Origin of the sequence: Caballeronia arvi, from assembly GCF_001544695.2 — a bacterium.
In the GTDB taxonomy this organism is placed as follows: Bacteria; Pseudomonadota; Gammaproteobacteria; order Burkholderiales; family Burkholderiaceae; genus Caballeronia; species Caballeronia arvi.
The window spans coordinates 1-56,459 of record NZ_FCOM02000006.1; the positions used below are offsets into that span (position 1 = coordinate 1).

Consider the following 56,459-nt stretch of genomic DNA (forward strand, 5'->3'; position numbering starts at 1 on the left):
GGGCGGCGGCCACGGCGGTGGCGGTCACGGCGGCGGCGGCGGTGGTGGCGCGGGCGGCGGCGGTGGCGGCCGCGGCAGATAATCGAGCTGTAGCACGATCATCGTTTCACTGATCGCCTGATCAGAGTGAGTAATCAGCCGATGTCCTTAACCGGGCATCGGCTGCTTCTTTTAGCGCTCCTCGCGCCCCACGAACAATGTTTCGGATAGCTCACAGAATTACAACCGAGCGGAACGCACACGGCAAACCACGAATCACTCGCCCCCATGTGCTCGGAGCGAGTCCGTTTGCCGAACGCGACAACGCGAATTGCGGGCATAGTGCGCGCGGCGCGCGATCTCTACGCGACCAGAGGTGACATAGCGGCGCATCCGACACCCGATGCGCCGCCCACTACTTCCCCGTCGCAGCATTCTTCTCTTCGTCCTCTCGCTCACGTTGTCCGGCATCGGCAGTCGCGGGTTCTCCGCCGGTCGCGCCTTCCGAATCCTCCGCTTCGAGCGACGTCAACGCCTGCTGCCAGAATTCCTCGGCGCGTCCCTCCGGACTACCCTCGCGTTCCCAGATTTCATAGGCACGGCGACGGATGCGGTCCAGTTCTTTCTGCTCATCCATGACTTCCTCCATTAGCGAAAAATGTGGCGCCTGTTCCCAAAGCGCTTGCACGCTCACCAGCAGAGCAACGGCCGTGCCTTCGCTCGATCGCCATCGTTTCGACCGCCATCGCCGATGCGTCTCGACCGCGCTGAATCGCATGCTTTCCTCGAGAATTCGATACCGACGAATCCCGCGCCCATTTGCAAGCGACGTTCCCCCGGACCGCGATCACAGGAACCGCGACAGAACCGGCAACATGACGGGCACGACGAACGCCGTGAAAATCCCGTTCAGCCCCATCCCAAGCCCCGCGAACGCGCCCATTTCCTCGCTGACCTGAAACGCGCGCGCCGTACCGATTCCATGCGATGCGACGCCGAGCGCGAAGCCGCGCGCTTCGACATCGGTGACGCGCAGCAGATTCAGAATGCCTCGCGCCGTGACCGCGCCGAACACGCCCGTCGTGATGACCAGCACCGCCGTCAGCGACGGCACGCCGCCGATGGCCTTCGCGACGGCCATCGCGATGGGCGTCGTCGCGGACTTCGGCGCGAGCGATGCGATCGATTGATGAGAGGCACCCAGCAAGGCCGCCACCGAAACCGCCGAGACGATCGCGGTCAGCGAACCGGCGGCGAGACTCACGAGGATCGGCAGCGCCAGCCGCTTCAGGTTGGGCAACTGCCGGTAAAGCGGCAGCGCCAGCGCGACCGTCGCCGGACCCAGCAGGAAATGGACGAACTGCGCGCCATCGAAATAAGTTTCGTAAGGCGTGTCGCTCGTCTTCAGCACGACGACGACGATGGCCACCGCGATCAACACCGGATTGGCGAGCGGATTGAAGCGGCACGCCGCATAGATGCGCTGCGCGATGAGATAGGCGAGCAGCGTGATGGTCAGCCCGAGCAGCGGCGTGCCCGCGAGATAGACCCAGATCGCGCCGATGCGCGGCACGCCGGTCATGCGCCCTCTCCCGGGCCGCCGGACAGGCGGCGCTGACGCCGCAGCATCGCGCGCATGACGAGCGCGGTCACGGCGATCGCCAATGCCGTGCTTATCGCGACGGAGAGCGCGACAGCGAGCACATCGCCGCGCAGCGCACTCGCCGACACCATGATGCCGACGCCCGCCGGCACGAACAGCAGCGACAGATGCCTCAGGATTTCCAGCGCAGTGCCTTCGAGCGCCGCGGCGCTGGCAGGACGCAGCGCGACATAGCCGAGCAGCAGAAGCATGCCGACCACCGGCCCCGGCACGGGAATGTGGAACAGATACGAAAGGCCCTCTCCCAGACACTGGAAGACGAGCAGGGTGGCGAGCGCGGCAAGCAAGGCGATGCTCCGTGTATGTTTCGGGGCATGAATGGTCGCACACTTGATTCACGCCGTGCGACGGCACAGTTCACGCCGCGCGCAGACCTGCTATGTTCGAGTACGTATCGGATGCATTTCGGTTGCATCGCGTGTATTGATGAATCGTGGTGGAAGCCGACGAAGCGAGCGAGCGTCAAGCCCCCTCCGCGCAGGACAGAGCGCAAAGGGAAGCGCCTCTGTCCAGAACAACGCGGGATAGCTGGCGCAGTGCCGCGCGCACGTTCGCTCGCGCACAGCCGCCCGTCGCCCGACAAGGCGGATTCGTGGTCGAATGCGAGGCATGCCGCATGCTTGCGCGACTTTACTTTGCGCCATGCTCGAGGCGAAAACGATGCAGAAAACGGAACCAGACATGCGCGGCGACGAATCCGGCGACTTCTCCATTCCCGACGACTGGTGCCGCCGGTGGATCAATTGCGTCCGCGACTATGCGGTGATCGGGCTCTCGCCCGAAGGCATCATCGAGACGTGGAACGTGGGCGCGCTTCATATCCACGGCTTTCGGCCCGAGGAAGTCATCGGCCGGTCGTTCGATATCTTCCATGCGCCGGAAGACCGCGCACAAGGCAGCGCCTCCGCCCTGCTCGATGCCGCACGGCGCGACGGGCGCGTCGAAACCGAAGGCTGGCGGCTGCGCAAGTCCGGCTCGCGTTTCTGGGCCAACGTCGTGATCACCGCGCTCATCGACGAAACCGGCCGCCTGCTCGGTTTCGGCAAGATCGTCCGCGACATGACCGACAAGCGAATCGCGCACGAAGCCGTCGTCGAGAGCGAGCAGCGCTTCCGAATGCTCGTGAACGGCGTGACCGACTACGCGATCTTCATGCTGTCGCCCGAAGGCATCGTGACGAACTGGAACGCGGGCGCGCGCCGCATCAAAGGCTATAGGTCCGATGAAATCATCGGCTCGCATTTTTCGCGTTTCTACACACCGGAAGACGCGGCGTCCGGGCTGCCGCAACGCGGCCTTTCCATCGCGGCACGGGAAGGACGGTTCGAAGCCGAAGGCTGGCGCGTGCGCAAGGATGGCAAGCGCTTCTGGGCGCATGTCGTGATCGACGCCATCCGCGACGAAAACGGCGTGCTCGCCGGCTTCGCAAAAATCACGCGGGATATCACCGAGCGCATGGAAGCCAGCCGCATGCTGGAAGAAACGCGCAAGGCGCTGTTTCAGGCGCAGAAGATGGAAGCCGTCGGCAAGCTGACCGGCGGCGTCGCGCACGACTTCAACAACGTGCTGCAAGTGCTGCGCGGCAATCTCGAACTGCTCGACAGCCGGCATCATCGCGATGCATGGACGCGCGACCGCATCTCGAAGGCGATCGAGGCCGTGGAGCGCGGCTCGAAGCTCGCGTCGCAATTGCTGGCGTTCGGCCGCCAGCAGCCGTTGCAGCCCGTCGTCATCAACCTGGCGGCGGCGCTGCGCGGCATGGACGATCTGCTGCGCCGCGCGCTCGGCGAGACCGTGCGCGTCGAGACGGTGGTCGCGGGCGGATTGTGGAATACGTCCGTCGATATTCATCAGCTAGAAAACGTCGTCCTGAACCTCGCCATCAACGCGCGGGATGCAATGCCCCAGGGCGGCAAGCTGACGATGGAGCTGTCCAACGCGATGCTCGACGATCACTACGTCGCCACCGAGCCCGATGTCGCCGAAGGGCAATACGTGATGCTCGCCGTCACCGATACGGGCACGGGCATGCCGCAGGACGTGCTCGAACGTGCGTTCGATCCGTTCTTTTCGACGAAAACCGAAGGCAAAGGCACGGGACTCGGTCTGAGCATGGCGTACGGCTTCGTCAAGCAAAGCGGCGGCCATATCAAGATTTACAGCGAAGTCGGCCACGGCACGTCGGTAAAGATCTATCTGGCGCGCTCCACGGGCGAGGCAGTCGAGCCGCCGTCGCGTTCGCGCGCCGCGCCGGTGAAAGGCGGAAGCGAAACCATCCTCGTCGTCGAAGACGATCCGAAAGTGCAGTCCACCGCCGTCGATACGCTGACGGGACTCGGCTATCGCGTGCTCAAGGCCGACGACGCGCAACAGGCGCTCACGGTGCTGCGCAGCGGCATCGACGTCGAGCTGCTGTTCTCCGACGTCGTCATGCCCGGTCCCGTCAGCAGCACCGAAATGGCGGCGCAGGCTTCACGCATGCTGCCGCACTTGAAAGTGCTGTTCACGTCGGGCTATACCCAGAACGCGATCGTTCATGGCGGCAGGCTCGATCCGGGCGTCGAACTGTTGAGCAAGCCCTACGGCCGCGATCAGCTCGCCCGCAAGGTCCGGCAGATGCTCGACCGTACGAAGGCCGGGAAGGAAGCGAGCGACCCCGCGCGCGCGGCAACGGACAGCGGACGCACGCTGCGCGTGCTGCTCGTCGACGATGACGCCAATCTTTGCGAAGCGATGAACGAGCAATTGCGCCTGCTCGGCCATGTGACGACATCGACGACATCGCCGCATGAGGCGCTCGACCGCCTGAAGCGGGAGGCGTTCGATGTGCTGATGACCGACCTCAGCATGCCCGCGATGGACGGCGTCGAACTGGCGAGGCAAGCGGCGCGGGAACGGCCTTCGGTCTGCGTCGTGTTTTCTTCGGGCTATGAAATGCCGGCGCTTCCCTCGATGTCGTTTCGATGGGCGGCATTGCGCAAACCCTTCACGCTCGAAGAGCTCGGCGCGGTGCTGAGAGGGTTTCAGGACTGAGCGTGACGATCGCCACAAGGCAATGCGACTCCCACTGCCTTCCATGGCATACGCGTTGCTGATCCCCTTCCGGGCCGATGCCGCCGAACTCATCGGCACAGCGGCCCTCACTTGACGAAGCGGTTCCCACCGCATGACGCCAGCGCGATTCCGACGCGCTGAGACCGCAGCATCACGGCCGTAAGCGACGCATCCGCGATCTTCTTGGCCGCTGCGGGCAGGACATTTCAACTTTTCGATGATTCGCGCGAGGTCCGGCGAAGGACCTCGCTCGCGCTAAAAAGGAGTCGTTCAAATGTTCGTCCATAACAAACGCCTGCAATACACCGTCCGCGTGGGCGCACCCAATCCAGGTCTCGCCAATCTGCTGCTGGAGCAGTTCGGCGGTCCGCAAGGCGAGCTCGCCGCCGCGATGCGCTACTTCACGCAAGCCGTCAGCGAAGATGATCCGGGCCGCAAGGACCTGCTGTTCGATATCGCAACGGAGGAGCTGAGCCATCTGGAGATCATCGGCTCGATCGTCGCGATGCTGAACAAGGGCGCGAAGGGGCAGCTTGCCGAGGCCGTCGAACAGGAAGCGGAGTTGTATCGTTCGCTGACCGGCGCCGGCAACGATTCGCACATCACGCAGGTCCTGTACGGCGCGGGTTCGCCGCTGACGAACTCCGCCGGCGTGCCGTGGACTGCCGCATACATCGACACGATCGGCGAGCCGACCGCCGACCTGCGCTCGAACATCGCTGCCGAGGCGCGCGCGAAGATCGTCTATGAACGGCTCATCAACGTGACGGACGATGCGGGCATCAAGGAAGCGCTGGGCTTTCTGATGACGCGCGAAATCGCGCATCAGAAGTCGTTCGAGAAGGCGCTGCACTCGATTCAGCCGAACTTTCCGCAAGGCAAGCTGCCGGGCAATCCCGAGTTCACGAGCGTCTACTACGACCTGTCGAAGGGCGATGACGCGCGCGGGCCGTGGAATCAGGGCGGCGAATGGGAGTTCGTCGAAGATCCGCAACCGGCCGTCGATGGCGGTGACGGCACCGCGACCGTGACCGTGACGAAGCAGGACGTGGAGGTCTTGCAGGCGATGGCATCGCGCACCGCTTCGGACCCGTCGGCCGATCCGACCACCGGCGCGGATCTCGGCGCAGGGAAAGCGAACCAGGTCTGACGGGAGAACCGGCGCTGCCTGACGCTCGAAGGCAGCGCCGGACAGGCAAGCGAATTACTTTTCCGCGGCCGTTCTGACGCGCATCAGCGCGAGCAGGCTTTGCTGCAGGCAGTAGAGCACGAAAGTCGATTCCTTCGTTGGCCGCCCCAGACTGAGCTGTTTCGTCAGACGCTCGCACTGAAGCTCGATCATCTGATGGCAGTTGTTCGTTTTTTGTCTATCGACGGCCCGCCGATCCTGTTCTAACCATTTCGACTCAGATACTTCTGCGCCAAGGCCTCATACAACGGCGGCGCGAACATCCGCGACACCTGACTCGAAATCAATGCCGTGGCCATCAGCGAAAGCACGAGCGCGTGACCATCGATCATTTCGATGACGATCACGAACGCGGTGATAGGACTCTGCGTGACCGCCGCGAGATAGCCGACCATGCCGAGCGCGATGAGCATCGGCAACTGCATGCCGCCGAACATCAGATGCAGTGCATTGCCGATGCCCGCTCCGATCGCAAGCGACGGCGCGAAAAGTCCACCGGGCGCGCCGGGAAGATACGATCCGACCATCGACGCCATTTTCAGCAGCGGATAGCTTGCGCCGAGTTGCGTATTGCCTTCGAGCATGCCGCGCGCTTCCGCATAGCCGCTGCCGAAAGTGTGGCCACCGGCGGCCACGCCGATCACGGCGATGAACAGGCCGCACATCGAACCGAACGCCACCGGATGCGACTCGCGCCAGCCGAGCAGACGCGACGGCATCCAGCGATGCGTATTCAACAGCAGCCAGCAGAAGATTCCGCCTGCCAGTCCCGTCGCCAGGCCAAGCAGGATGACGGCGAGCGCGAGGGAATCGGGGAAGTGCCCGGTTACGTCGATCGTGCCGAAATATGTGTAGTTGCCTTGCAGCGCGAGCGAGACGACACCGGCAAAGATGATGGCCGTGATCAGCACGCCGCTCGTGCGCTGTTCGAAGCTGCGCGTGAGTTCTTCGATGGCGAAGACCACGCCCGCGAGCGGCGCATTGAATGCCGCCGACAATCCGGCCGCCGCGCCCGCGAGCGCCAGCTTGCGCTCGAGCGCGCCGTTGCGGATGGTGCGCAAGCGCGTGGGATAGAAACGGCGCAGGCTGAACATGAGCGCGGCGCCGACATGAATGGTCGGTCCTTCGCGCCCGATGGTGAATCCGCCGAGAATCGACAGAAACGATATGGCGATCTTGCCGACGAGAATGCGGATGGTCAGCAACTTCGGCCCCAATGGCCGCCCGTCGTGCAGAACCGCGATGACCTGCGGGATGCCGCTGCCCTCCGCGCCCGGAAAGAACCGCCGCGTCACCCACACGCCGATTCCCCCGACCGCGGGCGTAAGCAAAAGAGGCAGCCACCAATGGAACGCCGTGATACGCAGAAAAACGTCGTACCCGAAGTCGATGAGGCGCGCGTACATGACCGCGATGAGCCCGGTCGCGACCGCGCCGAGCCAGAATACGCCGTAGTGCAGCCACAGCCGCCTGCCGCGCAGTATCGTGCGTCGGTCGATGAATCCGGGAATGTGCATCGGAAGGAAGTCGTCGAATCTAATTTAAGGCACATTGTGACATAAATTCTTCGTCACCCCTCGATATGGCTATCGGATGATGCGTTCGGTCCAGCGCCGAATATCCAGCCGAACGAACCGTAGTGGGCCTTGTGTTCGGCGGCGAGCTTGAGCAGGCAGCGTTCGCCCTTTGCGGTCAGATGCACTTGCACCTGGCGACGATCGGTCTTGTCCGTTTTGCGGATCACGAGGCCCGCGGCCTCGCAACGCGACACCAGCGCTGCAGTGCCATTGGGCGCCGCCTGCAGACGCTCCGCGAGCTCGCCGACGGTCGCCCATCGGCGCTCCGGAAACCCTCTTATGTGCAGAAGCAACTGATACTGAAGCGTCGTGATGCCGGCTGCATTGGATATCTCCTCCGATACGCGCAAGAACTTGCGCAGCTCGTAGCGAAACACGGACATCGCTTCCAGATCCTGTTTGTTCGGGAGGGCGGATGTCTTCTTTGCGTCTGATGGCATAGGCGATCCTGATTCGAGGTTGATGCAGCGACCCGCGCGAACGGGGCGCTGGCGGATCATACAGGGGTCCGCCAGTCGCCGCCGGACGCTACATCTTGCTCTCCTCGCGCTATTGCGACATCGCGCCCGATGCGGGATGGTCCTTGCCCATCGCGTCGTCCTTCTTCATCTTGCCGCTCTTGCTCATCGAGTCGTGCGACATGGCGCCCTTCTTCATCGAATCGTTAGACATACTGTCCTTCTTCATCGTGTCATGCGACATCGCGTCATTGGACATCGCGCCGCTCGCCTGTGCGAACACCGTCGATGCACCCATCGCCAGCGCCGCTGCCAGTACTGCCGTCATCAATCGCTTCATCACTGCTCTCCTTGGTGAGTCAAACATGGCATCCGGACGATCCGGAACCGGTTGATGGTGCGGCGCTCAAGACCCGCCGAACCAGTTGTATCCCTGATCAACCCAATAGCCGCCCGGATAGGTATTGGTCACGAATATTTCGACGATGTGCTTCGGGTTCTTGTAGCCGAGCTTGGTCGGCATGCGCAGCTTCATCGGATAGCCATATTTCGCGGGCAGACGCTCGCCGTCGTACTCGAAGGTCAAAAGCGTCTGTGGATGCAGCGCGGTCGGCATATCGATGCTCTCGTAGTAGTCGTCGGCGCAGCGAAAGCCGACGTACTTCGCCGTCGTGTCCGCGCCCACGCGCCGCAGAAATTCGGCGAACGGCGTGCCGCCCCAGCGTCCGATGGCGCTCCAGCCTTCCACGCAGATATGCCGCGTGATCTGCTCGGCGTGCGGCAGCGCGTACAACTGCGGCAGCGTCCACACGCGCTGTCCCGTCACGAGCCCGCCGACCTTCAGGCGATAGTCGTCGCCATTCACTTCGGGGACATCGTCGATTCCATAGAACGCGTTGAAGGGAAACGGCCGCGTGAGTTGCGCTTCGGTATACGTCGGCGCGAGCCGCGTCGGATCGAAGAGCAGCGCCTGCGCGCGATCATTCAAACGCGATACGGCGGTGAGAAATTTGCTGACCGAGTCTTCGTCGGTGATCGAGCAGCCGGTCAACAGCGAGAGGCCGCCCAGGGTCAGCATGCGCTTGCCGAACAGACGGCGCGACGGCATGTCGAGTTCGCGGCGCGCATCGGCGAGCAAGGATGCGCGATCCACTTCGATGATTCGTTTCTTGTCGGCTTTCATGGCGTGTTCCTGGAAGGCATCAGCGGCCGCGCAGCATCGTGAGCAGCGAGCGCGGCACGAGCGCGACCATCGCCACATGCACGACGACGAATGCCGCCATCAGCGCCATCGCGCAGAAATGCACGATGCGCGCGTTGTCGTAGCCGCCCATCAGTTCGCGCAAGAGCGGGAACTGCACGGACTTCCAGATCGCGAGACCCGAAAGCACGAGCACGATCAGATCGACGACGACCGTGAGATACGCGAGCTTCTGCACTGCGTTGTACTGGCGCAGGTCGGCGTGCGAGAGCTTGCCCGTCAACGCGCCGATCAGATCGCGCAGCACCGCGCGCGGCGAAAGGGGAAAGAACTTCGATACGAACCGCCCGCTCGCGGCGTTGAGCGCGAGATAGACGATGCCGTTGAACACCAGCAGCCACATGGCCGCGAAATGCCACTGCAGCGCGCCGCCGAGCCATCCGCCGAGCGTGATCGACGGAGGAATGACGATCTGGCGGAATACAGGCGACGCGTCGTAGATGCGCCAGCCGGACAACATCATCACCAGCGCGGCGATCGCATTGAGCCAATGCGTGATGCGCAGCCAGAGCGGATGAATCGGCGGATTGCGCGGAACGGTCGCGGGCATCACATCGAGTGTCGGTTTCGTCGTGTCCATGTCGATCACCATGACGGTCGGATACCTGTCAATTCGACGGCGACACGCAGCGGGTTACAGCGTCACGCGCAAAAAGTTTTCTTTCGGGTGATGTAACCGCCGGCCATGAAGAAGCGAATTAGCCGGTAAAGGAGCCGGATGACGACGATGGACGACGACCGCGCTATAGTGGCGCATCACCGCTTCGGCTATGCCGAAACGATCGATCTGAAAGCGGGCGCCTCGCTCACCGCCGCGGCTGCCCGCCGCGCGTACGGATCGCCGCCGCGCCGTCCCGCCTGCACAGGAGCCACGTTGGAAGACGCGGAAAGCCGCCTGAAAGTGTTATTCGTCCGCGGTCTCGACGGCGACGCCGACGCTTATCGAAGCTTTCTGCAAGCGCTCACGCGGCACCTGCGCGGCTTTCTGCGCAAACGCATCCCGCAGCTTCATGACGACATCGAAGACCTCGTCCAGGAGATTCTGCTCGCGGTGCACAATGCGCGTCACACCTATCGCCAGGATGAGCCGCTGACCGCCTGGCTTCACGCGATCGCCCGTTACAAGCTGATGGATTTCTTCCGCTCGCGCGCACGCCGCGAATCCCTGAACGATCCGCTCGACGACGACGCCGAGTTGCTCGCCTACACCGACGACGAGCCGGCCCGGGCGCGTCACGATATCGGCAAGCTGCTCGAACATCTGCCCGACAAGCAGCGGCTGCCGATCGTTCACGTGAAGCTCGAAGGTTTGTCGGTGACGGAGACGGCGCGCATCACGGGGCTTTCCGAATCGGCCGTGAAGGTCGGCGTGCATCGCGGCCTGAAGGCGCTTGCTGCACTCATCCGGGGACCGCGATGAAAACCGACGATCTCATCGGCCTGCTTTCGAACCAGGTGACGCGCGTCGACAGGAGCGCCGTCGCGCGCCGTTTCGCTGCGGCGCTGCTGCTCGGCGCATTGGGCTCGCTGATCCTGATGGGCGTCGTCTTCGGCGTGCGTCACGACATGAGCACCGTCGCGCGCACGGCGATCTTCTGGGCGAAGCTCGCCTATCCGCTGGCGATAGCCATCGGCGCGATGCTCGCCGTGATGCGGCTTGGCCGTCCGGGCGCGCGCGCCGGTTATTCGTGGGCGCTCATCGCGTTGCCGTTCGTCGCGGTGTGGCTGGCGAGCCTGTTCGTGCTCGACGGCACGACGCCCGACGCGCGCCTTTCGCTCGTGCTCGGCCGGACCTGGCGTACCTGTCCGCTCAACATTCTGCTGCTTTCGGCGCCGACGTTTCCCGCCGTGTTCTGGGCCGTCAAATCGCTCGCGCCGACGCAGCTGCGGCTCGCGGGCGCCGTCGCCGGCCTGCTCGCGAGTTCCATCGCCACGATCGTCTATTGTCTGCATTGTCCCGAGATGAGCCCGGCGTTCTGGAGCGTATGGTACGCAATCGGGATGTTGATGCCGGCGGCCATCGGCGCATGGCTGGGACCGAAACTGTTGCGCTGGTAGAGAACGGCGCAAAACGCGGCTAGTATTCATTCGTCGGCGTTCGGCGAGCACATCGATCATGTCAAGCGAATGGAAGCGCCGCGTTACCTTATTCGTCCAGCGATTCTGGCAGCCCACCGGCGCATGTATGAGTTGCATGCCGGGAAGCTGGGGCAATGTGTTGAGTCTTCCCCACTGGAAAGTGGCGATCGAGACCGGGCTGCTCACTGCACTTCTGGCCGTGTTGCTGACGTTCACGCCCGCGAAGAGACTCTACGCGAACCGATACGGCAACGCGTTGCTCGTCGGCCTGCTGACCATGATCGGCGATGCCTATGCGCATCCGGGACATTACGGGGCGCCCTACGTCGAGCATGTGCTGACAGGTATCGTTTCGGGACTTCTGGCGCTGGCCGCGTCATATCTTCTCGAGGAACGCGCCCGTCGCATCCGCGAGGTCTGGGCGCGTGCTTCGAGGCTCGTCCGCTAGCGCCGCATCATTCGTTCTGATCCGCCGCGCCTGCAAGTGCGTCGTCGATTGCCTGTAGCGCATGCAGAAAGCCGCATCTCGCGCCCTCTCGTTGAAGCCGCCGAAGCGTTTCCATCGGTACCGGTTGGCCTTTGCCGCAGGAAGCGAGCGCCCGTGCGCGTGCGACGAAGAAATCCGAGAACGGCGAGGGCTCGCGGCGCGCGTAATCCTCGAAGGCCGCCGCATGATGCAAGGCCGCGTCCCACAGCCCGCGATCGAGGCACGCGTCGATCGCGTCACGTCGGAAGAGAAAGTGGTTGTGGCTCACCGCACCCGCGCCGAGCACGGCTTCGCCTTCCGCGAGCGCGCTTTCGAAGACGTCGATGTCATCGCTCGCGTGAGCGAGGATGCCGAGATAGTGCGCGCCCAGATACGCCATGCCGGTTTCACGGCTGATCGACAGCGCCTGCGCGATATCGTCGCGCGCTTCGCGACGACGCCCCGCCACGCGATGCAGCTCCGCGCGAAGCGCAAGCGCTTCGCCTTCGAAGCGCCTCGATTTCAGCTCGCGCGCGCACTGTAACGCCGGGCCGACCTGTTCCCACGCGCGATCCCACTGCGCGAGATCGCGCAGGCAATGCCACGCGGCGTGATGCGCGACGGCGAGCGCACGAAGATGCCCCGCCTTCTCCGCCGCGGCGACACTGGCGAGTGCGGCATCGAGGCCGGTCCGTGCGTCGCCCGCGAACCACGCGGTGATGGCGCGCATCGGCAGATTGGCGACTTCGATCCGTCCGAAACCGTGGCGTCGGCACAGTTCGATGCAGCGGCTGAAGGCGTCGTGCGCGCTGATCATCCGTCCGCGCAGGTATTCGCCGTCGCCGAGCCCGCCGAGCGCGGCCGCTTCCTGTTCGGGATCGCGCGCCTCACGTGCGAGCGCGAGGCTGCGTCCGTGTTCGCGCACGCAGCCGTCGATATCGCCGCGCGGGAAACACAGGTTGCCGCGCAGGAAATGAATGCGCGCTTCTTCGCGCTGAAGGCCACCGGCGCTGGCCGCGGCGGCGGCGCTGTCGAGATCGGCACAGGCGCCGTCGAGATCGTCGATGACCCGCTTCACCGTCGCGCGCCCGATCCACGCGCGGCAACGCTCGGCGTCGGTCGAGGCGAGCGCCAGCGCGGCTTCGAATGCCGCGAGCGCCGCCGTCATGTCGTTCACGTCATGCAGGATCGTGCCGCGCAGACATTCGAGCGCGACGCGGGCGCTGGGCGCATCCGCAAGGGCCAGCCCGCGTTCGGCGAGCGCAAGCGCCGATTCGTAGCGATAAGCCGACGCCTGCGCGCGCGCCGCATCGCAATAGGCGAGCGCGGCCTCGGCGTCCTCCGCGCGATCGAGATGCTCCGCGCGCAAGACCGGATCGCGCTCGCCGTACCACTGCGCCGCGCGACGATGCAATTCACGGCGACGGCTTTTCAGCAGCCCGTCATAGATCGCATCGCGGATGAGCGCGTGATGGAAGATGAAGCCGGCCCCCTGACGTCGCAACAGAACCCGCATCACGAGCGGTTCGAGCGCGGCGCCGGCGCCATCGAGAAGATGCTCGACCGCATCCTTTTCGAAGAACTGGCCCAGCACCGAGGCGACCTGCAGGACGGTCTTGTCATCGGGATGAAGCCGGTCGAGCCGCGCCTGTACGAGGCTTCGCACCGAACCCGGCACGCCCGTTCCCGCGCCCTCCTCGGCATTGTTGAGCAACTGTTCGAGAAACAGCGGGTTGCCCGCCGCCCGCGCGATGCAGCGCTTCGCGAGATCCGCCTCGGCGCCGGGAAACGATTCGGCCATGTCGTTCGCCTCGCCCGCGGTGAGCGGACCGAGATCGATCAGCGTGCAGTGCGCGCCCGCCGCCGCGCGCCACCGTTCGCCGGGCGAATCGCCCGAAGTCCGCGTCGTCAGCAGCAGTACGGTCGGACATGCGGCCGCCGTCGCGGATAGTCCCGCGAGATCGCGCAGCGTTTGCCCATCCGACCACTGCACGTCTTCGACGGACAGAACCCGCGGCTGCTGCCGGCTCGCGCGTTCGACAAGCCGCGTCAGAACGTTGTGCCGGCCGCGAACGCGCATCGCGTTGTCCATCGCCTCATAGACCGTCCGGTCTTCGAGGGTCTGCGGTGCATCGACGAGATCCTTCAGGAAAACTGTGTCGCCTGCGTCGATGAAACCTTCGCTCATCGCCTGCTCGACGTCGCCCGATTCGTCGAGCGCCAGCAGGCCACGCACGAGCGACTGGACCGCGCCCCGCCCGACCGTCGCGCCGAAGTCGAGCACGAGGCCGCCGTGGCACACGAAACCGGAATCGCGGGCCTCGCGTTCGAATTCCGCGACGAGGCGCGTCTTGCCGATTCCGGCCTCGCCGCGCAGCACGATCGTGCATCCGCGCCCGGTCTCGCGGCACGACCGAAGCATCGCCCGAAACTGCCGCAGTTCGTCACGACGGCCGACGAAGGTCCGGCCCGGTGTCGAACGACGAAAGCCGGCGATACACCATGCCGAAACCGGTTGCGCGAAACCCTTGACGCAAAGCGCGCCGCGTTCGGTGCAGTCGAGCCGATTGGCCAACGGACGCCGCACCGCGTCCGAGATCAGGATCTCGCCGGGTCCGGCCGCGTCGGTGAGGCGTGAGGCAAGGTTGACCGTGTCGCCGGTCACGGTGTACGCCCGATGTGTCGCGCTGCCCGTGCCGCTCGCGACGACCTCGCCGCCCGCAATGCCGATATGCGCGACGACCGTGCGTCCGAGCATGCGCGACACATCGGGCATCGCGTCGCGGATCGCGAGCGCTGCGCGTACGGCGCGCTCGACATCGTTTGCATGCGAGACCGGCGCGCCGAACACCGCCATGATGGCGTCACCGACATGCTTGTCGATATGCCCGCCATGCTGTTCGACGATGCGGTCGACGTGCTCGAAGTATCGATCGAGCAAAGCGACGATTTCCTCCGGGTCGGCTTCGCGGCTCATTTCCGTGAAGCCGCAGAGATCGGCGAAGAGCACGGCGACCTGGCGTCGCTCGCCTTGTGCTGCGCCGGTTTGCGTCCGCAGTTCGGCCAGCGCATCGAGCAGCGTGCGGCGATGACCGACCGACGCGATCCCGAGCTCCTTCAGATCGTCCGCCGTGAGGCGATGCAGCACGTCGGCATCGATGGCGTTCTCGCGGAACACCGGCTCGTACCGCTCCATTCCGAGGCTGCGCAGCCAGACGGCGACATCCACGATCTCTCCCGAGCGGAAGGCGTCCGATCCCGATCAAAGATAGCACGCAGCATCGGCCGCGCCGCCTTTCAACCAGCATTTCGATTCTTGCAACTTTCTTCACACCAATGTGGCGCGGGCAACATAGGCGTTACAAGTTATTACGGACAATCCGTTCCGTCGTATACACAACAAGAAACGCTTAAAACATAAGCCCGAAGGCAGCACCATAGCGGCCAGGGCATACGGGGAAGTCATGCAGCGAGTGAAGTGCAACAAGCCCGTGAAAGGGTGCGTCATCGCAGTGTGCATCGGGGTTTCGGCGGTCGTCACGAATGCTGTCGCGCAGGATGCGGAAACGCAGTCGCCGATGCACGTGAACGCTTCGTCGCAGGCTCAACCGCTCATTTCGCTGCCGAGCACGCCGACGCCCGGCGCGATCGGCAACACCACCGCGCAGCCCGCCGCGAATGGCGCGCCGCTCACGCCGCGCCCGACGGTGAACGCGGCATCGTCGCTGGACAAGAGCGCCACGCTCACCGGCACGCCGCGCGCCCGCACCGCGGATATCGAAGGCAAGCAGCCGCTCGGTGACGAACTCGGCGGCGTCGTGACGACCGACACGGTCACGCTCGCGGGCCAGGACTTCTATACGTGGTTCGCGCAGGCGTGGGGCACGATTCCGCTGTCCGACCGTTACATCGTCTCGGTCCACGAGCGCCCTTCCGCGCGCTACGGCAGTCTCGTGTGGGTCGAGTACAACCAGCGCCGCGTGTTCCAGGCGTTTCTGCCGATCGCCCGCTCGAACGTGAAGCCGGTAGCCGAAGGCGCGGCGCAGATCGCTTTTCAGAATGTCATGCAGGCGGATCTGACCCGTCTGCTGTTCCGTGATGCCGACATGGCGACGGACGAGCTCTAAATAAAAGCAGTCAAAAAAAGAAACGACGCAGCAAGGCCAAAAACATACGGGGAATCACGATGAAAACGAATGCGCTCCTGCAACGCGCGCTGCTCGCCTGCGCGCTGACGATACCGCTCGCCGCGAACGCCACGGCGCTCGTGTACGAGCCGGTGAATCCGAATTTCGGCGGCAATCCGCTGAACGGCACCAACCTGCTCAACGAAGCGAACGCGCAGAACAAGTACAAGGACCCGTCAACCGAGAGTCTCGGGATGGGCAGCCAGTCGACGCTCGATCAGTTCAACACGCAACTTCAGCAGGCGATTCTGTCGCGCGTGGCGTCGTCGATTTCGAGCTCGATCGTCGGCACGGACGGCACGCTGCATCCGGGCACGATCAACACCGGCAACTTTTCGATCGCGATCACGCAAGTCACGGGCGGCAATCTGCAAGTGACGACGACCGACAAGACCACGGGCGCATCCACGACGTTCATCGTCGGCAACGGCCAGTAATACGAGAGCACAGACGAAATGAACAAGAATGCTTTCAGGACCGCCGCGATGGGCGCCGTCGTCATCGCGTCGGCGCTGCTCACGGGCTGCGTCACCACGCCGATGCCTTCCGCCGGCAACGCCACGCTCACGCCGCCGACGCGCGTCACGCGCGATCTCACGCATCTCCCCTCGCCCAAGGGCAGGATCGTCGCCGCCGTGTACGGCTTTCGCGATCTGACCGGCCAGTACAAGCCGTCGCCGGACAGCTCGTTCTCATCGCAGGTGACGCAGGGCGGCGCCTCGTTTCTCGTCAAGGCGATGCGCGATTCCGGCTGGTTCACGCCGGTCGAGCGCGAGAACCTTCAGGATCTGCTGACCGAACGCAAGATCATGCGCGCGCTGGAAACACCCGAAGACAAGAAGAACGGCATTCCGCAGATCGGCGCACTGGCGCCCGCGAGCATCGTGCTCGAAGGCGGCATCGTCGGATATGACACGAACATCCGCACGGGCGGCGCAGGCGTCGCGTATCTGGGGATATCGGCGTCGCAGCAATATCGCGTCGATCAGGTGACGGTGAATCTGCGCGCAGTCGATATCCGCAACGGCACGATTTTGAACAGCGTCTCGACGACCAAGACCATCTATTCGATTCAGATCGATACGGGCGTGTACCGCTTCATCGGCTTCAAGGATCTGTTGCAGGCCGAGGCCGGCATGACGCGCAACGAGCCGCAGCAGCTTTGCGTGAACGAGGCGATCGAATCGGCTCTCGTGCATCTGATCGTGCAGGGCGTGGCGAATCAGACGTGGTCGCTCAAGGACATGAAGGACTGGTACGACCCGACGATGCAGCGCTACTTGCAGGAAAACCAGGGCTACGCGCAGACGATGGAAAGCGTGAATCCGCCGTATAGCGCGGAGAGGATCGATCCGCCGAAGACCATCGGCAGTTGAACGCATATTTTTGGAGGAGACCATGAAATCACTGCGCGCATCGAAAGCCGCGCTGTGTGCAGCGCTCGGCGCAGCCGTGTCGCTCGCGGTGTACGCCGCGGATCTGTCATCGGTGTCGGACTTCGGTCCGCCCGAGCCGGGCTTCGGCGGCGCGACGCAGGTGGCGCGGGTATCGCAGCAAGGCACGGCCAACCGTCTGAACGCCGTACAGGCCGGACAGAACGGCTTGATGGCGAATCAGATGGGCATCGCCAATGCGGCGGCAACGGCGCAGGCCGGTAACGACAACTGGACGGTGCTGCAGCAAAGCGGCGTCGCCAACCAGTACGCCGGCTATCAGGCGGGTCAGTACAACCGTTCGATTGCGGTGCAGAACGGCAGCGGTAACGAAGCAACGGTCACGCAGATCGGAAACTCGATGTCGTCGCAGGTGACGCAGCTCGGCGCCAACAACGAGATTTCCATCCTGCAGAACCGGAATGGCTCGGGACTGTCGGTCACGCAGACCGGCGGCGCGAGAGCGGCAGTTCTCATGAAGTAGGCAGTATTCCTTCCCGGCGATGCCGGGGCGAGGAGACCGGAAAGGTGTGGTGGGTAGTGTGGATCGGACGACAGCGGGGGCTGTCGTCCATTAGGGTAACTAATTGCTGTAGCCATAAAACTTCAATCGACGAGGCATAAAAATGAAAGTCAAGGCAATCATCATCGCTATGGGTCTGGCAGCACTGGCATCGACGTCGGCATTCGCTGATTCGAGCTTCGAAAGCGCAACGGTCAACCAGACCGGCAATGGCAACACGGCCGACGTGACGCAGGCGAATTCGCACAATGACAAAGTCAACGTGAATCAATTCGCCGACGGCGCGAACGCTACCGTCAGCTCGGACGGTGGCAGCTACAACGTGACCGACATCAAGCAGACCGCGACCAGCAAGGGTTCGTCGGACCTGAGCGCGACCGTCACGCAGAAGCAGACGATCGGCGAAAAGACGACGATCACGCAAACCGGCAGCAAACTCACCGCGACGGTTTCGCAAACGTCGTCGATGTACGACACGGACACGGTCACGCAAGCCGGCAAGAATGCGTCGGCGACCATCACCCGCAACGGCTCGAGCTATAACACGGTCAACATCGACCAGGGCACGGGCAAGACCTCGGGCCCGACCGACGGCGCCAAGGCGACGGTCACGCAGACCAACACGGTTGCCAACACGGTCGACATTCTGCAAGGCAAGAACGCGGGTATCGCGACCGTCGATCAACGTGATGGCGGCTACAACCACGCGAAGATCGAGCAGACGGGCGGCGGTACGGACGGCAAGATCGAGCAATGGGCGGAAGTCGGCGACCATGCGTCGATCAAGCAAAGCGATGCAGCGCGTTCGCAGATTCATTCGGAGTACGGCGGCTACAACACGAACACGGTCGTGCAGAGCGGCGGCACCGCACCGCACTACGCTCAGATCAACCAGAGCCAGGCCAACAACGACACGACGACGATCATCCAGACCGGCCCGCGATACAACGAAGGCTATGTCGACCAGATCCGTTCGTCGAACGACACGGCGTTCATGATCCAGATCGGCGACACCAACAAGGCAGCGGCGCGTCAGAACTACGGCAGCGACAACGTCGTCGTCGCAGCGCAAGTCGGCGGTCACAACAAGATGGATCTGACGCAGCAGGCCGCGTTCGAATCCACGCTGCTCGCAGGCCAGCTCGGCGGCTACAACGACATCAAGGCGTCGCAGTCGGGTACGAAGGAAGAGCTGACCATCGCGCAGATCGGCGACGGAAACGGTGCCAACGCTTCGCAAGCGGGCTCGTACAACACGGCATCGATCACGCAGATCGGCCTCTTGAACACGGGCATGACGGCCCAGACCGGCGTGGGCAACGCGGCGGTCATCAACCAGGGCGGCGCGTTCAACAAGGCGACCATCGTTCAGAAGTAAGAAACGACGAGATTTGAAGCTTTGCGGGCGGGAGCGGCTTTTCAGGGCTGCTCACCGCCCGCTTTTTCTTGCAGTGCTTAATCGCTTAAATATCGATACACCTTCCTTTCGTAGCCGATGAGTCCGCAAGAATGACGTATCGTTCCGTTGCGGACTGCATAAGATGCCTTGAGACAGCCGCGGTTTCGAGCCCGACCCGATCGACCGTTCGATAACACCACGTGCGTCGTTCCCGTCGCTTACTCTCAGGAGGGAGAGAATCATGTGCAATCACATCGGGCATCACAGCGTTGCCTCGATCTACTGCATTCTGCCGCCGCATATGCTCAAGGAAATCGCGAAGAACGGCACGCCTCAGCAACGCTCGGTCGCCGTCGATACCTTGTCGACGGACCATACGTTCCGCCAGATCCGCTCGGTTCAGGCGGCGCTGCTCGCGCCGAAACGCGGCGGGTCCGTGACGCCTGTGCCCGCGGTTCCATCTGCACACCGAAGCATTTACACCGCCAATAACACCGAGACGCTCCCAGGCAAGCTCGTGAGATCCGAAGGCGCGCCGAAGTCGAAGGACGAGAGCGTCGACGAGGCCTATGACGGGCTCGGTGCGACCTTCGAGTTCTATCTGGAAATCTTCAATCGCAATTCGATCGACGACGCGGGCATGCCATTGACCGGCACGGTGCATTACGGCGACCAGTACGACAACGCATTCTGGAATTCCCAGCAGATGGTGTTCGGCGACGGCGACGGCACGCTGTTCAATCGCTTCACCGTCGCGCTCGACGTGATCGGGCATGAACTGACCCACGGCGTCACCGAGCATACGGCCGGGCTCGCCTACTCCGGTCAGGCCGGCGCGCTCAACGAATCCGTGTCCGACGTGTTCGGCTCGCTCATCAAGCAATACGCGCTGAAGCAGACAGCGGACAAGGCGGACTGGCTCATCGGAGCGGGACTGCTCGCGAGCGGCGTGAAAGGCGTCGCGCTGCGGTCCATGAAAGAGCCCGGAACCGCCTACGATGATCCCGTGCTGGGCAAAGACCCACAGCCGGCAGACATGGCCCATTACGTGAATACGTCGCAGGATAATCATGGCGTTCACATCAACTCGGGCATTCCGAACCGCGCGTTCTGTCTGGCGGCGCTCGACATCGGCGGCTATGCGTGGGAGAAAGCCGGACGGGTCTGGTACGAGACGCTGAACGATTCGCACATCAAGCCGACCGCCAACTTCAAGACCTTCGCGCGGCTCACGGTGTCCAATGCCAATCGCCTCTATGGTGCCGGCAGCGCCGAGTCGAAAGCGGTCAGCAAAGCCTGGAAGACGGTTGGTGTACTGTGAGTCGGGCGACAGGCTTGCGGGCCCGCCAACTGGCCGGGCTCGCATTGGCCTGTCTCGTTGTGGTGGACTGTACGACGAATAGCGCGCAGAAGAAGGAGCGGCCGATGCAAGCGGAACTGTTCATCGACGGAGGCGTGGGCTTCTTTCCCGGTCTCGCGCGGCCAGTCGTGCTCGACGGGAACGATCTGTCGGCCGAAGAACGCGACGAGCTTTCGCGGCTCGTGTCCGCGGCCCGCGCGGAGCCTGCCGCCGCGCGAGGAGCGGCATCGAAGCCGGTGCCCGACGGGCGGACTTATCGCATTCGCATCACGTCGCCGGACGGAACGAACGAGTTGAAGAGCGCCGATCCTTCCATTCCGCCCGCGTTTTCAGCGCTGATGGCGTTCATCAAACAGCGTGGGCATCGTTGAGCGCTAGTTATGCTGCCGCCGTGGTTCAATCAAGGCGAAACCTGCCTGAAAAATCGGACGATCTCCCTGGTGGCACTCGGACCGCGCAGGTCGGTGTACGTGCCGTCCGGATGCCCGCCCGACCATGCGTGATCGAGGCCATGAATCAGCCACTGCTCGCCGACGAGCGCCCCACGCTGGTCGCGAAAGACTCGCCGGGTGTACGCATGAAGCGTCGCTTCGGGATCGATGCGCATCGAGTCAGCCGGTTCGTCGCAGCCGACATCGCCATATAACATCTGGTTCATCGCCACGATCTGATCGCCATTGCGCGGATGCACCGTGTCGTCGGCATCGCCGTGAAAGACGATCAAGGGCACCGTGCGCTGCGTCTGCCCTTCCGGGAACAGTTCGGGCAAGCGGATTTTTCCCTTCCCGTCGTTCATTGCGCACAGGGCCGAAAGTTGCTCGTCGGCGACCCCGAATGCTATGCCCGAGTGAATCGCGGCAGCGGCATAGAGTTCCGGATGCGTCACCGCGAGATTGACGGCCATCGCGCCGCCCGCCGACATTCCGGCGACATAGACGCGCGCGCCATCGACGTTATACGTCTCCATGACGTGCCTCGTGAGTGCCGCAATAGTCGCCGTCTCTCCATACTCGCGCGTCTGGTTCGCAGGCCGAAACCAGTTCCAGCAACGCAGCGGATTGGCGCTTTCCGACTGTTCCGGGTAGACGACGATATAGCCCTCGTCTTCGGCCACATCATTCATGCCGGTTCCAGCAGCGAAATCGTCGGGGTCCTGCTGCGCGCCGTGCAGCATGACGATCAGCGGCAGCGGCTGACCACAGTAACTGCTCGGGATGAAGATCTTGAAGCATTGCGTGTCATCCCCGGCATCGAAGCGCTGGCTGAGCCACTGCTGTGATCCCGTCGACACAAATCTTTCCTCGAGCCGCGCAGCCGTGCGCTTCTCGAAGGCTTCTTCCGCTTCTTCGACTCGCTGTCGATCGACGGGATGTGCGACCGCAGTCTCCGTATCGCCGATGAATTGGGCGCCGGAACTGAGCGGCGCGTATCCGAAGAGTGACCAAAAAGTGTTCGCCGGGCCGAACGGGTCAAAAATGTTCATCTGTTTCCCATTGGTAGTGAAGCAGTGCCCAATGACAGGCGATAAAAGGTCTCGAGTCCCCGACTCGGGCAAAGGTCTCACACGGTCCGCGATGTAACGGTGCGCATAGCCACATTTGAAGACCGGGCGATGCCTGTAATGGCAAGTGGCGTGCCAACCCTGCGCTGACGATCTGGCTGTCGCAGGACTGAACGCTGCCGCCGATGATCCCGGACGATAAAGTCAGTCGTAACCGCCTCGCGCAACTTTCTGCTTGTGCGTAGCTTTTCGTGGACGAGGGAAGACTAAAAAAACGCCGACTCGTTGGTCGGCGTAAATGTCTCTTCGAGGTATCAGGAGAGCCACATCGGCAGCTTCGCATCCCGACGCCCCGTGCAGGCGACTTCGACGCAATCGGCGAGGCTGCCGAAACGCACTCGCCTGCCGACCAGACCCGGCGCGTAGTGCGCGTACTTTCCGGAGTTCGTCATCAACGTGGATGTCTTCTCGGGGATCACCGGTTCACCCAGCATGCACCAACAGGTGTCCGTGATCAGCGTTGCACCAAATTCGCGCAGTACGTCCAGATAACCCGCTTCGTTCGCCTGTTCATTGATCTGACGTCCCATCGTCACGACCACCTCGGTATCGGGGGACTTCTCGCGGCCGGTGCACAACTCGGCCAGGCGTTGACACTCGGTGATGGAAAAGTGCGGATTGCCGAGGGAGATGAGCTGCACGGCTTCTTCGGGCGAGCTATCGAGTTCACGCCACGCACGAACGAGATCGCTCCGGTGCACGGTGATCCGTCGACGCGGAACGTCCCCTCCCGATGCCGCTCCGACGCTCGGCGCTTCGGGCGTGATGCCGACGATGTGGAACATCGGAGCCGCTGACGTCGTGGCGAAGGCGGCGCTGAACGCCTTCAGATCGTCCAGACTGGGCGCTGCCTCCTCGAGGCCGCATATCACGGGGATTTCCGTGGTCGCCAGCAAACCAGCGTGATAGCCCAGCAAGGGATAGAACGCGTCATCCGCTCCTTCGGGTTTCTGCACGTCCAGTCGGAGCGTGGCCTTTCGCCCATCATCGACATGACTGCCGGTGAGCGGCGCGCGACCCGTCAGGGCAATGCAGATGTCCAGGTAATCGGGATATTTCTGCGTCCGCGCTCCCAGCACGCTGTTCGCGAACACCACGGCATTCGACTCGGCCCATACGATCTGTTCGCCAAAAGCCGGCTTGGTATCGAGGAGGTAAGGCGCACACGTGAAACTGACCTTCGCGCCCATCTGCAGGTACGCATCGCCCAAAGCGCTCGCGGGTTCACCGAGCGTCGGATCGATGCCCAGTTCCCTCCATCTTCGCTGGTCCACGGAGATCGAATTGAGCGTGGTCGGGACACGTACCTTTGCGCCCCAGTTCACCAACTGGCGTGCAAAGCGAAGACTTGCGTGCCCGGTGTAGATGCAGCCATCGATATGGGCTTGCTTTACATCGATCAGTTCGCGAGCGCCTTGCAGCTGCGCCACTTTCAGGATCAGCTGCATTGCGACCTGAGCGGCCTTGCCATGCTGCCCTTGCAGCGTTTCACGGTCTTCTGCGCTAAGCGCGATGCGATCGTCCGGAACTGACGTGGAAGCCGTGACCGCTGAAGGGCGTGACCATGCGGACGAAGGATGGTCGGCGAGCAAAGTCACCGTTCCTTCCTCCATCCTCACTCCAGGCACGCCTTCCAACTGTGCGAAGGCTTCCTGACCAATCGAGAGCACAGGAAACGACTTGCCGAAGATCACTTGAGCGACCAGCACGCCGAGCGTCAGTATTTCGTCCGGTTCGGCGAGGATTAGTCCCGCGGGCGCGTGTCCATTCAGTATGAGTTCGAGCATCACGCTGCTGCCCGTGCATGAGCCTCGGCCGCTGGGAATGGCAAGGACCTTGCCGTCTATGAACGCTCCGCTCAACGGGTGGTGCCGATCGATGACTTCTCCCGTAAAAGGTTCTACTCCGCCCCAGAAGCTCAGCCCGACCGTCGAATAGACGAGATCCGATTGCGCGCTGCCCCCGACGAGACTGCGGCCTTCGATCTGCCTCGCGGTATCGAGTTCATAGTTCGAAAACATGTGTACGCCTTTTTGATGTGAGACAGTATAAATCGCAATTTGTATAAAATATTCCACACTGACGAGGCTGTCAACCGGGACACTTAGCCGGCAACGCAAATCCTCCATGAACGCCAAAACCCTTTCACAGCATGGATTTTGACCGCTTAGTACTAACCCCAAGCAATTTTCATTTTGTATAAAATATTCGCTTGAGTTAAGATTCTTCCGTGGGATGACCAGCGTGACGAGTCCCCGCCTTCTCTGCTGACCACGGTGCCTGTGTGTAGCCTCGTACCACGGCTTCCGAACCCTCTAACGAATGTTTGAAGGAAACACGATGAGCGACAACATCTTCACTGGCACCATCCCCGCCCTCATGACGCCTTGCACGGCCGACCGCGCCCCCGACTACGACGCACTCGTCAAGAAGGGCCGCGAACTGGTCGACATCGGCATGAGCGCGGTGGTCTACTGCGGCTCGATGGGCGATTGGCCTCTCCTCACCGAAGCACAGCGTCAGGAAGGCGTCGCGCGTCTGGTGGCCGCTGGCATCCCGACGATCGTCGGCACGGGCGCGGTCAACTCGAAGGAAGCGGTCTCTCACGCAGCACACGCGGCCAAGGTCGGCGCGAGCGGCCTGATGGTGATTCCGCGCGTGCTGTCGCGCGGCGCTTCGCCGGCTGCGCAGAAGGCACACTTCGCCGCGATCCTCGAAGCTGCACCGGCCCTGCCCGCCGTTATCTACAACAGCCCGTACTACGGCTTCGCGACGCGCGCCGATCTGTTCTTTGAACTGCGCGCGAAATATTCCAACCTGATCGGCTTCAAGGAGTTCGGCGGTGCCGCGGACATGCGTTACGCTGCCGAGAACATCACCAGCCAGGACGACGAAGTCACGCTGATGGCCGGCGTCGACACGCAGGTATTCCACGGCTTCGTCAACTGCGGCGCTACCGGCGCCATCACCGGCATCGGCAATGCATTGCCGCGTGAAGTGCTGCAACTGGTCGAACTGTGCCGCAAGGCCGCCAAGGGCGATGTGACTGCACGCCGTCAGGCGCGCGAGCTCGAGTCGGCGCTGGCCGTGCTCTCGTCGTTCGACGAAGGAACCGATCTGGTGCTGTACTACAAGTATCTGATGGTCCTCAACGGCGACAAGGAATACACGCTCCACTTCTACGAAACGGACGTGCTCAGCGATGCCCAGCGTCGCTATGCCGAAACCCAGTACGCGTTGTTCCGCAACTGGTACGCGAGCTGGTCGAAAGAGGTCAATGCGTAAGGGTTGAACCACTGAGTTGTCTTGCGGCCAGCGAAAGCTGGCCGCTTTGCTTTCGAGCTTGGCAATCGTTTGAATCCGGGCGGGTCTTTCATCGAATCAACTAAAAAAGGAGCGGTCGCTTTTACGACTGCTCCTTTTCTTTTTCAACTTTGTCAAGCCGCATACGCCCACTTACGCGACTGAGAACAACGGCGCACCGAGCCTCGATTCGTCGACTTCGATTCCCAGTCCTGCACCGGTCGGCGCAGAGCCAAAACCATTTTCCGAGCGAGGCGCATAGCCGGCAAGGTGTCCATCGGTCCAGTCGTTGAAGAACGGCGTCATCAACAGGGATTCGGGCCGCGTCGTTGCGGCGACATGGCTCGTCGCTGCCGTGATGATGTCGCCGCCCCACATGTCTTCGACCGATACCGCGAGATTCAAGTCCTGAAGAAGATCCCGGGCCTTGACGACATTGGTCAACCCGCCCAGCTTGCCGAACTTCAGGTTGATCGAAACAGCATTGGCTTCGTACTTCGCGCGATACACCTCGTCGTGACTGGTGATCGATTCGTCGAGGACCAGCGGCACCGACGAACCGCGCGCGGCGAGAATGCAATCGATGGTCGATCGGCACGGTTGTTCGACATAAACCGGCAGTCCTGCCAGCCCCTGAAATGCCATCTTGGCCGCGGCCAACGACCAGCCACCATTCGAATCCGCCACGATGACCGTTTCGCTATTGCCCGCTTTCACACTGGCACGCGTACGCGCGATGTCATCGAAAGGATTGTTACCGACCTTCAACTGGAAGCGGTTGATACCCGCTTTTCTGCGCTCTTCGATGAACTCGCCCATCGACTCCGGCGAACCGAGCGGCACCGCCTCATAAATCGGGAATCGCTCGTTGATTACGCCGCCAATGAGCGCGGAGATCGGGCGATTCACGGACTTGCCGAAAATGTCCCAGCAAGCGATATCGATCGCGCTCTTGGCGAACTCCTGCCCCATCAAGGTCGCGTTCATCGTGCGATTGACCTGGCCGATGTTGGTCGGGTCGCTGCCGATGAGCGCTTGCCCAAGATCGCGAAGCGCCGTGCGAACACCTTCCGGAAAGACCGGAAGATAGACCTTGCCGAGTGTCGTGATTTCGCCCCACCCGCTGATCCCTTCATCGGTACGGATGCGGACCACCGTCCCGTCTTCGGTGTTCGCACGGCGATCACCGGACATGATGTACGTGCCGTGAGCGTAGCCAACCACATACGAGTAAATGTCGAAGCCAACAATTTTCATGGTGCATCCTCAGTCAGATAATGAATCGCATGCTGGGTCGTTACAGGCGGCGGCGCTTCCGCGAATTCCTTACGCTCGAAGCGCGCAGATTTCCTGGTAGAGCGACTCATCGAGACGCACGCCTTCTTCGAAGCTTTTGATGCGCGCGGCGAATCTCCGCTGCGACGGCAGCCGTGCTCCCTGTCCGACGATGTGCTGCAACAGAAGCTCGGCGCGCGCGTGATTCTCCTGAGCGTCGCCGCCTGCGAACCTGTCCGGAGAGAAGGCGATGATGAGCTCGCCGTGAATGGGTGTGATGCCAATGCCGCCGTCACGTGCCTGCGACTCGAAACTCATCAGATCACCTAGCAGCGGTCCGGCGAGCAGTTCGATCATTGCGGACAGTGCGGAGCCTTTATGCAATCCGAACGGCAACATCGCGCCTTGCAGGGCTTCCTGAGGATCGTTCGTCGGATGGCCGTCGCGATCGAGCGCCCAGCCGTCCGGAATCTTTTCGCCTTTACGATGCGCAAGCTCGATCTCGCCGCGCGCAGCGACGCTGGTCGCAAAGTCGAATACGAACGGCGGCGTGCCGGGTCGCGGCCACGCGAAAGCAAAGGGATTCGTCCCGAACAGCGGCTTCTTTCCTCCTGCAGGAGCGACGTATGAGTGACTTGGCGTCATGGCGATCGCCGCGACGCCGTGCTCAGCCAGCGCCTCGACTTCCTGCCAGAGCGCGGAAAAGTGGTAGCAGTTATTGATCGACAGCGCCGCGATGCCGCATTCCCTGGCTTTGCGCACCAGGACGGGCGTCGCCACGTCGAAGGCTACCTGCGAGAAACCCGACTTCGCATCGACCCGGACGATGCCGGGAGCGATGTCGTGGATTTCAGGCACCGCGTCGCCGGAGACTTTGCCCGAACGCATCCCCTTCACGCAGACCAGCAAGCGATACATGCCGTGTGAATGGCACTCGTCGCGCTGCCCCGCCACGACTGACCTGGCCACAGCCGCGGCGTGCTGTTCGTTCATGCCATTGCTCAGGAGAACGTCACGCGACAGCGCATACGCCTCGTCGAGCGAGAGTTGCATAAATGATGATGAGGGATTCGTCATGGGGCTTACGAAGAGTCTCGGTTTGAAGCGAAAGGGATGCGAACGTGCTTGCACTCGCCGGTCAACAGGCGGGATCTCGCACACGAATTTTATACAATATTCGGCATCGGTCAACTGGAGAATAGCCGAGGACAGAGAGCTTGTACGAGCCGCAGCACCGTATTTATCCGGGCTCTGAGGGTATACGCCCAAGCACTGCAAATCTTCGTTGACTTTGTGTTTTTTATACAATCTACTATATTTAACAAACGCACCGAGCTTTTTCCGATCACTCGCATCACGCTAACTGGCTTGCGTCGTTGCGGACCTGCGCGCGGATTTTCGGTGGTTTGTGTTCCAGTCGCGATTGTATTTAAGAGCCTTACGGAGACAGTTATGTCAACGCACTATTCTGCAATCCTTTATAAGCTGGCGACCCGGTCGACGCTCGCGAAGCTCGCTGGCGGCGTCACCTTATGCCTGGCGTCGTTGGGCGTGGCCAGTACCGCAAGCGCTGCCGACATCGATCCTGGCACCCCACTTCGTGTCGTCATTACCGATTTGCCGCCTTACGTCCACAAGGACGCCAACGGGCACCTCGACGGCATCGACGGCAAGCTCTTCGATCAGGCAGCGCAGCAACTCGGCTTCAAGTACACCGTCACGGTAACGAACTGGGATGGGATGCTGGCCTCGGTGCAGTCCGGTAGAGCCGATCTCGCCGTGTCCGACGTGGCCTGGACCGAAGCTCGGGCAAAGACCGGCTTGTTTAGCGACCCGGCCTACTACCTGCCCCAGCTGATCGCCGTGCGGGAAGGCGTCAACATTCGCGGCGTGGCCGATCTGACGGGCCATAGTGTCGGCGCCATCAACGGACAATCGTACGTCGATGCCGTCAACAACGTGCCGGGCGCGAAGCTGCGGCTTTATCCCGACACCGTCGCTCTCCTGTCCGACATCGCGGCGGGCCGACTGGACGTCGCGTTCATGGACCCACTGGTCATGGTGTACCAGAAGAAAGTCCGCCCGGACCTGCACTTCAATGTCGTGCCCCTGCCCGCTCCGTCGATGGCCGATGTCGCCGCACATCCCAAGTGGGCAGTTTTCGGCCCGCAAATGATCGGCTGGTACGTGCGCCCCGGCGCGCAGCAACTCGTCGACAAACTGAATGGCGAGATCCGCAAGGCGTGGGCGCAAGGCACCAACGCCGCGAACATCAAGGCAGTCGGCGTGACCGATGTATCCCCGTTTCTCAGTCCGGGTTCGGAATGGTTGAAGACTTATGAGAAGCAACGCCGCGGCGTCGATCGCGCCGCTGACTGGACCCCTCCGAGCAGTGACACCGCTGTCGCGAAGAAGTAGCACCGATACATCGGCAGGCGGAGAAGTGCGGTCGGCATCCTGTATCGATCATCGGTTCTGCAGCACATCGACGATGCCGCCCGCGAACACGGTTTCCAGACAGCCCATGCCTGTCGGTTCAGGACAGGCGGGCCGCTTTCGGCACATGTGAAGGGTTAAGTAAATGGACAAGCTAGGTAGTTTCTTCAAGGTTCCCTGGGACACTTACTGGACTGATCTTATCGACGGCATTGGAGTCACGCTTCAATACACGATCTCCGGCTTTATCGGCGCGATCGTGCTCGGCGTGATCCTCGCGCTGATGCGCAGCAAGGACGAATCACTCCTTGCCAAAGGCACCCGGGCGTTCGTCGAGGTGTGGAAAAACGTCCCGCTGATCACGGAGATCTTCATCATCTACTTCGGGCTGTCGTCGGTCGGCATCAATCTCAGTGCGTTCGCCGCTGGCTCGTTGGCGCTGATCGGTCACTACGGCGCGTACCTGTCCGAGATCTTTCGCGCTGGCATGAAGTCGGTCGATAACGGGCAACACGAGGCAGGACTGGCGCTCGGGATGACCACGTTCGGTATCTTCCGGAAGATCCTGGCACCGCAGGCCATTCTTGTCGCATTGCCCGGTACGGGGACCATGCTGGTGGATCTTTTGAAGAGCACGTCCCTGATGGTCACGATCGGCGGGGCGGACCTGATGACGCAGGGGCAGATCGTTACCTCGGCGACTTTCCGGGCGCTGGAAGTCTATATTGTGATCGGTGCGATCTACTTTGCACTGTGCTTCCCGCTTTCGTCCTTCCTTCTGTACATCGAGCGTCGTCTGGCGAACGGTCACCCGTTCTCCCTTCGCCGTATCGGGCTCCTTCGATCCGCCAGGGCTGTCCTGGATTCGCGTGCCGGCGCCCTTCAAGTTGCGACCGAGGAGAAAGCGTGATGGAGAACCTTGTCGTGGAACGAGTAACGCCGGTGGTCAAGCAGACCGAGTCAATCATCAAGGCCGAAGGGGTATCGTTGTCCTTCGGGAAAATCAAGGCGCTCGAAGACGTTTGTATCGACGTGGGTCAGAGCGAAGTCGTGACGATCGTCGGCCCGAGTGGTGCAGGGAAAAGCACGTTTCTGCGTTGCTTGAATCTTCTGCAGAAGCCTGACCGCGGTCACATTACGATCGACGGCAGGCTGATCTTCAACGATTCGGCCAGCGTGAACAAACGGGACCTGCTGGATGTGCGACGGAAGCTGGGCATGGTCTTCCAGCGCTTTCATCTGTTCCCGCATTTGACCGCGCTTGAGAACGTGACGCTCGCCATGCTCGACGCGGGCATCGCCACGCGCGATGAAGCGGTCGAAACGGCCACTAACCTGCTGGACCGAGTGGGACTTCTCAAACGCGCACTCTCGCCGGCTCCGCGATTGTCCGGCGGCGAACAACAGCGGGTCGCCATCGCACGCGCACTCGCGATGCGGCCGCGGGCACTTCTCTTCGATGAACCGACCTCGGCGCTGGACCCCGAGGCCAGTCGCGAAGTGCTTTCCGTGATGAAGGAACTGGCCCAGCAAGGCACCACGATGGTGGTCGTGACGCACGAAATGAAGTTCGCCCTGAACGTGAGCGACCGGGTCCTTTTCATGGAATCCGGCCGCGCGATCGAGACGGGCACGGCCGAAGACATGTTCTATCGTGCGAAGTCGCCCAGGGCGCGAGCGTTCTTCGCTCAGGCGTTGGATCACATGGAAACGTGATTGCGCGCGCAGTGGGGCGGATCAAACCCCGTTACAGGCCGACCATCAGAACGGTCGGCTTTTCTGCCACACAAGGTCGGCAGTCGTCGAACGACTTCCTGTTTTGTCAACCGTGGAGTGATATAATTTATACAACTCTCGACGAGAGATAGAAGGACGGATATCCGCCATGAATTCCACTGTCACGAGCTCACGGCTCCAGGCGACGACCGTCGCGGAACAGGCTGCCGACGCATTACGTCGCAAGATCCTCTCGGGCGAGTTGCCCGAGGGTTTCCAGCTTCGACAAGATGCGCTCGCCGCCGAATTCGGCGTCAGTCGCATTCCCGTGCGGGAAGCGCTCGTTCAACTCGAAGGGGAAGGACTGGTTCGGATCGTCCCTCACAAAGGCGCTGTGGTATCCGAGTTGTCCATCGCTGAAATCAGTGAACTGTTCACACTGCGCGGATTGCTCGAACCCATACTTCTGAAGAAGTCGGCCCCGAAGCTGACCCAGGCAGATTTCGCCGAACTCGACGCGATACTCGCGGAGTACAAGGAAGAGTTGCACGCTCAGCATCCGGCGCGGTGGGGCGAGCTGAACACGCGTCTGCACGATCTGCTGATGTCACGCGCAGAACAACCCCGCACGCTTTCGATTGTGACAAGCCTGCTGCAACAGACCGATCGCTACACGCGCCTGCAGTTGTCTCTGAGCGCGGAAAGCTGTCGCCGTGCAGAGGAAGAGCACGGCGAACTCGTGCGCTTGTGCAAGACGGGAGACGTGCGTGCGGCTGCCGCTCTTCTGAAGCGCCACATCGATCACGCGTGCGAAGAGCTCGAAGCCTTCATTCTGTCGCGCAGGCGGCTCTGATAAACGCCATGCCCTGACGCGGCCGTCATCACCCCTTCGTCAGCGTCTGACGCGACGCCCGCAGCTGCTCGCGCCGCTCCTCGATTATCTTCTCGTAATCCACGTCACAGTTCTGGCTGTTGATGTGGTGCGTCCACGTTTTCTCGAGCTGACGAAGGTTGCCCTCCTTGAGCGCCGCGAGCAGTTCGTGGTGTTCCGCGACGATGGAAGTCAGATTGGTGATGTGAGTCGTCAGACCCAGCACGATGACCAATTGTCGGGCGATCCCCTCCCAGAGATTCAACACGACGTCGTTACCGCCAATCTCGGCGAGCTCGCGATGAAACGCCACGTCCGCAAGTGCGAGGCCGTAGTAGTCCTGGCGCAAAACCATCAGTTCGATTTCGTCCACGCGCCGGCGTAGCCGGAGATGCGTCTCGGGCGCATCGTTTAGCTTCAGCGCCACCACGCGCTTCACCGCCATCATCTCGAGCGCAAGGCGAGCTTCGAGCAGATCGAGGACGCGTTGCCGCGACACCGGCACCAGCCGAATGCCCTTGTTCGGCACGCTGGTGACGATTCCCTGACTTTCGAGCATCCGCAGTGCCTCTCGCACGGGCACACGGCTGACGCCGAGCTTTTCGGCGATTTCTGCTTCCACGATCCGGTCGCCCGGAAGAATCAGGCCGCGCGACGCGCCGCTCACGATCGCGTCGACCGCCGAATCCACCATCGTTCGCGCGCGAACGGGCTCCCAACTAGGTATCGAAAGGTTGTTCATTGTCTGCACATTCTGGCTGCACCGTCCCCTGCCGGAATTCTCGGTGTTAACGCGAAGGTATGCAATAGATTCTTGATCTTCGTATTTTTACGTGATTGTATACACGTATGCCGTGACGCGGGCAACTTCTTCCCCGACGGTTCCTTTGCGGCGCAGCAACTTTTCGAAACCCGCCGACGCAGCCGATTTCAGGGCGATCGTCGCTCACAACGGAGCAGGAATGGCCATCAAACTCAAGGTTGACCCGTCGAAAGCCGCGGATTACGCCGATGTCGATTTCAACAGCGACGAGATCTGGCAGACGCGCGTCGATCTCGCCGCGGTATTTCGCATCAGCGCGCACTACGGCTTCAACGAAGCGGTCGACAACCACTATTCCGCCCTGCTTCCGGGCCGCGACGATCTCTTCCTGATCAACCCTTACGGCTACTCCTTCTCGGAGCTGACGGCCTCCTCGCTCCTCGTCTGCGATTTCCACGGCAACGTGTTGAGCGGCCGTGGCGAGCCGGAAGCGAGCTCGTTCTGGATCCACGCGCGAGTCCACAAGATGAAGCCGAACATTCGCTGTCTTCTGCATGCGCACACGCCGAATGCCACGGCACTGTGCGCCTTGGACCGCGATCCGTTCGACTGGTCGATCCAGTCGTCGATGCGATTCTATGGAGTCCTTTCCGTCGACAAGGAATACAACGGCCTCGCTCTCGACGACAGTGAAGGGGACCGTATCGCGCGCGCGCTGGGCAATGCCGAGGTGGTCTTCATGCGCAACCACGGCGTCAGCATCGGCGCGAAGACCATCGCGGAGGCGTGGGACGACCTCTATTTCGTCGAACGGGCAGCTGAAGCGCAAGTCAAGGCGTACAGCACCGGCGCAAAGATGGCTCCGGTCTCGCACGACATCGTTGCTGCGGTCGCCAAGGGCGAACGCGCATCTCATGCAGCGAGCGCCCATCTTCACCTCGAAAGCGTCAAGCGTTTCCTGAACCAGACCGCACCGGGCTATGCCTCGTAACCCGCTGATCCTCCACACATGCCTCGCCAACATCGAAGGGAATACAAAATGAAGCCACGATTGACTTGCGCCAGCGTCATCGCATCGCTGTTTTTGCCGCTCGCACTGCACGCCGGAACGGCCCAGGCCGCAGGCGAGACGCCCCACTATGAATCGAAACCCATGTTCGACAACTGTGGCGACCCGTCCTATGAGAAGGCCAAGAAGGAAGGCGTTGTGCTCGGTTATTCCGAACTGCCGCCGGAAAGCTGGCTCGATACGAAGACCAACGAGGCGAAGGGTATCGACGTGGAAATTCAGAAGCAGGCGCTCGCCTGGATGGGCGTGAAGATCAAGCGCGTCGAATGGATGCCGTGGGACAGCACGGTGCCGTCGCTGATTTCCAAACGCATCGACGTGATCGCGAGCGACATTCACCACACGCCGGAACGCGACAAGGTCATCAGCTTCACCGGTCCCGCGTTCTGGTATGGCCCGGGCATCATGGTCAAGAAAGGCTCGGGCGTCAGCATCAAGTCTTTTGCCGATCTGAAAGGAAAGAAGGTCGGTGTCACCGCCGGAGAAGCAGCGGACTCTTATTTGAAGGGGATCGGCGTGATAACCATGCCCTTCAAGGACGACCTGACGAAGTTTCAGAGCCTCGCCCAGGGACGCCTCGACGCCGCTATTACCGATCAGTTGCTCTGGGTGAAATTCAAGGCCGAAAACCCGAACACGAACCTCGAAATCCTCAACGATGTGCCGACGCCCCGATCGATGATCGACGGCGGCGGCTTCGGCAGCGCTCGCTACGCGGTTCGCAAGGAAGACTGTTCGCTGCGCGCGGCCTACACGCAGGCGCTGGCGGAAATGACGGCCAACGGCACCACGTCTGCCATCCTTCGTCAGTTCGGCCTCACTGACAAGAACCTGGTTTCATTCGATCTCAAGCCGTAAGGTCGGGCACGCACTGGACCTTCGGCTGCAAGTTTTCAGGAGAGAACGGAAATGATGGACTTTCAGTTTCATGTGGCAGCGGACAGTATCGGGCTGCTTCTTCACGGTCTGCTGCTGACCGTCGAGCTCACACTTATCGTCATGGCGCTGAGCCTTGTCTTCGGACTTGTCGTTGCGCTTGCGGGCCGCTCGCAATTCGCCGTGCTTCGCTGGATCGTGAAGGCATACATCGAAGTGATTCGTGGAACGCCGCTGCTTCTGCAGCTGATCTACATCTACTTCGTGCTTCCGGAATTCGGCGTAACGCTCGATCCGTTCGTTGCCGCGGTCATCGCTCTCACGCTGAACTATTCGGCCTTCATCTCGGAGGTCTACCGTGGCGCGATCCAGGCTGTGGCCCGTGGTCAGTACGACGCGGCGGCGGCGCTCGGCATGACCCCGGGGCTTTCGATGCGCCGGATCGTAGTGCCGCAGGCAGTGCGTTCGGTCATCCCGGCGCTGGGCAACTACTTCATCTCGTTGTTCAAGGACACGGCGCTTTGCTCCGTCATCAGCATGCAGGAGATCATGTTCAAGGCGCAGATGACAGCAGCGCAGAACTTCCAGTACTTCACCTTGTACACGATGGTCGCAATCATGTATTTCGCAGTGAGCTTCCCCGCTGCCCGCTTTGTCGAACACATCGATCGCATTTCGCGTCGCGCATTCACCCGGAGGACCCACTAATGAACACGATCGCGCAAACCAAACCGGCGCGCCCGATGGTCGAGCTGACCGGGCTGTGTAAATCGTATGGCCCGCACGACGTACTGAAAGGCATCGATCTGACCGTGAACAAGGGCGAGGTGGTCTGCATCATCGGCCCCTCCGGCAGTGGCAAGTCGACGCTGCTTCGCTGTATCAACCATCTCGAGCATCCCGAGAAAGGCATCGTGCGTATCGATGGCCAGACGGTCTTTCGTGACGAAGTGAACGGGAAGTATCGCGATCACAGTCAGAAGCAGATTGCGGCCGTCCGGGCGCACGTCGGCATGGTGTTCCAGCATTTCAATCTGTTTCCGCACCAGACGGTCATTCAGAACGTCATGGAAGCGCAAATCCATGTGCTGGGTCGCTCGAAGCAGGAGGCGCGTGATGTCGGTATGAAGATGCTCACGACGGTCGGTATGGCGGCCAAAGCAGATCAGTACCCGATCGAGCTTTCGGGCGGTCAGCAGCAGCGCGTCGCGATTGCGCGCGCGCTGGCGATGGACCCGAAGGTGATGTTGTTCGACGAAGCGACGAGCGCGCTCGACCCCGAACTGGTCGGTGAAGTGCTTCAGGTGATGCGCAAGCTCGCTGACGACGGCATGACGATGGTTCTCGTGACTCACGAGATGGCATTCGCGCGGCAGGTGGGTACGCACATTGTGTTCATCGATGGCGGCGTCATTGTCGAGGAAGGTCCGCCTGCGGAGCTATTCGGTCGCCCCAAGAAGGATCGCACGAAAGCGTTTTTGCAGAACATCGCGCACGAGGCTCATCATCATCCGGCCGAAGCTGCCTGAACGGATCGGCCGGCAGGAAGCCTCTGCGGCTGAGCGCCCGGAGCCTCAATAAAGACTCCGGGCTCGAACATGCTACCTGATATGAATAGCCTCGGCTCCCCAAGCGTCGGGCAGCGCAAAGCCATGAGCAAAAGGATCGCTCGGATCCAAAGACAGTTGGCTCATTCCATAGGTCCAGCAACGCCCCGACACGTTGGGTAGCACTGCCGGCTTCGCTCCCACCGACGTTTCTCCCGTCAGCCGTACGCGGAATTCGCTCCCGATGATCGACTGCGTGGTAAGCGAGTCGCCAACGACCACTTCATTACGCGCGTGCAACACCGAAAGAATGGCCGAGCTGCCCGTTCCGCACGGCGATCTGTCGACTCGACCGGGCCAAAGCGTGCAGCATGTACGGATGACGCCGCCCGGCATTCGCTGCGCGAAGATCGCATAGGCAATATGATCGATGGACGGGATATCCGGATGTTGCACCTTGAATGCCTCGTTCGCGGCCTTCTTGATCGCCATCCCTGCCCTGACCAGCTTGTCGGTGTCCTCAGGCCTGATTTCGAAACCGAGCTGATCGACAAAGACGACCGCGTAAAAGACGCCACCAAACGCGATGTCGACTCTGACCTTTCCCCATTCCGCGGTCTCGACGACCTGATCCAGTGCTTCGACAAACGCCGGAATCATGTCCAGAGACACACGGACGCATTTTCCGTCCTTGCATTCGACGTTGGCCGTTACGATCCCGGCGGGCGCTTCCAGCCGCAACTGCGTGTGCGGTTCCTGCATCTCGATCATCCCGGTTTCCAGCAGAGCCGTCGCGACGCACATCGTGTTGGCGCCTGACATCGGATGCGCCTCATCGGCCTGCAGAACGATGAAACCCGCGTCCGCTGTCGGATCGCATGGCGGGACCATGAGGTTCACGGTTTGATTGACCGCGCCGCGGGGCTCCAGGCAGACGAAACGTCGGAGGCTATCGTTCTCCTTGTTGATGTAGTCCATCTTCGCGGTCATCGTCTCGCCTGGAATGTCATAAATCCCCGATAACACGACTTTCCCCACTTCCCCCTCGCAGTGGACGTCAAGCAATTGCAACGTCTTCTTCCAGCGCATGATCGAATTCCTTTCCCGATGTTAGAAATAATCCGTGGACGGCTTTTTCGCTTACTGCACGAGCCGGGGTTCGCCGACGTCCGCTGCTGTAGGTTGCAAGCCGTAGGATTGGAGGATCTTCGCGATTTCCCCCGTCTTATGCATTTCGGCGATATCCGCGGTTATCGCGTCGCCAAGCGCACTGTTCGATTTCTGATAGGGAAACCCGGCCTGACTGGGGCTCTGCGAGGCCGGTACGCTTGCATCCGGCTTCACCGGCATGACCTTGTAGCCGCGATAACCGGCAGTCTTTTGGTTATATGCCGCGGTCAGATAGCTATCGATTCCGATGTCGATACGCTTCGCTGACAGATCTTGCGCGAGCGCCACCGGGTTCGGGTAGATGGTCAGCGAACTGCCGAGATACTTCTTCAGATCGGCGTTCCAATACGAGCCAGCGACGACACCAACCTTCTTTCCTTGCAGCGCGGGAATCGTGTCCACGCCCTCCATCGAAATCACGCCCATTTGATCCGTATAGAGCGGACCACTCAGGCCCAATACCTTGGCTCGTGCGACCGTTCGTTGCCAGTCGCCGATACCGAAGTCCGCTTTCCCCGTCGAAACGGATTGAATGACGGCGCCCGCATCGACGATACTGACGTTCAGTTTCAGGCATTCCTTTGCGGCGATAGCCTTGACGATATCGCCGTCGATACCTTTGACCGCGTCGTCTCCTGACTTGCCAGAAAAAGGCATGTACTCGTGCGCGACGATGGTGAGCGTATCCGAACTGATGGTCGGAAACTTGTGAGCCGGCTTACATTCGTCCGCGATCGCATTGCTCGACAGGAGCGCGAACAGCATTCCGGCGCAGAAACCCGTACGTCCAAGAGATTTGCTGGTCATTTCGTTATCCGAAGTTAAGGAAGTTCGTAGAAGTCGGCAAGATGTCGGTTCAGCGATAGTCAGGCAGTATGACGGGAAAGCCTCCGCTCGAGAAAGGACACTAGAAAGCTTGCAGGCACGCAGACTGATACAAAAAACAGCGCCGCCAGAATCAGGATCGGCATGTATTCGAACGTGTCCGAACCGATGCTGGAGGCTTGACTGACGATCTCGGGAAGCGAGATGGTGAAGCACAACGATGTGCCCTGGAGCATCAGGACAGAAAACCCGAGTAGCGCTGGCAACGCGACTTGCAGGCCTTGAGGAATGACGACGAAGCGCAGCGCGTCCCAGCTAGTGAGCCCGATGCTTGCCGCCGCTTCCTTCTGACCATGCGGGACCGCATCGAATCCTGCGCGAATGATCTCGCTGGTGTAAGCCCCGGCGTTGCAGGTGAAAGCGATGACCGTTGCTACGAAGGAAGTGAAGGTTATGCCGGCAGACGGCATGCCGAAATAGACGAACTGAAGGAGAATCAACAGAGGCGTGCCCCGGCCAATCTCGACTACAAAAAGCGCTGCGTAACGAACAAGGCGTGACTTCGCCTGGACGGTCAATGCGAGGAACATGCCGAGAGGAATGCCCGCCAAGAGCGAAACGGCCGTGACCTTCAATGACAGCATGAAGCCGTCGGCCAGCACCGGGAACCATTCTTTCCAGAATTCGAATAGATGAGTCATCGTGAAACCTTCGAGCGCAGGTGCGCATCTGCACGTCGGGCGAGGTATGCGACAGGCACGCTGAGCAGTATGTAAATCAGCGCCGTTTCCGCATAAATGCTCAGACCGCGGAATGTTTCCTGAGAAAGGTGATAGGCCTGAAAAGCCAGCTCACCCACGCCTATCGTCGATGCGATCGCCGAGTCTTTCAAAAGACCGATGAGATATGTCGCTGCGGACGGAAGTGCGATACGCCCAAGCTGCGGGAGGATCACATCCTTGAATTGCTGAGCCCTGGAGAGGTTCAATGCTCTGCTGGCTTCGAATTGCCCGGGATGTATCGCCGACAGGGAGCCGCGATAAATCTCCGACATGTTTGCCGCAGTAATCAGGCCCAGTCCAATCACCGCAGCGGTGAAGCCGCTCATCGCAAGGAGGCCATTCCCGACTCCGAAGAAAATGAAGAACAGGAGGACGATCGGCGGTATCGACCGACATGCAAGCACGAAGACGGACGCAATACTTCGTGAAAACACGTTGTTCGAGATCCGCATCGCGCAGATGGGCAGACCCGCCAGTGCGCCCAAGACGAACGACGCGGTCGTCACTGCAATCGTCCAGGGAACGCCCGACAGCAATTCGGATGTATGAATGCTCATTAGCGATCCCTCACGGCATTGAGGAACTTGATTGCCCGCTCGCTCTTCGGGGAACGCATGACCTCTGCGCTAGGTCCTTCCTCGAGAATGCGACCATCTGCCATCAATAGGACACGATCGGAAACGCTCTCCGCGAAATGCATTTCGTGGGTGACGACGATCATCGTCATGCCCGACGCCGCCAGTTCCTGCATGACGGTCAGCACCTCCAACCCCAATTCGGGGTCGAGCGCCGATGTCGGTTCATCGAAAAGCATGACTTCGGGCTCGAGCGCCAACGCCCTTGCGATTGCGATGCGCTGCTGTTGGCCGCCCGAACAACGCGCGGGATATTGATTCGCCTTTTGCGCGAGGCCGACCCGTGCCAGTAGTTCCATCGATCGTTCATCGGCCTCTTTTTTCGTGCGCCCCATCGTGCGCTCTTGCGCGAGACTGACGTTGCGCAGAACGCTCAAATGCGGGAAGAGATTGAATGACTGAAACACCATTCCGATCTTCCGGCGCAGCGCCAACAGGTCTCGTCGAGACGGCGGCGATCCTGCGGTCAGCGTGACATCGCCGATCGAGATCACGCCCTCGGTCGGCGTCTCGAGCTGGTTTATGCAGCGGAGAAAGGTGCTCTTCCCGGAGCCGCTGGGTCCGATGATGGCGACCACTTCACCCTTCTTCATTTCCAGACTGACCTTGTCCAGAACGCGGTGTGTGCCGAATGTCTTGCCGATCTCCGTTGCCTTCAGAAGTGCGGGCGTTTGCATGGCATGGACTCGCGGGGCGCTGACCGGACGCATTAGGGACTCGTTAAATAGGCTATTCATGCGGATTCCTTAACACGCTGATGCTTGGCAATTCGTTCACTCAGGTTAGCGGCGCCATAAAAATTCGAATTGTATGTTTCGGACAATTTTTAGGTCGAATCGAACCGGTCGGGTTTACCATCCCGCCACCAAGCCCTATCAGGCGGTACGTTCGACGAAGACGTGCCAGGCCCTCGTCGAACGCCGTTCGCGCCGTTCTTCAGTGTTACGACACCTCGCCGACGGGATCGCCGAGGACATCCATGTTCGGGCTTACACCTAATCCCGGAGCTTCGGACGCGTACATGTATCCGTCGCTCAATTCCGGTCCGCCCGAAGCGATCGACAGTGTGTGATATTCGTGAAACGCCGACGACTGAAAGTGGAATCCGGTCGGCGCCGAATGTGCGAGGTGTGCGATTGCGGCGGTGTCGATCTCGCCGCCCCACGAGTCTTCGATCGTGAGCGAGATGCCCAGAGTGGCAGCAAGGTCTCGAAACTGCCTCGCTTTCGTCAATCCGCCGATTCGGCTGATCTTCAGATTGACGACGTCCATAGCCTGATCCTGATACCCCCGCATGAGAACCTTAATATCCTCCATGCATTCATCGAGAATCATCGGGTGATCCGAGTGCTTGCGGACCGCCAGGCACTCTTCGTAGCTGAGGCAAGGCTGCTCGATATAAATATCGACATCGCGAATCGCTTTGACGACGCGAATCGCCTCATGTTGACGCCAGCCGGTATTGGCGTCCGCGGCGAGGATATTGCCTGATCGCAATTGCGCTGAAACCGCGAAGATTCGCTCGATGTCGGCATCCGGGCCAGCGCCGACCTTCATCTGAAACTGCTTGAAGCCCTCTTCCTGATACTGTCGGATTTTCGCAGCCATGGCCTCCGGCTCCTGTCGGCTGACGACCTTGAAGAGCTTGACCTTGTCGTGAATCCGACCACCCAGCAGGTTATATACGGGCTGGCCGGTTGCCTTACCAAGGATGTCCCAGCACGCCATATCGAGCGCGGACTTGACGTACGGATGCCCTTTGAGAAGCTCGTCCATCCGGAGATTGATTTTTCCGAGCTGGCAAGGATCTTCGCCCAACAGGCCGTGCGCCAGCTTCATCAGGCCGGTTCGGGCGCCTTCGGCATACGCAGCGAGATAAGACGGACCAAGCGGACAGATTTCGCCCACGCCCGTAATGCCGCTATCCGTTTCAACGATAAGCACCGTGCTATCGAAAGAAGAGAAGGAATACGTCGACCAACTGTACTTTCCTTCCTTCAACGGAAGGTCCACTTGATAGATCGAAATCTTCGTGATTTTCATGTTGCCGCTCCTGGTTTTGTTGAATGGCTGACAGGTTCAAGGAACGATGTCCGGAGAACCTTATGAGTCGTGTCGCGAACAGCTAGACGCTTGCGCCAAGTTCCTTGGCTACCGCCAGAGCGACGAGCAGGTCAAGATGCGCCCCGCCCGCATTCTTGAACACGGTCGCCTTGCCGCTGCGTTTGGGCGCAGCCCGGACCATGTCAAAGAGATCGCCCTTGATATCGTTTCGGGTCAGCGATCCGTTGGCTATGGCCCCCGCAATGTCGCCAGCTTCTATTGCTGTGTCGGTGAAGTCGACAAAGACATCGGATCGTGCGATCACGTCGTCGTCGGCCTCACGCATGTCTGGCCGATATCCGCCGACCAGATCGACATGCGCGCCGGCCTTCAGGAAGCGGCCTTTGATGATCGGACTCGTGGAACCCGTGGCCGCTGAGATGATGTCCGCCTGTGCCACTGCTTCATCGACATCCGCGACCACGTCAACCGCGCGGCCCGATTGCCGCAGCGTTGGCGCGATAGCATCGAGTTTCTGCGGAGTGCGATTCCACAGCATGATCCGCTCGATGGATGGCCTGACATGCAAATGTGCTTGCGCCAATGCAAGAGCGATGGGCCCCGCTCCAATCACGAGTAATGTTCTGCTGTCGTTGGCCGACAGTAACGCGGAGGCAAGCGCCGAATCCGAGGCGGTTTTCCATCGCGTGATTTCAGGGCCATCGAGTATGCAGGAAATGGCCTTCGTCTCTTCATTGACGACGACGAAGATCGCGTCTTCCGTCGGCAGCGGCTTTTCCTTCTGCGCATTCGGCGGAAAGATGGAAGCGACCTTGACGCCTCCCCCATAGCCGGGAAGTATTACGCCCCTCGAAAAGAGGCTGAACGGACCGTTCTGCAGCAACAAGTCTTCGGTACTGGGCCGTGCTCCGAAGTGGCCCTCGCGAAGTGCTTCAATAGCGTGTTCCCAAGTCATGACCGACCGGATATCCCGCACGGACAACATCACAACGCTCATCTGCTCGTCTCCTTTGACCTTGCGGGTGTACAAGTCACCCCGCGTTATCTGTGGAAACTATAATTGCTGGCCGCCTAAAAAAATTGTACGCTTCGGACATTCGACGGCACGTATCGGAGCATGGCAAATGCGGCGCGATTACTCTTTTCTTCGACCGAGCAAATCAGCGCCAGAGGTCGAAGCGCCGCTCAGGATCGGTATCGTGCCGACTCCCGACTTTACGTTGATGTCGCTTTCGTGCTTCGTCGAGTTCCTGCGGCTCTCGGCAGACGAGGCGGACTTCAGCAGGCAGATCTACTGCTCGTGGGATCTGCTGTCGCATGAGATCTCGCCCATTCGGGCGAGTTGCGGCTTTCCCATGTTGCCCACCAAAGTATTCGGCGATCCGGCCGACTACGATTACGTCGTGGTTCATGGCGGATTGCTCCACGGTTCGGAGCCGGTTCCCGACCAGCTCTACCGATTCGTACAATCCTGCGTCGAGGCGGGCGTGCCGGTCGTCGGGCTTTGCACTGGCCAGTTCGTTCTGGCCGAGCTGGGATATCTGTCCGGCAAGCGGTGTGCAGTGCACTTCTCGCTCGCGCACGCGATGCAGACCAATTTCCCCGATATCGTCGCCGTGACGGATGCCCCGGTCGTCATAGACGGCGGGTTCATCACATGTCCGGGAGGCCTTGCGGCAATCAATCTCGCCATGCATCTGGTGACGACGCATTGCGGCAACACGCGCTCCCACAAGGCGCTGCACTATCTGATGGCCGATCAGGGATTCGAGGAGATACAGGCCATGAAAAACGACTCCGAGATCGGCCTGCATTGTCCCGATCGGCGAGTTGTGAATGCAGTCGGCCTGATGATGCAGCAGACGTTGGAGCCAGGTTCGATTGCCAGCATCGCGCAAGCGATCGGGACCAGCGAGCGCGAACTCAATCGGCTCTTCAAGAAGCATCTGCGCGTCGCCCCTCAGCAATACTGGCGGAGCTTGCGCCTCAAGACAGCCAAATGGATGGTGCTGAACAGCGACCGATCCATCACTCAGATTGCTTATGAATGCGGCTTCACGGACAGCTCGCATCTCATCAATCTGTTCAAGCGCGAATTCAATGTCACTCCGGCCAAGTTAAGGAAGATTCGCTCGGACTTCGGAGTTCATTGAACCGAGGCAAGCCGCGCGCTAACGAGCGCATGCATGCAATATGCAGACGAATCAATTTACTTGACATCTAAACTATCTAAACCTAAATTATCGATTCGAGGAAACACAGTCGGAGAGCAAGCATGCGCATCGTCTGCATCGGCGGGGGCCCGGCGGGCCTGTATTTCGGCCTTTTGATGAAGCACCGCCACCCGGGATACGACATCACCATCGTTGAGCGCAACCGCGCCTACGACACGTTCGGCTGGGGCGTCGTCTTCTCCGACCAGACACTCGGGAATCTGCGCGCGGCAGACCCGCAAAGCGCCGACGCCATTCTCGATGCCTTCAATCACTGGGACGACATCGAAGTTCACATCGGCGGCCGCACGATCCGCTCGTCGGGACACGGTTTCTGCGGCATCGGCCGCAAACGTCTGCTGAATATTCTGCAAGCGCGCTGCGAAGAACTCGGCGTCAAGCTCGTCTTCGAGACGCAGGTCGTGAACGACGACGACTACGAAGCCGATCTCATCATCGCGAGCGACGGCGCGAACAGTGTGATCCGCCAGAAATATGCATCGACGTATCAGCCCGACATCGATATGCGCGATTGCCGCTTCGTATGGCTCGGCACCAACAAATGCTTCGACGCCTTCACGTTCGCGTTCGAAAAAACCGAATGGGGCTGGTTCCAGGCGCATGCCTATCGTTTCGATGAAAGCACGTCGACGTTCATCGTCGAAGCACCAGAGCGCGTATGGCGCGCGGCCGGCCTCGCCGACATGAGCAAGGAAGAAGGCATCGCATTTTGCGAGAAGCTCTTCGCAAAGTATCTCGACGGTCATGCGCTGATGTCGAACGCCACGCATTTGCGCGGCTCCGCGCAATGGATTCGCTTCCCGCGCGTCGTGAATCGCGAATGGGTGCATTGGCGCGAAGACGCGAACGGCAAGCGCACGCCGATCGTGCTGATGGGCGATGCGGCGCACACCGCGCACTTCTCCATCGGTTCGGGCACGAAGCTCGCGCTCGAAGATTCGATCGAGCTCGCGAACAGCATTGACACCGCGTTCGCGAAGCAGGATGGCGACCTCGAAGGCGCGCTCGCGCATTACACCCGGGTGCGCAGCGTCGATGTACTGCGCATTCAGAACGCGGCGCGCAATTCGACGGAATGGTTCGAGCACGTCGACCGTTACGCATCGTTCGAGCCGGAGCAATTCGCGTATTCGCTGCTCACGCGCTCGCAGCGCATCTCGCATGAAAACCTGCGTGAACGCGACGCGCGTTATCTCGCTTCGTTCGAAGACTGGCTCGCCGCGCGCGCGGGCATCGAACGCGAGACGCAACAACGTTCCGTTCCGCCGATGTTCACGCCCTTCACGCTGCGCGGCGTCACGCTGAAGAACCGCGTGGTCGTCTCGCCGATGGCGCAATATTCCGCCGTCGATGGCATCGCCGGCGACTATCACCTTGTGCATCTCGGCGCACGCGCGATGGGCGGCGCCGCGCTCGTGATGACGGAGATGACCTGCGTGTCGCCCGAAGCGCGCATCACGCCGGGATGCCCCGGCATGTACGCGCCGGAGCATCTGGCTGCATGGAAGCGCATCGTCGATTTCGTGCATGCACAATCCGATGCAAAGATCGGCATGCAGCTCGGTCACGCAGGCGCGAAAGCATCGACGCGCGTGAGCTGGGAAGGCATCGATCAGCCGCTTCCCGATAACAACTGGCCGCTCGTATCCGCATCGCCACAACAGTATGTGCGCGATGTGAGCCAATGGTCGCGTGAGGCATCGCATGAAGAACTGCGCGAGATCGAAGCGCAATTCGTGCGCGCAACCGAAATGGCCGCGCAAGCGGGTTTCGACTGGCTCGAACTGCACTGCGCGCACGGCTATTTCCTGTCGAGCTTCCTGTCGCCGTTGACCAATCATCGCACCGACGCATACGGCGGCTCGCTCGAAAACCGGCTGCGTTATCCGCTCGAAGTGTTCAAGGCGATGCGCGCGGTCTGGCCGCAAGACAAGCCGATGTCGGTGCGTATTTCCGCGCACGATTGGGTCGATGGCGGCACGACGCCCGACGATGCCGTCGAGATCGCACGCGCTTTCAAGGCCGCGGGCGCGGACATGATCGACGTGTCGTCGGGTCAGGTCAGCAAGGAAGAAAAGCCCGTGTATGGCCGCATGTTCCAGACGCCGTTCGCCGATCGCATCCGCAACGAAGCGGGCATCGCAACGATCGCGGTCGGCGCGATATCGGAAGCAGATCACGTGAACAGCATCATCGCGGCGGGACGCGCCGATCTTTGCGCGGTGGCGCGTCCGCATCTCGCGAATCCGTCGTGGACCTTGAACGAAGCGGCGAAGATCGGTTACTTCGATGTCGCGTGGCCGAAGCAATACGCCGCCGCGAAATCGCAGCTCGAACGCAATCTGGAACGCGAACGCGCGATGGCCGTTGGCAATGCGGGCCTCACGCCGCAAGAACGCGCGCAACGCGCCGAAGGAACGATTTGATCATGACGGCTCTCGTCGATAAACACGCAGTCGTGACGGGCGGAGGCAGCGGCATCGGCGCTGCGTGCGCGGTGGCGCTCGCACAAGCGGGCGCGCGCATCACGCTGATGGGCCGCGATATCGTGCGTCTCGAAGCGCAGCGCGACGCGATGCGTTCTCATGGCGATGTCGCATGCATCAGCGTCGATGTCACGAATGAAAGCGCCGTCGAAGAAGCGTTCAAACGCGCGGGCCCGGTCGATATCCTCGTGAACAACGCGGGCCACGCGCAAGCCGCGCCCTTCACGCACACCGATGCCGCGCTCTGGCAACGCATGCTCGACGTGAACCTCACGGGCGTGTTCCTCTGCACGCGCGCCGCATTGCCTTCGATGATCGAACGCGGTCATGGCCGCGTCGTGAACGTCGCGAGCACCGCGGGTCAGATCGGTTATGCGTATGTCGCCGCTTATTGCGCAGCGAAGCATGGCGTCATCGGCCTTACGCGCGCGCTCGCGCTCGAAGTCGCGACCAAGGGCATCACGGTCAACGCGGTATGCCCCGGCTACACCGAAACCGAACTGCTGCGTGAATCGCTCGATCAGATCATGACGAAGACGTCCCGCAGCGAACAGGACGCGCGCGATGCGCTCGTGCGCAGCAATCCGCAACGCCGCTTCGTGCAGCCGGAAGAAGTCGCCAATGCCGTGCTCTGGCTGTGCGCGCCCGGCTCCGGCTCGATGAATGGCCAATCGATTTCCGTATCAGGTGGAGAAGTCACGTGACCCACGCCGCACGCAACAAGAAGACGAGTGCCGCCATGGAAAAAGCGCCGCGCAAGGGCATCGAGAAACCGGCGGAGAACGTCGTCGATCTGGAAATGAGCACGGGCGCAGACAGCCACATGGGACTGCGTCTGTGGCTGCGCATGCTGACCACCACCAACCTCGTGCAAGCCGAATTGCGCAAGCGCCTGCGCACCGAGTTCGACACGACCTTGCCGCGCTTCGACCTGATGGCGCAGCTCGAACGCCATCCCGAAGGATTGAAGATGACCGAGCTGTCGCGCCGCATGATGGTCACGGGCGGCAACGTGACGGGCATCACCGATCAGCTCGAAAAGGAAGGCCTCGTCTCGCGTTATACCGATCCGAACGATCGCCGCTCGACCAGCGTGCGACTCACGCCGCAAGGCCGCGCCGCGTTCGACAAGATGGCGACCGCGCATGAGCAATGGGTCGTCGAGATGTTCGGCGGCCTCGAACTGAACGAGAAGTCGCAGACGCATCAGCGGCTCGGCAAGCTCAAGCAACATCTGATGAATACGCTGAAGGACTGAAGGAGACGACGACAATGACATCATCGAATGCGCTTCTTGCGGGCAACAGAACGACGCTCGCCGGCTATCGCGCGACGCATTTCGGCTGGTCCGTGACGAACGGCGTCGCGACCATCATGTTGAATCGGCCCGAGCGCAAGAACCCGCTGACCTTCGAATCGTATGCGGAGTTGCGTGACCTCTTCCGCCAACTCGCGTATGCAACCGATGTCAAAGCCGTCGTGATTCACGGCGCGGGCGATAACTTCTGTTCCGGCGGCGACGTGCATGAAATCATCGCGCCGCTCGTCGATCTGCCGATGCCCGAACTGCTGCTCTTCACGCGCATGACGGGCGATCTCGTGAAGGCGATGCGTCATTGCCCGCAGCCGGTCATCGCAGCCGTCGACGGCGTGTGCGCGGGCGCGGGCGCCATTCTCGCGATGGCCTCCGACATGCGCCTCGGCACGGCGCGCAGCAAGCTCGCGTTCCTGTTCGCACGCGTCGGTCTCGCGGGCTGCGACATGGGCGCGTGCTCGATCCTGCCGCGCATCATCGGCCAGGGACGCGCGGCGGAATTGCTGTACACGGGCCGCGCCGCGAGCGGCGACGAAGGCTATCAATGGGGCTTCTACAACCACCTGTGCACGCCTGAAACCCTGCTCGATGAAGCCGCGAAACTCGCCTCCGATCTCGTCGCCGGACCGACCTTCGCGCATGGCATCACGAAGAAAATGCTGCATCAGGAATGGAGCATGAGCATCGACGAAGCGATCGAGTCCGAAGCGCAGGCGCAAGCCATCTGCATGAGCACGCGCGATTTCGAGCGCGCGTATCGCGCATTCGCGGCCAAGACGCGCCCCGTGTTCGAAGGAGACTGAATTGAACGTCGATCTTCATAGCGCGCTTGCATGGCCCTTCTTCGACGAACGGCATCGCCAACTCGCGCTCGATGTCGATGCGTGGGCCGCTGAACATCTGCAACACGTCGATCACGCCGACACCGACGCAACCTGCAAGCGCCTCGTGCGAATGCTGGGCGATGCAGGGTGGCTCACGCATTGCATCGGCGGCACGCGATACGGCGCATCGCGCGACACGATCGACACGCGTGCCGTGTGTCTGCTGCGTGAAACGCTCGCGAAGCACGACGGTCTCGCCGATTTCGCCTTCGCGATGCAAGGCCTCGGCTCGGGCGCGATATCGCTGGCGGGAACGGATGCGCAGAAAGAGCGTTATTTGCCGCGCGTAGCGAAAGGAACGGCATTAGCGGCTTTCGCGCTGTCCGAACCCGACGCGGGTTCCGATGTCGCGGCGATGTCGCTGAGCGCGCAGGCCGATGACGACGCCTACGTGCTGAACGGCGACAAGACCTGGATTTCGAACGGCGGCATCGCGGACTTCTATGTCGTGTTCGCGCGTACCGGCGAAGCGCCGGGCTCGCGCGGCATCAGCGCGTTCATCGTCGATGCCGATACGCCGGGTCTGGAAATCGCGGAGCGCATCGACGTGATCGCGCCGCATCCGCTCGCACGCCTGCATTTCGACAACGCCCGCGTGCCGCGCAGTCAGATGCTCGGCGTACCCGGCGAAGGCTTCAAGATCGCGATGCGCACACTCGATATCTTCCGCACGTCCGTTGCGGCCGCATCGCTCGGCTTTGCGCGCCGCGCGATGCAGGAAGGACTCGATCGCGCCGCATCGCGCAAGATGTTCGGCCAGACGCTCGGCGATTTTCAACTGACGCAGGCGAAGCTCGCGCAGATGGCGCTGACCATCGATACGAGCGCGCTGCTCGTCTATCGCGCCGCGTGGCTGCGCGATCAGGGCGAAAGCGTGACACGCGAAGCGGCGATGGCGAAGTGGCACGCAAGCGAAGGCGCGCAGCAGGTCATCGACGCCGCCGTGCAACTGTGGGGCGGTCTGGGCGTGACGCGCGGCATGGCGGTCGAATCGCTGTATCGCGAGATTCGCGCGCTGCGCATCTATGAAGGCGCGACCGAAGTGCAGCAGTTGATCGTCGGGCGCGATGTGCTGAAAGCGCACGGAGAACGTCAACGATGATGACGCCGACCTTCGATATGCCGATGCGTATCCGTTTCGCGCATTGCGATCCGGCTGGCATCGTCTATTTCCCGCAATACCTCGTGATGACGAATGCGCTCGTCGAAGACTGGTTTAACGATGCGCTTCACATCGACTATGCGCGGATGATTTCGCAGCGCCGCGTCGGGCTGCCCATCGTCAAGCTCAGTTGCGACTTCTCGCGGCCGAGCCGCATGGGTGAAACGGTGACGCTCACGCTGTCCGTCGATTCGGTCGGGCAGCGATCGGTTCGCATCGACATCGTCTGTCATTGCGACGGCGAAGTGCGCTTTCGCGCAAAGCAGGTTCTGGTGACGACATCGCTCGACGATGGCCGTTCGATCGATATTCCCGGCGACATCGCCCGCGCAATCGAGCAGTTCGCGCCGGGCACGAGCCGCGTGCAAGAGGAGACACGTTCATGAAAAAGACACTTCTGCCTTCGGGCTGGATCAAGCCGCGCGGCTATGCGAACGGCGTCGCGGTGCGCGGTACGCAGGTGTATATCGCCGGGCAGATCGGCTGGGACGAACAGGCGCGCTTCGTCAGCAAGGAGTTCGGCGCGCAAGCCGCGCAGGCGTTGCGCAATATCGTCGCGGTGCTGCACGAAGCGGGCGGCAAGCCGGAGCATCTCGTGCGCATGACGTGGTACGTCACCGACAAGCGCGCGTATCTCGCGGCGGCGAAGGACATCGGCGCAGCGTTTCGCGAACTGATCGGCGATTACGACATCGCGATGAGCGCCGTGCAGGTCGTCGCGCTGATCGAGGACGATGCACTGGTGGAAATCGAAGCCACGGCGGTCATTCCCAACTGAAGCGGAGAGCACGATGGAACGGTCAGCACACGTCGATACATTCGCGCGCGATCATCTGCCGCAGCAGGAGCAATGGCCGGTATTCATGCTCGACAACGCGGATGTGGCCTACCCTGCGCGCATCAATTGCGCGACGGAACTGCTGGATCGCGCGATCGAAAGCGGACAGGGCGATCGTCCCGCGATCTGGTCCGATGTGAACGGCGCGCCGCACGCGACAAGTTATCGCGAGCTGCGCCGGCTCGTGAATCGCAGCGCGCATGTGCTCGTCGATGAAATGGGCTTGCGTCCGGGCAATCGCGTGCTGCTGCGCGGCCCGAACACCTTGCAGATGGCCGTCGCATTTTTCGCCGCGTTGAAAGCCGGTCTCGTCGTCGTGCCGACGATGCCGCTCTTGCGCGCGAAGGAGTTGAAGCAGATCATCGACAAGGCGCAGATTTCGGCTGCACTCTGCGATGTGCGTCTCACCGATGAACTCGCGCGCTGCACGAAACAAGGCGACGAGTTCCATTGCGAAGCGCTCACGCAAGTGCTTTATTTTCACGACGATGCGCCCGGTTCGCTCGAATCGCTGGCGGCATCGAAGCCCGATCATTTTGACGCGTGCGATACCGCCGCCGATGACGTATGCCTCATCGCGTTCACGAGCGGCACGACGGGCGCGCCGAAGGGCTGCATGCACTTTCATCGCGACGTGCTCGCGATGTGCGATCTCTTTCCGCGTCACATCCTGAAGCCCACGTCGAACGATATCTTTTGCGGCACGCCGCCGCTCGCGTTCACGTTCGGCCTCGGCGGCTTGCTGTGCTTTCCGCTGCGCGTCGGGGCATCGACGGTGCTGCTCGAAAAGCTCACGCCCGAAACGCTGCTTCAGACCGTCGAACGCTTTCACGCGACGATCATGTTCACCGCGCCGACGTTCTATCGGCAGATGGCGCCGCTCATCGAACGTTTCGACATGTCGAGTCTCGCGAAGACCGTATCGGCAGGCGAAGCATTGCCCGATTCGACGCGCGCCTTGTGGCGCGATGCGAGCGGCATCGAAATGATCGACGGCATCGGCGGCACGGAGATGATCCACATCTTCATTGCGTCGGCGGGTGCGGATGTCCGCGAGCACGCGATCGGACGCGCGGTGCCGGGTTACATCGTGCAGGCCGTCGATGACGCGATGCAGCCCGTGCCGCCCGGCACGCTCGGCAAGCTCGCGGTGCGTGGCCCTACCGGTTGCCGCTATCTCGCCGACGAGCGCCAGTCGAAGTTCGTGCGCGACGGCTGGAACCTTCCCGGCGATTCCGTCGTGATCGATAAAGACGGCTACGTGTTCTATCAGGCACGCGCCGACGACATGATCGTATCGGCGGGCTACAACATCTCCGGGCCGGAAGTCGAAAGCGTGCTGATGCAGCATGAAGCGGTCGCGGAATGCGGCGTGATCGGCGTGCCCGACGAGACGCGCGGGCAAGTGGTGAAGGCGTTCGTCGTGCTCAATGCCGGCTTCATCGGTAACGATGCGCTCATCGCCGAATTGCAGGACTTCGTGAAGCGCAACGTCGCGCCTTACAAGTATCCGCGTCTCGTCACGTTCCTCGATGCATTGCCGCGCACGGAGACGGGCAAGCTCAAGCGCTTTGCATTGCGCACGATGTAGCGGGAAGCAAGAACGTTTGCTTGGTAGAGTATGGCTCACGCCCGCCGCGAGGCGGCTTGCCCACTCTTCCGAGCAAACAAGAAAAATGCTTCTTTCACGACGTTTCTTTGTTGTTTCTCTTTCCGCTGCACTTGCAATCACCGCGCAAGCCGCATCCGGCGCGAGCAAGACGCTCGTCTTCTGTTCCGAAGGCAGTCCCGCCGGTTTCGACTCCGCGCAGTACACGACCAGCACCGACTTCGACGCCGGCGCGCACTCGGTCTACGATCAGCTCGTCGAGTTCAGGCGCGGCACGCTCGATCTCGTGCCGGGTCTCGCCCAGAAGTGGGACGAGTCGCCGGATGCGAAGACCTTCACGTTTCATCTGCGGCGCGGCGTGAAGTTTCAATCGACAGCGTGGTTCAAGCCCACGCGCGACTTCAATGCCGACGATGTCGTGTTCACATTCAAACGCATGATCGATCCGAACGAGCCGTTCCAGAAGGCGCATCCGGTCAGCTTTCCGTATCTGACCGATCTCGGCTACGACAAGAACATCGCATCGGTCGAGAAGCTCGACGATTACACCGTGCGCTTCACGCTCAAGACGGCCGATGTCGTGTTCGTGCGCAACATCGCGATGGAATTCGCGTCCATCGTTTCAGCCGAATATGCCGCGCAGTTGTTGAAGCAAGGCAAGCCCGAAGACCTCAATCAGAAGCCCGTCGGCACGGGCGCGTTCGTGTTTCGCGACTATCAGAAAGATTCGACGATCCGCTACGACGCGAACCCGACGTACTGGAATCGCAAGGACGTGCACATCGACAAGCTCGTGTTCTCGATCACGCCCGATGCCGCCGTGCGCCAGCAGAAGCTGGCAGGCGGCGAATGCCAGGTGACGTCGTTTCCGCGCCCCGCAGATATCGCTGCGTCGAAGAATGACCCGAAGCTCGCAGTGCTGTCGGGCGTCGGATTCAATGTCGCGTACGTGGGCTACAACACGACGCACAAGCCGCTGGATAACGTGAACGTGCGCCGCGCGCTCGATATGGCCATCGACAAGCAGGCGATCATCAAGACCGTCTACGAAGGCGCGGCCGCGGTCGCGACGAACCCGATGCCGCCCTCGCAATGGTCCTATAACAAGGCGCTTAAAGATGCGCCGCACGATCCCGCGAAGGCGAAGCAATTACTGAAGGATGCCGGCTTTCCGAACGGCTTCACGATCACGCTCTGGGCCATGCCGGTACAGCGCGGCTATAACCCGAACGCGCGCCTGATGGCGCAACTGATTCAATCGGACTGGGCGAAGATCGGCGTGAAGGCGAACATCGTCACCTACGAGTGGGCCGAGTACAACAAGCGCGCGAAAACCAACGGCGAGCACGACGCGATTCTCTACGGCTGGCTCGGCGACAACGGCGATCCCGACAACTGGCTCGGCACCACGCTCGGCTGCGATGCGGTTCACGGCAGCAACGTGGCGAAGTGGTGCAACAAGCAGTTCGACGATCTGCTCGCGAAGGCGCGCCTCGTCACCGATCAGAACGCGCGCACGAAGCTCTATGAAGAAGCGCAGGTTGTCTTCAAGGATCAGGTGCCCTATACGCCGCTCGCCCACGCCAACATCTTTCAGCCGATCTCGAAGCGCGTACACGGCTATCTGATCAGCCCGCTCGGCGGGCATCGCTTCGACGGCATCACGCTCGATTGATCGATCGATGATCATTCGAGGATCAGCCTCCGCGAAGCCACGCGTCGATGCTGTCGCGTTCTTCGCGCTTGCCTGACTGTGTTTTATAGGCATCCGCGCCGCCGACGTCGGGCATATCGTGCCTGACGTCCTTCGCGGCCATCGCATGCATGGTCTGCGCGCCTTGCGATGCCGGTGCCGCCGCGCCGCGCTCGACCATATCGGCCGTGCATTCGTCCGCAAATGCGGGAACGGCGAACAACGCTGCATTCGCGGCCAGAAGAACGGCGAGGTGTTTCGCTTTCATTGCGACTCCAGTGTGACGATAAAAAGAAGCGCGATCCCAAACGACACGTTCGCCGGACATCGAACTTTGGAGTGTCGAGAGCAATCGCGCCCACGCCAGTCAATGCATGGCTCATGCCAATCGCACCGTGCGCATCGATCGAATCGCCGGGAGCCTTGAGGACAAAGGGTTTCAACGTGATACGCGCGCATCGATGAAGTCCGCGCCTGTCGGACCGCGACCAACGCTTTGCCCCTGCATGTACGACGCAATCCGACAGTGCGGATGCACGGTGTCGTTTTCAACCGATTTGCCGACGCGTGAGCGAAGGCACGCGCGCGCCACGGTCCGCACACTCTCACGAACCATCATGCCGAGGGCCGCGTGCCTCATCGGAAATCAGGAGTGAGACAATTGAGCCCTTCGCACGAGCGCAACGCCCGAAGTACATCGCCATCGCCCCTCACGTTGGGCGATATCACCATCGTCGATCATGCCCTGCTGAAACGCGCCGTCGGCGCAATGGCGCTCGGCAATGCAATGGAATGGTTCGATTTCGGTGTGTATAGCTATATCGCCGTGGTGCTCGGCAAGGTGTTCTTTCCGTCGAGCAGCCCGTCGGCGCAACTGATCGCGACCTTCGGCACGTTCGCCGCGGCCTTTCTCGTGCGGCCCATCGGCGGCATGGTGTTCGGCCCGCTCGGCGACCGGATCGGCCGGCAGCGCGTGCTCGCCATGACGATGATCATGATGGCCGTCGGCACCTTCTGCATCGGCCTGATTCCGAGCTATCACTCGATCGGCATCCTCGCCCCGGTGCTGCTGCTCGTCGCGCGACTCGTGCAGGGCTTCTCGACGGGCGGCGAGTACGGCGGCGCGGCCACGTTCATCGCCGAATTCTCGACCGATGCGCGGCGCGGCTTTTACGGCAGCTTTCTCGAAGTCGGCACGCTCGCGGGTTATATCCTCGGCGCGGGCACGGTCGCTGTCCTGACCGCGACACTCTCGCACGACGCGTTGCTTTCATGGGGATGGCGCGTGCCGTTCATGATCGCGGGACCGCTCGGGCTCGTCGGCCTGTATATCCGCATGAAGCTCGAAGAGACGCCGGCGTTCAAGAAGGAAGCGGAGACGCGCGAAGCGCATGAGCGGTCGCGCCCGAAGCAATCGCTCTCCGCACTGCTCGCGCAGCAGTTCAGGCCGATGATGCAATGCGTCGGCCTCGTGCTGATCTTCAACGTCACCGATTACATGGCGCTGTCGTACTTGCCGAGCTTTCTGTCGGCGACATTGCACTTCGACGAAACGCACGGCCTCTTTCTCGTGCTGCTCGTCATGGTGCTGATGATCCCGATGACGCTTTTTGCGGGCCATCTCTCCGACATGATCGGCCGCAAGCCGGTGATGCTGGCCGGCTGCGTCGGTCTCTTCGTGCTGTCGATTCCCGCCCTTCTTCTCGTGCGCACGGGCGCGCTGCTGCCGGTGTTTTTCGGCTTGCTGATTCTCGGCGCGCTGCTTTCGACATTCACCGGCGTGATGCCGTCCGCATTGCCCGCGCTGTTCCCGACGCGCATTCGATACGGCGCACTCGCCATCGGCTTCAACGTGTCGGTGTCGCTTTTCGGCGGCACGACGCCGCTCGTCACCGCATGGCTCGTCGATGTAACCGGCAATCTGATGATGCCCGCGTACTACCTGATAGCGGCATCGGCGATCGGCGTGGTGTCGGTGCTCGCGTTGCGCGAAACCGCGCGGCAGCCTCTGCTCGGCTCGGGACCGTGCGTCGCGACCAAAGCGGAAGCGCTCGCCCTCACGCGCAAGAAGCTGAAGGTCGTATCGGGCAAAGGCAGAGGCAAGCGCGTGGACGAAGCGCTGCGCGAAAAGAAGCGGGCGTGATTCACGCCAGCGCGTTGACATCGAGATACGGCGCGATGTTCTTCATCGCGCGCTCGACGTAGATCGCTTTCTCGCCAACGGGCGCCACGTAGTGCATCGCGTCGCGCGCGGCCTCGACGCCTTCGAACCGCGCGATCACCCACGCCGCGAGATACTGCGAAGCAAGACAGCCGCCCGCCGTCGCCACGTTGCCGTTCGCGACGAACGGTTGATCGAGCGTGCGCACGCCTGCTTCCTCGACCCACGATTTCGTCGTCAGGTCCGTGCAGGCAGGCACGTCATCGAGCAGGCCGAGCTTCGCGAGAACGAGCGTGCCTGAGCATTGCGCCGCCAATAACTGACGTGCAGGATCGAGCCGGATGCGCGCCATCAACGCGGCATCGGCGACGACATCGCGCGTCAGCCTCCCGCTTCCGACGATCACGGCATCGGCCTGCGCTGCGTCTTCCAGCGTCGCCTGCGCCTTCAGCACGACACCGTTCATCGATCGCACTTCTTCCGACGGACACGCGATCGACACCTTCCAGTCCGGCCTCTTCACGCGATTCAGAATGCCGAGCGCGATCAACGAATC

At 61.6% G+C, this 56,459-nt stretch carries 55 protein-coding genes (1 of these 55 running past the window's edge); 32 read left to right on the forward strand and 23 right to left on the reverse strand.

Features of this window, described 5'->3' with window-relative positions:
* Positions 1-394: 394 nt before the first annotated feature.
* The 3 genes from AWB74_RS09055 to AWB74_RS09065 form a co-directional block, all read right to left on the reverse strand.
* Positions 395-616 (reverse strand): DUF2934 domain-containing protein, encoded by a 222-nt coding sequence (locus tag AWB74_RS09055; protein ID WP_061146663.1) that lies wholly within the window; start codon positions 614-616, stop codon positions 395-397.
* Positions 617-826: 210 nt separating this feature from the next.
* Positions 827-1,561, reverse strand: a complete 735-nt coding sequence (locus AWB74_RS09060) for an LrgB family protein (protein ID WP_061146440.1) — start codon at positions 1,559-1,561, stop codon at positions 827-829.
* A complete protein-coding gene (locus AWB74_RS09065; protein WP_061146441.1) occupies positions 1,558-1,929 on the reverse strand; it encodes a CidA/LrgA family protein in 372 nt (123 codons plus the stop codon). The genes AWB74_RS09060 and AWB74_RS09065 overlap by 4 nt, the downstream gene beginning before the upstream one ends.
* Positions 1,930-2,302: 373 nt before the next feature.
* On the opposite strand from AWB74_RS09065, the gene AWB74_RS09070 reads away from it, so the two are divergent.
* Together AWB74_RS09070 and AWB74_RS09075 are read left to right on the forward strand one after the other, a co-directional pair.
* A complete protein-coding gene (locus tag AWB74_RS09070; protein WP_407642418.1) occupies positions 2,303-4,675 on the forward strand; it encodes a hybrid sensor histidine kinase/response regulator in 2,373 nt (790 codons plus the stop codon).
* A gap of 295 nt (positions 4,676-4,970) precedes the next feature.
* Positions 4,971-5,846 (forward strand): manganese catalase family protein, encoded by an 876-nt coding sequence (locus AWB74_RS09075; RefSeq protein WP_061146442.1) that lies wholly within the window; start codon positions 4,971-4,973, stop codon positions 5,844-5,846.
* 242 nt (positions 5,847-6,088) lie between these two features.
* On the opposite strand, the gene AWB74_RS09080 is transcribed toward AWB74_RS09075, so the two are convergent.
* From AWB74_RS09080 to AWB74_RS09100, 5 genes are all read right to left on the reverse strand, one after another.
* Complete coding sequence (locus tag AWB74_RS09080) at positions 6,089-7,402, reverse strand: chloride channel protein (RefSeq protein ID WP_061146443.1); 1,314 nt, start codon at positions 7,400-7,402, stop codon at positions 6,089-6,091.
* 53 nt (positions 7,403-7,455) lie between these two features.
* Complete coding sequence (locus AWB74_RS09085; RefSeq protein ID WP_061146444.1) at positions 7,456-7,902, reverse strand: MarR family winged helix-turn-helix transcriptional regulator; 447 nt, start codon at positions 7,900-7,902, stop codon at positions 7,456-7,458.
* A gap of 109 nt (positions 7,903-8,011) precedes the next feature.
* Positions 8,012-8,260: a pentapeptide MXKDX repeat protein gene (locus tag AWB74_RS09090; protein ID WP_061146445.1), complete on the reverse strand. Its 249-nt coding sequence runs from the start codon at positions 8,258-8,260 to the stop codon at positions 8,012-8,014.
* Between the two features lie 66 nt (positions 8,261-8,326).
* Complete coding sequence (locus tag AWB74_RS09095) at positions 8,327-9,103, reverse strand: molybdopterin-dependent oxidoreductase (protein ID WP_061146446.1); 777 nt, start codon at positions 9,101-9,103, stop codon at positions 8,327-8,329.
* A gap of 19 nt (positions 9,104-9,122) precedes the next feature.
* Positions 9,123-9,761 carry a cytochrome b/b6 domain-containing protein gene (locus tag AWB74_RS09100; protein WP_061146665.1) on the reverse strand — a complete coding sequence of 213 codons (639 nt, stop codon included), beginning with the start codon at positions 9,759-9,761 and terminating at the stop codon, positions 9,123-9,125.
* Between the two features lie 294 nt (positions 9,762-10,055).
* Between AWB74_RS09100 and AWB74_RS09105 the strand changes: the two genes are divergently transcribed.
* The 3 genes from AWB74_RS09105 to AWB74_RS09115 are packed head-to-tail and all read left to right on the forward strand — an operon-like array spanning position 10,056 to position 11,708.
* Complete coding sequence (locus tag AWB74_RS09105; protein ID WP_061146666.1) at positions 10,056-10,601, forward strand: sigma-70 family RNA polymerase sigma factor; 546 nt, start codon at positions 10,056-10,058, stop codon at positions 10,599-10,601.
* Complete coding sequence (locus tag AWB74_RS09110; protein WP_061146447.1) at positions 10,598-11,239, forward strand: DUF1109 domain-containing protein; 642 nt, start codon at positions 10,598-10,600, stop codon at positions 11,237-11,239. The genes AWB74_RS09105 and AWB74_RS09110 overlap by 4 nt, the downstream gene beginning before the upstream one ends.
* 58 nt (positions 11,240-11,297) lie before the next feature.
* Positions 11,298-11,708 (forward strand): hypothetical protein, encoded by a 411-nt coding sequence (locus AWB74_RS09115; RefSeq protein ID WP_061146448.1) that lies wholly within the window; start codon positions 11,298-11,300, stop codon positions 11,706-11,708.
* 7 nt (positions 11,709-11,715) lie between these two features.
* On the opposite strand, the gene AWB74_RS09120 is transcribed toward AWB74_RS09115, so the two are convergent.
* Positions 11,716-14,955 carry an adenylate/guanylate cyclase domain-containing protein gene (locus tag AWB74_RS09120; protein ID WP_061146449.1) on the reverse strand — a complete coding sequence of 1,080 codons (3,240 nt, stop codon included), beginning with the start codon at positions 14,953-14,955 and terminating at the stop codon, positions 11,716-11,718.
* A 235-nt stretch (positions 14,956-15,190) separates the two neighbouring features.
* Here AWB74_RS09120 and AWB74_RS09125 point away from each other — a divergent pair, with 235 nt between their 5' ends.
* The 7 genes from AWB74_RS09125 (at position 15,191) to AWB74_RS09155 (ending at position 20,999) form a co-directional block, all read left to right on the forward strand.
* Positions 15,191-15,853 (forward strand): CsgE family curli-type amyloid fiber assembly protein, encoded by a 663-nt coding sequence (locus tag AWB74_RS09125; protein WP_061146450.1) that lies wholly within the window; start codon positions 15,191-15,193, stop codon positions 15,851-15,853.
* Positions 15,854-15,912: 59 nt separating this feature from the next.
* Positions 15,913-16,350, forward strand: a complete 438-nt coding sequence (locus tag AWB74_RS09130) for a curli assembly protein CsgF (protein ID WP_061146451.1) — start codon at positions 15,913-15,915, stop codon at positions 16,348-16,350.
* Between the two features lie 18 nt (positions 16,351-16,368).
* Positions 16,369-17,289 carry a CsgG/HfaB family protein gene (locus AWB74_RS09135; RefSeq protein WP_061146452.1) on the forward strand — a complete coding sequence of 307 codons (921 nt, stop codon included), beginning with the start codon at positions 16,369-16,371 and terminating at the stop codon, positions 17,287-17,289.
* Between the two features lie 22 nt (positions 17,290-17,311).
* Positions 17,312-17,830 (forward strand): hypothetical protein, encoded by a 519-nt coding sequence (locus AWB74_RS09140; protein ID WP_061146453.1) that lies wholly within the window; start codon positions 17,312-17,314, stop codon positions 17,828-17,830.
* Between the two features lie 142 nt (positions 17,831-17,972).
* On the forward strand, positions 17,973-19,247 hold the full coding sequence (locus AWB74_RS09145) for a hypothetical protein (protein WP_061146454.1): 1,275 nt from the start codon (positions 17,973-17,975) through the stop codon (positions 19,245-19,247).
* 262 nt (positions 19,248-19,509) lie between these two features.
* Entirely contained in the window at positions 19,510-20,589 is a 1,080-nt protein-coding gene (locus AWB74_RS09150; RefSeq protein ID WP_061146455.1) for a M4 family metallopeptidase, read from the forward strand.
* A 104-nt stretch (positions 20,590-20,693) separates the two neighbouring features.
* Positions 20,694-20,999, forward strand: coding sequence for a protealysin inhibitor emfourin (locus AWB74_RS09155; protein WP_061146667.1), 306 nt, complete (start codon positions 20,694-20,696; stop codon positions 20,997-20,999).
* A 29-nt stretch (positions 21,000-21,028) separates the two neighbouring features.
* Here AWB74_RS09155 and AWB74_RS09160 read toward each other — a convergent pair whose 3' ends face one another.
* Together AWB74_RS09160 and lhpI are read right to left on the reverse strand one after the other, a co-directional pair.
* Complete coding sequence (locus AWB74_RS09160; protein WP_061146456.1) at positions 21,029-22,111, reverse strand: extracellular catalytic domain type 1 short-chain-length polyhydroxyalkanoate depolymerase; 1,083 nt, start codon at positions 22,109-22,111, stop codon at positions 21,029-21,031.
* Positions 22,112-22,443: 332 nt separating this feature from the next.
* On the reverse strand, positions 22,444-24,210 hold the full coding sequence (gene lhpI, locus AWB74_RS09165; RefSeq protein ID WP_061146457.1) for a cis-3-hydroxy-L-proline dehydratase: 1,767 nt from the start codon (positions 24,208-24,210) through the stop codon (positions 22,444-22,446).
* Between the two features lie 319 nt (positions 24,211-24,529).
* Between lhpI and AWB74_RS09170 the strand changes: the two genes are divergently transcribed.
* Complete coding sequence (locus AWB74_RS09170) at positions 24,530-25,474, forward strand: dihydrodipicolinate synthase family protein (protein ID WP_061146668.1); 945 nt, start codon at positions 24,530-24,532, stop codon at positions 25,472-25,474.
* Positions 25,475-25,645: 171 nt separating this feature from the next.
* Here AWB74_RS09170 and AWB74_RS09175 read toward each other — a convergent pair whose 3' ends face one another.
* Positions 25,646-26,749 carry a mandelate racemase/muconate lactonizing enzyme family protein gene (locus AWB74_RS09175; protein WP_061146458.1) on the reverse strand — a complete coding sequence of 368 codons (1,104 nt, stop codon included), beginning with the start codon at positions 26,747-26,749 and terminating at the stop codon, positions 25,646-25,648.
* A 69-nt stretch (positions 26,750-26,818) separates the two neighbouring features.
* A complete protein-coding gene (locus tag AWB74_RS09180; protein WP_061146459.1) occupies positions 26,819-27,844 on the reverse strand; it encodes an Ldh family oxidoreductase in 1,026 nt (341 codons plus the stop codon).
* 375 nt (positions 27,845-28,219) lie between these two features.
* On the opposite strand from AWB74_RS09180, the gene AWB74_RS09185 reads away from it, so the two are divergent.
* From AWB74_RS09185 to AWB74_RS09200, 4 genes are all read left to right on the forward strand, one after another.
* Positions 28,220-29,185 carry a substrate-binding periplasmic protein gene (locus tag AWB74_RS09185; protein WP_061146460.1) on the forward strand — a complete coding sequence of 322 codons (966 nt, stop codon included), beginning with the start codon at positions 28,220-28,222 and terminating at the stop codon, positions 29,183-29,185.
* 163 nt (positions 29,186-29,348) lie between these two features.
* Positions 29,349-30,113: an amino acid ABC transporter permease gene (locus AWB74_RS09190; RefSeq protein WP_061146461.1), complete on the forward strand. Its 765-nt coding sequence runs from the start codon at positions 29,349-29,351 to the stop codon at positions 30,111-30,113.
* Complete coding sequence (locus AWB74_RS09195; protein WP_327361554.1) at positions 30,113-30,919, forward strand: amino acid ABC transporter ATP-binding protein; 807 nt, start codon at positions 30,113-30,115, stop codon at positions 30,917-30,919. The genes AWB74_RS09190 and AWB74_RS09195 overlap by 1 nt, the downstream gene beginning before the upstream one ends.
* Positions 30,920-31,088: 169 nt before the next feature.
* Positions 31,089-31,772, forward strand: a complete 684-nt coding sequence (locus AWB74_RS09200) for a GntR family transcriptional regulator (RefSeq protein WP_061146462.1) — start codon at positions 31,089-31,091, stop codon at positions 31,770-31,772.
* 28 nt (positions 31,773-31,800) lie between these two features.
* On the opposite strand, the gene AWB74_RS09205 is transcribed toward AWB74_RS09200, so the two are convergent.
* The gene (locus AWB74_RS09205) at positions 31,801-32,457 is read right to left on the reverse strand and encodes a GntR family transcriptional regulator (RefSeq protein WP_160110233.1); all 657 of its coding nucleotides are present in this window, start codon (positions 32,455-32,457) and stop codon (positions 31,801-31,803) included.
* A gap of 295 nt (positions 32,458-32,752) precedes the next feature.
* Here AWB74_RS09205 and AWB74_RS09210 point away from each other — a divergent pair, with 295 nt between their 5' ends.
* Genes AWB74_RS09210 through AWB74_RS09225 form a run of 4 tightly spaced genes read left to right on the forward strand, consistent with a single transcriptional unit; the run spans position 32,753 to position 36,027 of the window.
* Positions 32,753-33,544 (forward strand): aldolase, encoded by a 792-nt coding sequence (locus tag AWB74_RS09210; RefSeq protein ID WP_061146464.1) that lies wholly within the window; start codon positions 32,753-32,755, stop codon positions 33,542-33,544.
* Between the two features lie 48 nt (positions 33,545-33,592).
* Positions 33,593-34,480 carry a substrate-binding periplasmic protein gene (locus AWB74_RS09215; protein ID WP_160110235.1) on the forward strand — a complete coding sequence of 296 codons (888 nt, stop codon included), beginning with the start codon at positions 33,593-33,595 and terminating at the stop codon, positions 34,478-34,480.
* Positions 34,481-34,531: 51 nt separating this feature from the next.
* On the forward strand, positions 34,532-35,206 hold the full coding sequence (locus AWB74_RS09220; RefSeq protein ID WP_061146466.1) for an amino acid ABC transporter permease: 675 nt from the start codon (positions 34,532-34,534) through the stop codon (positions 35,204-35,206).
* A gap of 35 nt (positions 35,207-35,241) precedes the next feature.
* On the forward strand, positions 35,242-36,027 hold the full coding sequence (locus tag AWB74_RS09225; protein ID WP_087038929.1) for an amino acid ABC transporter ATP-binding protein: 786 nt from the start codon (positions 35,242-35,244) through the stop codon (positions 36,025-36,027).
* Between the two features lie 72 nt (positions 36,028-36,099).
* Here the strand turns inward: AWB74_RS09225 and AWB74_RS09230 are convergent, their stop codons facing one another.
* The 7 genes from AWB74_RS09230 to AWB74_RS09260 form a co-directional block, all read right to left on the reverse strand.
* Positions 36,100-37,134, reverse strand: coding sequence for a proline racemase family protein (locus AWB74_RS09230; protein WP_061146468.1), 1,035 nt, complete (start codon positions 37,132-37,134; stop codon positions 36,100-36,102).
* 51 nt (positions 37,135-37,185) lie between these two features.
* On the reverse strand, positions 37,186-38,022 hold the full coding sequence (locus AWB74_RS09235; protein WP_061146469.1) for a substrate-binding periplasmic protein: 837 nt from the start codon (positions 38,020-38,022) through the stop codon (positions 37,186-37,188).
* Between the two features lie 59 nt (positions 38,023-38,081).
* Entirely contained in the window at positions 38,082-38,741 is a 660-nt protein-coding gene (locus tag AWB74_RS09240; protein ID WP_061146470.1) for an amino acid ABC transporter permease, read from the reverse strand.
* Positions 38,738-39,379, reverse strand: coding sequence for an amino acid ABC transporter permease (locus AWB74_RS09245; RefSeq protein ID WP_061146471.1), 642 nt, complete (start codon positions 39,377-39,379; stop codon positions 38,738-38,740). Before AWB74_RS09245 ends, AWB74_RS09240 begins: the two co-directional genes overlap by 4 nt.
* Positions 39,379-40,134: an amino acid ABC transporter ATP-binding protein gene (locus AWB74_RS09250; RefSeq protein ID WP_200821951.1), complete on the reverse strand. Its 756-nt coding sequence runs from the start codon at positions 40,132-40,134 to the stop codon at positions 39,379-39,381. The genes AWB74_RS09245 and AWB74_RS09250 overlap by 1 nt, the downstream gene beginning before the upstream one ends.
* Positions 40,135-40,399: 265 nt before the next feature.
* Positions 40,400-41,500 carry a cis-3-hydroxy-L-proline dehydratase gene (locus AWB74_RS09255; protein ID WP_061146473.1) on the reverse strand — a complete coding sequence of 367 codons (1,101 nt, stop codon included), beginning with the start codon at positions 41,498-41,500 and terminating at the stop codon, positions 40,400-40,402.
* A gap of 82 nt (positions 41,501-41,582) precedes the next feature.
* Positions 41,583-42,551: an ornithine cyclodeaminase family protein gene (locus tag AWB74_RS09260; protein WP_235024525.1), complete on the reverse strand. Its 969-nt coding sequence runs from the start codon at positions 42,549-42,551 to the stop codon at positions 41,583-41,585.
* Between the two features lie 94 nt (positions 42,552-42,645).
* On the opposite strand from AWB74_RS09260, the gene AWB74_RS09265 reads away from it, so the two are divergent.
* The 10 genes from AWB74_RS09265 (at position 42,646) to AWB74_RS09310 (ending at position 53,724) form a co-directional block, all read left to right on the forward strand.
* Entirely contained in the window at positions 42,646-43,674 is a 1,029-nt protein-coding gene (locus AWB74_RS09265) for a GlxA family transcriptional regulator (protein WP_061146474.1), read from the forward strand.
* A gap of 122 nt (positions 43,675-43,796) precedes the next feature.
* Positions 43,797-46,181, forward strand: coding sequence for a bifunctional salicylyl-CoA 5-hydroxylase/oxidoreductase (locus AWB74_RS09270; RefSeq protein WP_061146475.1), 2,385 nt, complete (start codon positions 43,797-43,799; stop codon positions 46,179-46,181).
* 2 nt (positions 46,182-46,183) lie between these two features.
* Positions 46,184-46,945, forward strand: coding sequence for an SDR family NAD(P)-dependent oxidoreductase (locus AWB74_RS09275; RefSeq protein WP_061146476.1), 762 nt, complete (start codon positions 46,184-46,186; stop codon positions 46,943-46,945).
* Positions 46,946-46,980: 35 nt separating this feature from the next.
* Complete coding sequence (locus tag AWB74_RS09280) at positions 46,981-47,499, forward strand: MarR family winged helix-turn-helix transcriptional regulator (RefSeq protein ID WP_087038930.1); 519 nt, start codon at positions 46,981-46,983, stop codon at positions 47,497-47,499.
* A 14-nt stretch (positions 47,500-47,513) separates the two neighbouring features.
* On the forward strand, positions 47,514-48,359 hold the full coding sequence (locus AWB74_RS09285) for an enoyl-CoA hydratase family protein (protein ID WP_061146478.1): 846 nt from the start codon (positions 47,514-47,516) through the stop codon (positions 48,357-48,359).
* Between the two features lies 1 nt (position 48,360).
* Positions 48,361-49,542 carry an acyl-CoA dehydrogenase family protein gene (locus AWB74_RS09290; RefSeq protein ID WP_061146479.1) on the forward strand — a complete coding sequence of 394 codons (1,182 nt, stop codon included), beginning with the start codon at positions 48,361-48,363 and terminating at the stop codon, positions 49,540-49,542.
* A complete protein-coding gene (locus AWB74_RS09295; RefSeq protein ID WP_061146671.1) occupies positions 49,542-49,988 on the forward strand; it encodes an acyl-CoA thioesterase in 447 nt (148 codons plus the stop codon). Before AWB74_RS09290 ends, AWB74_RS09295 begins: the two co-directional genes overlap by 1 nt.
* Positions 49,985-50,380, forward strand: a complete 396-nt coding sequence (locus AWB74_RS09300; RefSeq protein ID WP_061146480.1) for a RidA family protein — start codon at positions 49,985-49,987, stop codon at positions 50,378-50,380. The genes AWB74_RS09295 and AWB74_RS09300 overlap by 4 nt, the downstream gene beginning before the upstream one ends.
* A gap of 13 nt (positions 50,381-50,393) precedes the next feature.
* Positions 50,394-52,031 (forward strand): AMP-binding protein, encoded by a 1,638-nt coding sequence (locus tag AWB74_RS09305; protein ID WP_061146481.1) that lies wholly within the window; start codon positions 50,394-50,396, stop codon positions 52,029-52,031.
* 85 nt (positions 52,032-52,116) lie between these two features.
* Positions 52,117-53,724, forward strand: coding sequence for an ABC transporter substrate-binding protein (locus AWB74_RS09310; RefSeq protein ID WP_061146482.1), 1,608 nt, complete (start codon positions 52,117-52,119; stop codon positions 53,722-53,724).
* A 22-nt stretch (positions 53,725-53,746) separates the two neighbouring features.
* Here the strand turns inward: AWB74_RS09310 and AWB74_RS09315 are convergent, their stop codons facing one another.
* On the reverse strand, positions 53,747-54,010 hold the full coding sequence (locus AWB74_RS09315; RefSeq protein WP_061146483.1) for a hypothetical protein: 264 nt from the start codon (positions 54,008-54,010) through the stop codon (positions 53,747-53,749).
* A 393-nt stretch (positions 54,011-54,403) separates the two neighbouring features.
* On the opposite strand from AWB74_RS09315, the gene proP reads away from it, so the two are divergent.
* The gene (proP, locus tag AWB74_RS09320; protein WP_061146484.1) at positions 54,404-55,885 is read left to right on the forward strand and encodes a glycine betaine/L-proline transporter ProP; all 1,482 of its coding nucleotides are present in this window, start codon (positions 54,404-54,406) and stop codon (positions 55,883-55,885) included.
* 1 nt (position 55,886) lies between these two features.
* Here proP and AWB74_RS09325 read toward each other — a convergent pair whose 3' ends face one another.
* A protein-coding gene (locus AWB74_RS09325) for a DJ-1/PfpI family protein (RefSeq protein WP_061146672.1) crosses the window boundary here: on the reverse strand, positions 55,887-56,459 show its 3' portion. Its footprint extends 42 nt past the window's final position; only the last 573 of its 615 coding nucleotides appear in the window; the start codon falls outside the window, past its right edge; it ends in the stop codon at positions 55,887-55,889.

What these genes read in the sequence shown, in the direction of transcription:
- AWB74_RS09125 (WP_061146450.1), top strand. Translation starts at nt 15,191, where the DNA reads ATGCAGCGAGTGAAGTGCAACAAGCCCGTGAAAGGGTGCGTCATCGCA.
- AWB74_RS09265 (WP_061146474.1), top strand. Translation starts at nt 42,646, where the DNA reads ATGCGGCGCGATTACTCTTTTCTTCGACCGAGCAAATCAGCGCCAGAG.
- AWB74_RS09185 (WP_061146460.1), top strand. Translation starts at nt 28,220, where the DNA reads ATGTCAACGCACTATTCTGCAATCCTTTATAAGCTGGCGACCCGGTCG.
- AWB74_RS09095 (WP_061146446.1), bottom strand. Translation starts at nt 9,103, where the DNA reads ATGAAAGCCGACAAGAAACGAATCATCGAAGTGGATCGCGCATCCTTG.
- AWB74_RS09230 (WP_061146468.1), bottom strand. Translation starts at nt 37,134, where the DNA reads ATGCGCTGGAAGAAGACGTTGCAATTGCTTGACGTCCACTGCGAGGGG.
- AWB74_RS09200 (WP_061146462.1), top strand. Translation starts at nt 31,089, where the DNA reads ATGAATTCCACTGTCACGAGCTCACGGCTCCAGGCGACGACCGTCGCG.
- AWB74_RS09135 (WP_061146452.1), top strand. Translation starts at nt 16,369, where the DNA reads ATGAACAAGAATGCTTTCAGGACCGCCGCGATGGGCGCCGTCGTCATC.
- AWB74_RS09285 (WP_061146478.1), top strand. Translation starts at nt 47,514, where the DNA reads ATGACATCATCGAATGCGCTTCTTGCGGGCAACAGAACGACGCTCGCC.
- AWB74_RS09155 (WP_061146667.1), top strand. Translation starts at nt 20,694, where the DNA reads ATGCAAGCGGAACTGTTCATCGACGGAGGCGTGGGCTTCTTTCCCGGT.
- AWB74_RS09190 (WP_061146461.1), top strand. Translation starts at nt 29,349, where the DNA reads ATGGACAAGCTAGGTAGTTTCTTCAAGGTTCCCTGGGACACTTACTGG.
- AWB74_RS09270 (WP_061146475.1), top strand. Translation starts at nt 43,797, where the DNA reads ATGCGCATCGTCTGCATCGGCGGGGGCCCGGCGGGCCTGTATTTCGGC.
- AWB74_RS09295 (WP_061146671.1), top strand. Translation starts at nt 49,542, where the DNA reads ATGACGCCGACCTTCGATATGCCGATGCGTATCCGTTTCGCGCATTGC.
- AWB74_RS09315 (WP_061146483.1), bottom strand. Translation starts at nt 54,010, where the DNA reads ATGAAAGCGAAACACCTCGCCGTTCTTCTGGCCGCGAATGCAGCGTTG.
- AWB74_RS09075 (WP_061146442.1), top strand. Translation starts at nt 4,971, where the DNA reads ATGTTCGTCCATAACAAACGCCTGCAATACACCGTCCGCGTGGGCGCA.
- AWB74_RS09170 (WP_061146668.1), top strand. Translation starts at nt 24,530, where the DNA reads ATGAGCGACAACATCTTCACTGGCACCATCCCCGCCCTCATGACGCCT.
- AWB74_RS09060 (WP_061146440.1), bottom strand. Translation starts at nt 1,561, where the DNA reads ATGACCGGCGTGCCGCGCATCGGCGCGATCTGGGTCTATCTCGCGGGC.
- AWB74_RS09160 (WP_061146456.1), bottom strand. Translation starts at nt 22,111, where the DNA reads ATGAACATTTTTGACCCGTTCGGCCCGGCGAACACTTTTTGGTCACTC.
- AWB74_RS09250 (WP_200821951.1), bottom strand. Translation starts at nt 40,134, where the DNA reads ATGCAAACGCCCGCACTTCTGAAGGCAACGGAGATCGGCAAGACATTC.
- AWB74_RS09210 (WP_061146464.1), top strand. Translation starts at nt 32,753, where the DNA reads ATGGCCATCAAACTCAAGGTTGACCCGTCGAAAGCCGCGGATTACGCC.
- AWB74_RS09310 (WP_061146482.1), top strand. Translation starts at nt 52,117, where the DNA reads ATGCTTCTTTCACGACGTTTCTTTGTTGTTTCTCTTTCCGCTGCACTT.
- AWB74_RS09215 (WP_160110235.1), top strand. Translation starts at nt 33,593, where the DNA reads ATGAAGCCACGATTGACTTGCGCCAGCGTCATCGCATCGCTGTTTTTG.
- AWB74_RS09280 (WP_087038930.1), top strand. Translation starts at nt 46,981, where the DNA reads ATGGAAAAAGCGCCGCGCAAGGGCATCGAGAAACCGGCGGAGAACGTC.
- lhpI (WP_061146457.1), bottom strand. Translation starts at nt 24,210, where the DNA reads ATGTTTTCGAACTATGAACTCGATACCGCGAGGCAGATCGAAGGCCGC.
- AWB74_RS09220 (WP_061146466.1), top strand. Translation starts at nt 34,532, where the DNA reads ATGATGGACTTTCAGTTTCATGTGGCAGCGGACAGTATCGGGCTGCTT.
- AWB74_RS09235 (WP_061146469.1), bottom strand. Translation starts at nt 38,022, where the DNA reads ATGACCAGCAAATCTCTTGGACGTACGGGTTTCTGCGCCGGAATGCTG.
- AWB74_RS09245 (WP_061146471.1), bottom strand. Translation starts at nt 39,379, where the DNA reads ATGAGCATTCATACATCCGAATTGCTGTCGGGCGTTCCCTGGACGATT.
- AWB74_RS09055 (WP_061146663.1), bottom strand. Translation starts at nt 616, where the DNA reads ATGGATGAGCAGAAAGAACTGGACCGCATCCGTCGCCGTGCCTATGAA.
- AWB74_RS09110 (WP_061146447.1), top strand. Translation starts at nt 10,598, where the DNA reads ATGAAAACCGACGATCTCATCGGCCTGCTTTCGAACCAGGTGACGCGC.
- AWB74_RS09300 (WP_061146480.1), top strand. Translation starts at nt 49,985, where the DNA reads ATGAAAAAGACACTTCTGCCTTCGGGCTGGATCAAGCCGCGCGGCTAT.
- AWB74_RS09090 (WP_061146445.1), bottom strand. Translation starts at nt 8,260, where the DNA reads ATGAAGCGATTGATGACGGCAGTACTGGCAGCGGCGCTGGCGATGGGT.
- AWB74_RS09145 (WP_061146454.1), top strand. Translation starts at nt 17,973, where the DNA reads ATGAAAGTCAAGGCAATCATCATCGCTATGGGTCTGGCAGCACTGGCA.
- AWB74_RS09140 (WP_061146453.1), top strand. Translation starts at nt 17,312, where the DNA reads ATGAAATCACTGCGCGCATCGAAAGCCGCGCTGTGTGCAGCGCTCGGC.
- AWB74_RS09150 (WP_061146455.1), top strand. Translation starts at nt 19,510, where the DNA reads ATGTGCAATCACATCGGGCATCACAGCGTTGCCTCGATCTACTGCATT.
- AWB74_RS09275 (WP_061146476.1), top strand. Translation starts at nt 46,184, where the DNA reads ATGACGGCTCTCGTCGATAAACACGCAGTCGTGACGGGCGGAGGCAGC.
- AWB74_RS09180 (WP_061146459.1), bottom strand. Translation starts at nt 27,844, where the DNA reads ATGACGAATCCCTCATCATCATTTATGCAACTCTCGCTCGACGAGGCG.
- AWB74_RS09240 (WP_061146470.1), bottom strand. Translation starts at nt 38,741, where the DNA reads ATGACTCATCTATTCGAATTCTGGAAAGAATGGTTCCCGGTGCTGGCC.
- AWB74_RS09080 (WP_061146443.1), bottom strand. Translation starts at nt 7,402, where the DNA reads ATGCACATTCCCGGATTCATCGACCGACGCACGATACTGCGCGGCAGG.
- AWB74_RS09225 (WP_087038929.1), top strand. Translation starts at nt 35,242, where the DNA reads ATGGTCGAGCTGACCGGGCTGTGTAAATCGTATGGCCCGCACGACGTA.
- AWB74_RS09195 (WP_327361554.1), top strand. Translation starts at nt 30,113, where the DNA reads ATGGAGAACCTTGTCGTGGAACGAGTAACGCCGGTGGTCAAGCAGACC.
- AWB74_RS09305 (WP_061146481.1), top strand. Translation starts at nt 50,394, where the DNA reads ATGGAACGGTCAGCACACGTCGATACATTCGCGCGCGATCATCTGCCG.
- AWB74_RS09175 (WP_061146458.1), bottom strand. Translation starts at nt 26,749, where the DNA reads ATGAAAATTGTTGGCTTCGACATTTACTCGTATGTGGTTGGCTACGCT.
- AWB74_RS09130 (WP_061146451.1), top strand. Translation starts at nt 15,913, where the DNA reads ATGAAAACGAATGCGCTCCTGCAACGCGCGCTGCTCGCCTGCGCGCTG.
- AWB74_RS09255 (WP_061146473.1), bottom strand. Translation starts at nt 41,500, where the DNA reads ATGAAAATCACGAAGATTTCGATCTATCAAGTGGACCTTCCGTTGAAG.
- AWB74_RS09115 (WP_061146448.1), top strand. Translation starts at nt 11,298, where the DNA reads ATGTCAAGCGAATGGAAGCGCCGCGTTACCTTATTCGTCCAGCGATTC.
- AWB74_RS09085 (WP_061146444.1), bottom strand. Translation starts at nt 7,902, where the DNA reads ATGCCATCAGACGCAAAGAAGACATCCGCCCTCCCGAACAAACAGGAT.
- AWB74_RS09070 (WP_407642418.1), top strand. Translation starts at nt 2,303, where the DNA reads ATGCAGAAAACGGAACCAGACATGCGCGGCGACGAATCCGGCGACTTC.
- AWB74_RS09100 (WP_061146665.1), bottom strand. Translation starts at nt 9,761, where the DNA reads ATGGACACGACGAAACCGACACTCGATGTGATGCCCGCGACCGTTCCG.